The sequence below is a fragment of the Synechococcales cyanobacterium CNB genome, from assembly GCA_030263455.1.
Lineage (GTDB): Bacteria > Planctomycetota > Phycisphaerae > Phycisphaerales > UBA1924 > CAADGN01.
This window is the reverse complement of the sequence record SZOZ01000008.1, coordinates 115,344-173,014: the sequence shown is the minus strand read 5'-3', so window position 1 is coordinate 173,014 and position 57,671 is coordinate 115,344. Positions and strand designations below refer to the sequence as shown.

The window sequence follows — 57,671 nt, the reverse complement described above, 5'->3', positions numbered from 1 at the left end:
CCGCAGCCGCGAACGATCGACGCCCATGGTCTCGTACACGCGGCACATGAACTCGCTGGGCGGGATGACGAGCGATGCGTGGTTGAGCGCCTCGACGCCCGCGAGACGGCGCCGACCGTAGAGACTGTTGTCGAGCACCCGGAGGTGCACCTCGCGCGTGGCGAGGAAGCGCTCGTTGGCGTCGAGGGGGGGGCTGCCCAGTTCGTCGATCTTGTCGCGTGGTCGCAGCTCCAGCCCGTGGTCGAAGGTGCCGGGGTGGTCAGCCGGGCCGGGGTCGAAACCCCGGGCGGACTCGGGGTCCGGCTTGATGCGGTCGGCCTGCTCGACGTCCTCGGGGCTGGGCTTGCGCTTGCCCCTGACGGCATCTCGTGCGGCCTTGAAGACAACCTCCAGGAGGGCCGCGGTCTCAGGCCCGAAGAGCCGCTCCGCCCCCTGCTCGACCGCGCGGTTGAAGCGGACGGTGCGCGGCGAACTGGTTTCGAGGCACCCCACGCAGCGCCGACCGCCGTCGTAGTCCATGCAGCAGTCCCGCTCGCGGTGCAGCAGGTCCACCTGCGGGCAGACGTACCAGTAGTTGTGCGGCGTGACGACAACGGGCCGGCCCGTGCGCCTGATCGCTCCCACAACGCTGAGCGCGAAGCCCTCCAGCGAATGGACGTGGACGACCTCCGCCCCGACCGAGTCGAGCCAGCGGAGCACGAGCGCGTCGTCGCGGGGAGAGGACAACTCGCTGGCGACGTGGGCGAAGTTCGTCGAGGCGGGCGAGAAGTTCCTGCTGTTGACGAGCGACGCGCAGCGGACGCCGCGCCACGGCTGCTCGTCGCGGATCCACGGGCCGCCGACGAGTGAATAGTCGAGGCCCGAACGGAGGTAGTGCACACTGTGCCCGCTCAAGGCGAGGCCCGCGGCGAGTTCGGTGGCCGACAGGTTGTAGCCTGAGCCTTCGAGCGCCTGGAGGCGGAGTCTCGCCCAACCGAGGATCGCGATCCGCACAGGGCGGTCGGTGCGCGGCCAGCCCAGGGGCGTCCGCTGCGAACTCGCGCTGTTCGGATCGGTGTGTGGCATCGGGTGTGCGACGTCGTCTCAGCCGTAGCGCGTCGTGGACGTGTCCGGGCGGAGTGTAGCGGCGTGCAGCACGCACCGGAAGCCGGTGACGAACCAACGCGCGAGGAACGCCGCGCGCCGACCCGGACCGTCGCGCTCGACCTGGGCGCGCTCGGGCGCGCGCCGATCGACGTGGATGTTCCACCTCCCTCGCACCAGCGGAAAGTCGTTCACCTGGTCGAAGACGACGCACGATCGCACGGGCGACAGGAGCAGCGGCCACTGGCGGCGGACCCGTGAGAGAAGCCTTCCGGAGTAGACGATCCGCCGCGACACGCCCCCGCCCGCCGGAGCGTAGCAATCCGGAACGTCATTGCGGACAACCTCGACCCAGCACGGACCGGCACGCCCGGACAGCCGCTTGGCCGCCTCGTCGCGGAGTTCCGCGCTCCAGGCGAGCGAGTCGGGATGGTTGCACGCGATCACGACGGTCGCGCCGTCTGCGAGCGAACCGGTGCGCTCCAGCGCGTCCATCAGCGGCTCGGTCGGCGGGCCTTCGAAGTCCAGCTTGCCGGCGCGCCCGCGGCAGGCGTCGTCCGCCGTGCGGCGGATGATCTCCGCGTGGAAGAGGCGGCGGTGGACCCCGGCGCGGAGCGAGTCCCTCATCAGCCCGGCCAGCCGCCGGAGCGTGACGCGGCGAAGTTCGCGCCGCGGAAGAATCTTCCGCAGCACCCAGAGAATGTTGCGCTGCGCGTAGTACAGCCGCGCGGGCGTGAGCTTGTGGTGCCACGGCGTGTGGTAGACCACCGCGTCCAGGTTCAGCACCACGCGCCAGCCGGCGCGCCCGAAGCGCAGGCACCAGTCCGCGTCGTCGCAGTAGATGAAGTACCGCCAGTCCCAGAAGCCGACCTCGCGCACCGCGGGCCACCGTGCCAGCAGCGAACACGCGGAAACCACGTCCACGTCGCGCAGGCCGCCGTACTCGTGCCTTCCCTTCGTGCCGCCAACGCGCTCTGCCCACGCCTTGTGCTCCTCGTGGCGCGGGTGGCCGGGGGGGGCGTTGTCGGTCATCAGGCCGGTGCGTCGGTCGAGATACACGGTCGTCTCGATGGTCGTGTCGCGGTTGCGGATGTCCACGGTCCGCGAGCCGACCAGGCCGATCGCCGGATCGCTCTGCGCGGCCTCGACGAGCCGCTGCGCCGCGTCATCGGGCAGGTCGATGTCGTCGTCCACCAGCCACACGTAGTCGGGCGGCGTCGGCGACCCGGGACGGTCAAGCGCGTGCTGCACGTAGGCGAAGCCCGTGTTGAACCCGCCGCACCCGCCGAGGTTGTGCGCGTTGCGGACGACCGTGAGCGAACGCAGGCCTGCGCGGTTCGGCCCGTGACCCGTCGGCGTCGGCTCGGCGAACGCCGGCTCGTGCGCGCGCTCCGTCGGGTTACTGACGACACGCTCGGCTCCCCACCGCTCGACCAGCATCTCCGCGGTGCCGTCCGTTGAGGCGTTGTCCACGACCACGACGTCGATGCTCGCACGCGGGTAGCGCTGGCGAGCCAGCGCGGCGATCACGTCCGAGACCAACGCCGCGCGGTTCCACGTCACGATCACGATCGCAATGTTCGGGACCGCCACCGACGAGTGCGCATCGACCGCCACCGGGCGCTTCGGCTGCAGCACGGGCTTGGCGGTCGTGGTCGGGTCGCTCATGCGGATCGTCTCAGGCGGTCGCGGCGGCAGCCCGGCGGCGCGACGCCTCCTCCATGCACGCAGCGTAGACGGCCTCGACCTCCGCCGCGTGCTCGGGCATCGACTTCGGCGGCCGGACACCGGCCCGGAGGTCCGTCAGCGCCCACGGCTCGCGCGCGACCCGGGCGAGCGTTCGGGCCAGGTCGTAGCGATCGTTGCCCCTGAAGAGCAGCCCGTTCACGCCGTGGCGCACAAAGTCCGGGATGCCCCCGACCGCGGCCCCGAGCACGGGCACGCGGCAGGAGAAGAACTCGAGGACTGTCTGCGGGCCGTTGTCCCACCACGTGCTCGGCACGACGCCGAGGTCCTGCCCTCCCAGCATCCACGGGATGTCGCGGTGCTCGTACCCCTCGAACCAGCGCAAGCCGGCGAGCCGCGGCTGCAATCGGCTGAACCGCCACTCGGTCCGCTTGCCGCCGAGGGCATAGACGGAGACCTCAAAGCGACCGATCACCTCCGGCGTGAGCAGCTCCAGCGCGTCCGCCAGGACGTGCAGCCCCTTGTACGGGTTGTCGTAGCCCATGAACGCGAGGCGGACGGCGCGCGGACGCGCTCGCTCGAATGGGGGGGGGTCGAAGACCAGCTCCGAGTGCTGCGCCGCGATCTCGCCGGCGCGCGTGCCGATGTGCAGCGTGCGGAGCCGGGCCGGGCTGACGCCCAGCGATTCGAACTTGCGGCGGACGAAGTCCGACACCGCGAGCACGGCGTCGCTCCGGTTCAGGGCGCGCAGCATCGCAAGACGACGCCGACCGTACCGGGTTGACGGGTCGGGCGAGGGTTCGTGGCGGACCTCGTTGCCCAGCGGCTGCCATTCGGGCGACTCCGGACGAGGACGAAAGCAGGTGGACATCTCGGTCTGGAGGGCGGCGGCCCGGCCGCGGGTCTCGTCGCCCGGGCGCGGCCGCGGCAGCAGCACGTCCGCCGGGCCGAGCACCGGGCGCGCGGACGGGTCGGGCGCGGTCGGGTTCAGCGCGGGGGGGGGCTGCTCGTGATGCGCCGGCGACGCGATCGCCCGCACCAGCCTGCCGAGCACGGAGGGCGAACGCTGGGCGTTCGCCGGCGCGCCGTCGTCGTGCGAACCAAGCCCGGCCCGCCGGAGGCGTTCCTCGCGCGGGTCGCACGCCTCGATGCATCCGTCGCAGCGCCTGCCGCCCTCCGCGCTCTGGCAAGGCCGCTCGTGCCCCTGCATCAGGTAGACCTGGGGGCAGATGGTGTGGTAGTTGTGGAGGGAGACGACGACGCGCGCCCCGGGCCAGTCACCGCTCGGCCGCTGCGCGACCTCGACGCACGCCGCCGAGAAGCCCTCGAGATTGTGGAAGTGGACAACGTCCGGGCACAGCCCCGCGAGCAGGTCCGCGAATCGGGCCTCCAGTTCCGGCGCGGCGATCTCGTCTTCCGGCGCATTGAACTGGAGGATCGACGGCGCGAGCACCGGGCTGTTGACGACCTCGAAGACGCGGATGCCAAGCCAATCATCGTGGCGGCGGATTTCGCAGGGCCCGACGCGGCCGTCCTGGGCGGTAAACCGCGTCCCGCCGCACAAGGAGAAGACCTCGTGCCCGCGTCGGAGGAGTTCGAGGGCGAGCGACTGGAGGTAGCCGTTGACACCCCCTCCGACGGCCGCCCCGTCCCAGACATAGGCCCAGTTGACGAGGAGAATCCTCATTCGAGCCGAGTATAGGGAGAGCGTTTGTCGGGCTTTGCCGCCGGTTTGCGGTATGATCGGTCGCCGTCGAGTGGATTCCGGCCGCGGGCGGTCTATGACTCGGGCTGTTGCGCGATCCTCGTCGCGGGTGACGGAGCGAAGCGATGGACTGGATGGCCAGGATCCGATTCCGGGTGCTCGCGTTCCTGCTCGGGCTGACGCTCGCTGTGCTCGGGACGATCTCGCTGACGACCCTGCCCGCGTGGCCGGTCGTGGGCGTGGCGTTCGCGGCCGCAGCCGTCGCCGTGAACCACATGACCGCGAGGCTCAAGGCCCCGGTCTGCCACGGGTGCGGGGCGAGGCTCACCGACGGGCCGCCGGGGGCCTACGGCGTCCTCTGCGATGAGTGCGGGTTCGTCACGCTGCCGATCGGCACGCTCGCGCAGGGCGAGGAGCCGACCGACGAAGGCGACGACGACGCGGCGGGCTGAACACGCCCGTGGCGCGGCGTGGTCACGCGTCCAGCCCTTCGGACTCGACCAGCTTGTTGTATTCCTCGGCGGACATCTCCGTGATCTCCGCGTCGGCGAGCAGCGCGTCGAGCGTCTTGTGCTCGCGGATCTGCTGATAGATGGTGCCGGCCTGCCCGGACTGGAGGAGTTCCTGCCGCAGCTTCTCCGGCCGGACGCCCCGCGACGCCGCGATCTGCGCAATGCGACCGTTGACCTCCGCCTCCGTCACGCCGACCTTCAACTGCTCCGCGATCGTGTGGAGGATGAACAGCAGTTTGAGTTCGTTGGCGGCCGCTTCGTTGGAAGCGTTGCGCATGTCGGCGACCTGTTCCTCGACGTGCTGCGGGTCGATCCCGCGGTACGCGAGTTCCATCTTCCGACGCGCGAGGTTCCGTTCGGCCTGGTTCGCGGTCAGCCGTTCGGGCAGGTCCATCTTGACGGTCTTCGCCAGGTGCCGGGCGATCTGCTGCCTCATCGCCACCTGCTGCTGCACCGTGGCGCGGTCGAACAGTCGCGAGCGAATCTCATCCTTCAACGCATCCACGCTGCCGAACCCCATCGCGAGCGCGATGGTGTCCGCGGAGGCTGGATTGATGCGGTCGACCCGCTCTACTTCGAAGGTCATCGTCAGTTTCGCGTTGCGAACCCGCTCGAGTTCATGGTTCTTCGGGCCGGTCGTGGTGATCGTCGTCTTCTCGCCGGGCTTTGGCAGGCCCAGCTGCTTGCCGAGATCATCGACCATCACGCCGAGGATCATGCCCCGGCCCTCTCGCTCGGGCGGCGGGACCTGCACGACCGCGCCGCGGATGTCGTAGATTTCCGTCCCGTCCTGGAGCGTCATCGTCGCCCGCCCCGTGAGGTAGTCCCCAGGCTCGGAAGCCTCCCGTTCCTCGAGCGTGCCCTCGTTCACGCAGATGCGGTCCAGTTCGGCCTGCACCATCTGGTCCGTGACCTCGATCAGCGGTTTGCGGACCTTGATCCCCTTCAGGTCCGGCAGCGTGAACTCCGGCACGACCTCGACCTCGACCTCGAACGAGAACGGCTTGCCGACCTCGATCTCGATCTTGTCCAGCTCGGGGCTGACCGGGTCGCCCAGCACCTTCAGCTTGTGTTCCTCGACCGCCTTGCCGTAGGCGTCGGCGACGAGGCGGGCCTTGGTCTCGCGCCGCAGCGTGTCGCCGAAGCGGCGCTCGATCAGACGACGCGGGGCGCGGCCCTTGCGGAAACCCGGCAACTGCGCCTCCACCAGCAGCGTCTCGAACGAATCCTCCAACTGCCCAGAAACCGCCTCCGCAGGAATCTCGATCGTCAGTTTCTTGCGACTCGGCCCCGCGTCGGTAACAGTAACGTTGGGGCGAATCTCGGTCGTTGCCTCGGCCATCGGACGGTCTCCGGGGGCGCGCCCCGGGGCCGGCCCGACAAGGGCAAACCCGTCCAGCGCGCAGGGGGGCCAAGTCTAGCGGGCGGGTCTCGGCGATCCACAGACAGGTGTCATGGCCACGGTTGACCACGCCCGCCCTGCCGCCCACGATTCCGCTGCACGCCGGAGTGGCGGAACTGGCAGACGCAGCGGATTCAAAATCCGCCGCCCGCAAGGGCTTGGGGGTTCGATTCCCCCCTCCGGCATTCGAGTCCCGCGGCCGCGCCTAGGGTTGACACCCGCGGGCCGCACGGACCGCAGGCTGCCCGGCGTGGAGGACGGTCGCGGGCGGCCCTCCAAACGTACATCCTCGCACGGAAAGGAACGCACACCATGTCTGACACTCCCGAGGGCGCCCAGCAGCGCCAGATTCAGCTGCGCATCGACGAGTCCAAGATGCACAGCACCTACGCCAACACCATCCGCACCTCCACCACTCAGGATGAGGTCATTCTTGACTTCGGCGTCAACCTTCCCGTGCAGGGGCCGGACGGCCAGACCGCCCTCCTCTTTGCCGTCGGCAGCCGGGTCATCATGAACTGGGCAGGGGCGAAGCGGCTCGCCATCAGTCTCGGACAGGTCATCCGGCAGTACGAGGAGCGCCACGGGGAAATCCCCCTCCAGCGCCCCGTGCCGCAGCAGGGCGGCCCCCGGCTGGCTGACTGATCGGACCCCACAGGCACCCGCACAGTCTGAAGCCCCACGCGCCATTGAGGACGGCGTGGGGCTTTTTCTTGCGTCGATGTTGCGTCGGTCGGCGCGGTGCGGGTACTCTGGGGGTCGCCTTTGCACAAGGAGCGTGATGCATGAGCGCAGCAAGGCTTCGGATCGCGTGTCTGGCCGCCGGCGTGTGCTGCGCGGCGGCACTTCTCGGCTGTTCCGGCGGCACGGCGACCCGCACCGCCCCTGGGGTCGCAGCAACAGCCGGACCCGAATCGCAGGACCAATGGGACTACCGCCGCATCCGGTTCGCCGAGGCGATGCGCGGGCTGCGCATCCAGGATGGACTGGTGCGGGTGGACGAGCAGGCGGCGGCGGACCTCATGCGAGGTCTTGCCGTCGCGGACTCGGCCCCCGCGGTCGCTCGCGGGCACGCGCTGATGGGCGAGAACGACTTCACCGGCGCGGCCGGCGAGTACCGTACCGCCATCCTCGCGGACGGCGACAACGCTCGTGCCTACGAGGGCCTGGGCGATGCGCTGCTCGGCAAGCGAAAGGACGGCGATGCCCTCGCCGCGTACCGCACCGCAGCCATGCTCGACCCGGCCAACGCCGACCTGCGGCTGAAGTTCGCAGAGACGATCAACCGCACGGGCGACCTCGACGGCTGGGCGGCGGAGCTCGCGCGGATCGTCGCCTTCGCCCCCGAGCACGGCGAGGCGCACGCGAGGCTCGCCGTCGCCCGGTACTACCTGGGCGACCATGACGGCGCGCGAGCGCACGCCGTGCAGGCCGAGCGTTTCGGTGGCGCGGTCCCCCCGCAACTCAAGGCGATGATCGGCCAGTAACACCCGTCGCCGCGATGACACGCGGCTTAGCACGCAGGAGATGGCGATGAAGCGCACCAGTACCAAGTTCGGCGCGGCGGCGGCTGTCCTGGCGGGGGGGGTTCTCGCGGGAGCCGCCCTCGCGCAGCCTGTAGTCGGGCCGCAGAAACGCGTCGACCCCAACAACACCACCAACGCCGCCGTCAACGAGACCACCATGTCCGTCGGCGATGCAAAGCACAACCACATCGTCGGCGGCTGGAACGACTACCGGAGCAACATCAAGTCGTTCTTTACGCTCTCCCTCGACGGCGGCGTGACTTGGAACGACTTCGCCATCCGCCCCCCCGCGCAGCACCAGTCCACCGTCGAGGGCGACCCCATGGCCGCCCACGATCACCGCGACGGCACCCTCTACGCCGGCGCGATGTCCTTCGCCGGCAACGGCGGCATCTACGTCGCCCGCAAGGACCCCGGCTCCAACACCTTCAACGCCTCGGTCATGGCTCGCATCTCGGGCAGCGTCGACAAGGGCTGGATGTGCGTCGGGCCGGACCCGAACGACCTGAACAACCCCGGCAAGTCGATCGTTTACGTCGCGTACAACCAGGGCCTCATCCGCTCAACTGACAAGGGACAAACCTGGACCGCACCCCTCGCCATCGCCAGCGGCTCGATCGGCTTTCTCCCACGAGTCGGCCCCAGCGGCACGCTCTACATCCTCTACTGGGACTTCAGCAACGGCATCTGGATCCGCACAAGCACCAACGGCGGCGTCAGCCTCACACCAGCGGTTCGCGTCGCGACCCGCTTGGACGTCTGGGGCATCGACGGCACACGCTTCCCAGGCCAGTTCCGTGTGCCGCCGCTCGCCTACCTCGCCGTCGATCCCGTCGATGAGACCCTCTACGTCGTCTACTTCGACACCACGCAGGTCTCGCAGGGCAACCGCGACGTGGACCTCTACTTCACGAAGAGCACCAACAAGGGGGCGAACTGGAGCACCCCGAAGATCATCAACGGCGCGGCCGGCAACCCCAAGGCCGACTCGTTCTTCCCCTGGCTCGAAGTCGATCGCACAGGCCGCATCGGGCTGCACTTCTACGACACCCGCCACGTGGACCAGAACGACAACACCACCTACGCCTGGATCGACGCGTACTACTCCTACTCCGAGGACAAGGGCGCGACCTGGAAGGAAATCCGCCTCACGCCCACGAGCTGGAGCAGCCAGTTCGACGGCAACGGCGGCGGGTTCATCGGAGACTACCTCGGCATGGGACAGGCCCACGGCCCCGCAGGCTCGTACTTCTGGCCCCTCTACCTCTCCGGCCAGGGAAATCAGCCCCACACCTACACCCACAAGATATACCACCCCTGCCCCGGCGATTTCAACGCCGACGAAACGATCAACACGGTCGACGTGCTCGACTTCCTCAACGCGTGGAACGCCAAGACGGCCAAGGGCGACTTCAACGGCGACGGCACGTGGAACACGCTCGACGTCCTGGCGTTCCTCAACGCCTACAACGCGCCCTGCCCATGAACACGCCGCACCGGTGACAGGAGGAAAGTCGGGCCGTGCCTTCCATGACTCAGTGTGCCGCAGCAGTGTGCGGAACTTTCACGCTCGCGGTCTGCTCGCTCGCCGGCGAGAACGTGCCCCTGCCACACCCTCCCGTCTCCACGAACCTTCACCGAGTGCGGGTTCTCCTCGACGGCGACGCCAGGGCGGTCTGGATCGGCGACAGCTGGTGCAGGCTGCACCACATCTCGCGCCTTCCCTACGGCGCGCTCTGCACGTGGAGGTTTGAAGACGTGACCGCGGTCTGCCTCGCGCACCGACCCGGCGGCGGCCTCGGCCGCGCGTTCAACTACACCGACGGCACGGGTTCGCTCGAAGAAGTCAACCACTCCACCGGCTGGACGGTGGAAGTGAAGAACGGAACGCCAGCCTTCTTCGCGCTCCCCCTCAACGACATGACCAGGGTCTACGGCGATCCATCGCTCCTGCTCACGGGGACTGGCGTCAACACCGATTGGATCCAGGCACTCGGAGTCAACAACAGCCGCTTCGCTCAGACCGACAGCGGCCCCTTCGCAAGGCCGGGCGACCGTTTCCACGGCAGGCTGCTCTACTACACGCCGGCGGACCCTCTCGACATGACGCCCGTGGTCGTGCTCGCGGACTCCGCCGGGGCGGTTCGGGGGTCGATAGACCTCCGCCACGCCGCGCGCCCGAAGTGGATTCAGGACGCGGATCCCGAATCGGATCCCGCCGCCGCCGCCACGCCTTCGCAGATCAACGCCGCACGGATCGACGTGCTGCTCGAGCAGGACGTCTCCACCGGGCCGCGACTTGCGATCCTCCAGGACCCCGCCCTCCCGATCGCGGGCAGTTCCGAATACTGGTTCTTCGCCGGCGCGGTCTTCTACAGGATCGGCCAGGACTCCGCGCGCGTTCCAGGCTACTACCACTCGGGACTCGCGCAGGACTCGTGGTCCTTCAACGGGCACGCGAAAGACGAGGCGAGCAACGGGGGCGGCGGGCCGACGGGAAAGACCTTCTCCGACGAGCAACTGCTCCACTGGCTCGACGTGACGACGCTGGACCGATCCCAGACCCCCGTCGTCATCATCCACATGGCGACGGAAGGCAAGGACCGAGAGGTGATCGATGCCTCCGTCCGGGGCATCCTTGCCCGGTACCGCACCGCCTTCGCCGCCATCGGAACCGCGCCCCCGCGCTTCCTGCTCGTCGGGTCGTACATGCACCGGGTCGGCAACCGACCGCCCGAGGAAAGCCGCCCGTTCATCGAGGATCTCGACGCCATCTACGAGTCGCTCGCTTCGTCCGAACCGGACTGCGCCTTCTTCTCCCTCTACCGAGCGACCGACGGCGTCTACTTCACGACCGACAGCTGGGGCGGCCCCGGCGCGCAGCAGCAGGCTCGCGACTGGCTCGACGCAAACGGATGGTCCACCATCACCTTCGGCGGCCAGACCTATAACCTGTCCTCCACCGAGAACGGCGGGCTGGACGGTGTGATGACCGCCGACGGGCTGCACCTCTCCTCGACGCCCGCAGCCGCCTTCTACGCCAAGCTCATCGGCGATGCGCTCGCCGCCTCGTTCTGCCCCGCCGACTTCAACCAGGATGGTTCGGTCAACACGCTCGACCTCCTCGCCTTCCTCAACGCGTGGACGGCGAACGACCCGAACGGCGACTTCAACGGCGACGGCACGTGGAACACGCTCGACGTCTTGGCTTTCCTCAACGCCTACAACGCGCCCTGCCCATGAACACGCCGCACCGGTGACAGGAGGAAAGTCGGGCCGTGCCGACCGGACGGTTTCGAGCGTGGGGTGCATGGGCGATGAGCCTCTCGCTGCATCCTGCCAGCGGCAGGGTGGCGCCGATATTAGCTTCGCTCCGCCGCCGTCGACGCGGAGAGTTTGAGGTCGGCAATCTGAACCATGATTACCTTCATGCCGCGATCGCTTCCCTTGGAGTGACGTTCTCCCCGCTCGAAGTACGCGGCCTCACCCGCGCGGAGTTCAACGCGACGGCCGTCGCCACCCGCGACCCAGCCCGACCCTTCGACTACGATGAACAGCTGACCGAAACCGGTCGGGTGTTGGCCGATTTGGCCGCCGGGTTCGAACTGCAGCCAATGCACATGAGCCTCGCCATCACCGTCAGCAAGGAGCCGACTGGACGCACCCGTGGCTGCGAACAGGCTGATCGGCTCAGCATCAGCAGGGGAGAGCTGGATCAATCGCATGCTGACGACTCCCAACGGCAGGGGGGCACCGACGTTCTCGCGCCGTGCCGACGAGATCGGCTCTGCGATCTCGGTATTTCCGTTCCCGCGACGCAACGCACGCCACTGCCGCCGAGTAGCGCTTTGTAGCGCCATCGGCCCTCGGCGAGCATATCAGACCGAGCGTCCTCCACCAAGCCTCTCGGTCTGACCTGCCGGTTCGGCCTCGACGCGGCGATCTGCCCTGAGCGCAACGCGCCCCCGTCCGCCGCCGAATGTCCCACCCTCTCAGTGAATTTCTCGCACCCGCACGAACGGATCGCCGGTCTCCGCCATTCGACGTACTTTCCACTTCAGGACATCACCGAGCGGGAGTCGCCGGTCCAGGAGGTCGTGCAGATCAAGCCCATCCATGCAGACTATCCGTTTCCCCCGCCCAAATGCATCGAGTCCATCCTTGCTGAATCCGCTGTGGCTGATGAACAAACCTCGACTCCAAACCGCCTTGTCCGCAACCTTACCCTCGAACGATCGCAAGTCCGCAACCCCAACGAGTGGGCTTGTCCACTTCGCTTCGAGGAGGTACGTATCCCCAGAGAGTTCGAGACTGCCATCGATTTGCTCACCGGCAAGGCGAAACGAAGCCCTCGGAGCTAGGCCACTCGCGTCGAAGAGCCCCTTTAGGAATCGCTCAAAGCCGTATCCTCGCTCCTGGGCGGGAAGGCTCGACAGGTCGAGCAGTTCCTGCTTGAGCGCTTGTGCCCGTCCGAAGTTCACTTCGAGTTCGGGGGCATTCGCTGCCGCAGGACGCTCGCCAGCTATTCGCTGGCAGCCAAGCCGCTCCATGAGCAAACGAAACTCGTTTTCGGCATCCGGATACTCCTCTGCTCTGCCACTTCTTCGCCGCTTCGTCTCCCGATACTCCCACAGGGCCAACAGCGCTTTCACCCGAACCTGAGGCTCCACGGTCTTCAAGAAACAGCGGAAGCGATTGGCCTTGCTGGACCCGTCTATGGCATAACGCCCGTCATCGATGTTGACGCCGAGTTCACTGGCGAAAAACTCGGAGAACTGCCTGTTGTTGAAGTCCAGAACGTATCCGCCGCGCATGCCGAAGAGATCGTCAATCAGGTCCATGTCGATCGCGCGGATCGTGCTCACTGCCATCCCAAACCTCACGCGTGCGGGCGGCTATACCACTCCATCCTGCTGTATGTTATCCGACAAGCGTATCGATCGGATGACGCCGAACATCCCATCTGGCCACCGCGATCGGTCCGTAATGTCGCTGCTCGCCAACCGTCGATCAGGCGAGCCCCCGCAGTACCGCCCGGCCCTCAACAACCCCTCCCGCCGATGCAGCACGCACGAAGTGCCCCCCGAAGGACTCGAACCTTCAACCCGCTGATTAAGAGTCAGCTGCTCTACCGATTGAGCTAGGGAGGCAGCGGGGCGGGCGGCCGTGCCGGTCGCCCTCCGCCGACGGGGAGAGTATACCGCTCCGCGGCACCAGGCGAGGCCGAAGGCAGGCCGGGCAAGGCCGAAGTCCAGAGGCCGGAGGTTCAAGGCCGAAGGCCGGAAGAAGACGAGGGCCGAATACAATGCCGCGCCCTCCCCGCCTCTCCTCCTACTCCCCCCGCCTTTTCCGCTTCGGCCTTCGGCTTCCCCCTCGGGCCTCCGCCGATTGACTGCCCCCACGCCCCCGCGTAGCGTTGCGGTCCCCGGGCGGGCCTGTTTTCTTCCGGTCGGGCGATTCCCGGAGTTGCGATCATGCTTCCCACCCATCGCCAGAGCCATGGCCGGTCCCGTCGTCGGCGTTCGCACCACGCCTTGCGTCCCGAGCGGCCCACGGTTTGCCCCCTCAGCGGCATGCCCAAACTCCCCCACAAGGCCTGCAAGGAGTCGGGGTATGTGCGTCCGGGCCTGCGCATCCGTGTACCCAAGCTCGGGATCGGGACGCCCAGAGACTGAGAGACAGCATGAGGCTGGCCATCGACGTGATGGGCGGCGATCACGCGCCCGACGCCATCCTGAAGGGCTGTGTGGACGCGCTGCCGATCCTCGCCCCCGATGACCACCTCATTCTCGTCGGCCCACCCCGCATCATTGACGACTACCTGACCGAGCGTGGCGTGCGCGATCCGCGCCTCTCGATCGAGCCGGCCGAGCAGGTCATCACCATGGATGACTCGCCAGCCAAGGCCGTGCGGGCCAAGCCCGAGTCCTCCATCGTGAAGATGGCTCTCCTCGGCTCGCGCAAGCACGAGCGGCCCGCAGACGTCGTGCTCTCGGCCGGGAACACCGGTGCGTGCGTCTCCGCCGCCATCATGCACATGAAGCGCCTGCCCGGCGTCCACCGGCCCGGCATCGCCGTCACCATTCCCGCCTTCCACGGACCGGTCGTCCTCTGCGACGCCGGGGCGAACCCCGAGCCGCGCCCCTCGCACCTCTGGCAGTACGGGCTGATGGCCGAGACCTATTCTCGCGTGGTGCTCGGCATCGCCAACCCGCGCATCGGCGTGATGAACATCGGCGCGGAAGAGGGCAAAGGCTCCGACCTCGTCCGCGAGACACGCGACCTCCTCCGAAAGACCCCAGGCGTGAACTTCGTCGGCTACGTCGAAGGCCGCGACTTCTTCGACGGCGTCGCCGACGTGATCGTCACCGACGGCTTCGTCGGCAACACCCTTCTGAAAATGGCCGAGGGCCTGGCCAAGAGCCTCTTCACCGCCATCGCCCACGAGGTGCTCGCCGCAGACCCCGAACTTGCCATGCAGTTCGAGCCGATCGTCAAGCGGATATACACCAAGAACGACTACCACGAGTACGGCGGCGCGCCCCTGCTGGGCGTGAACGGGGGGTTCTTCATCGCGCACGGGTCGAGCGAGGCGCGTACCATCCGGGCCGCGGTCCGAAACTGCCGCGACTTCGTCTCCAGCCACGTCAACGAGGCGATCGTGGCGAGGCTGGGGGAGGTCGCCCACCTGGCCGAACCGCAACGGGAGCACGCATGAGCAGGCCGAAGCCCGCGATCGGCGTCCGGTTCGCGGGCACAGGCTCTGCAGTGCCTCGGCGAGTGCTGACGAACGCCGACCTCGAGAAGGTCATGGACACCTCGGACGAGTGGATCGTCCAGCGCACCGGCATCCGCGAGCGCCATGTTCACGACCCCGAGGCGGGCGAGGGCACCGCCTCGCTCGGCGCAGATGCCCTTTGCAAGGCCATGGCCGAGGCGGGCGTCGCGGCGGGCGAGCTCGACATCATCCTCGCGGCCACCATGACGCCCGATATGCCCACGCCCGGCGTGGCGTGCATGATCGCCGATCGGGTCGGCGCCGGGCAGATTCCCGCCTTCGACCTCTCGGCGGCGTGCTCCGGCTTCGTGTACGCCCTGAACGTTGCCGAGTCCCTGATGCGCACCGCGGGCTACCGAACGGTGGGCCTCGTCGGCGCGGACTGCCTCACCCGACACGCTGACTACTCGACCATGGGCCGAGGCACCGCCATCCTCTTCGGCGACGCGGCCGGGGCGGTCCTCCTCCAACGCACCGACGACGCCTCGAAGGGCCTGCTCGCCCAGATCATGCACTCCGACGGCGGGGGAGCGCGGCACCTCTATATCCCCACCCACCGCTGCCACATGACGCCGGGCGACGACTTCGACGAGCGCAAGATGGGCGTCGTGCAGATGCACGGCCCGGCAGTCTTCAAGTTCGCCGTCGGCACCTTCCCCAGCCTCATCGAGGAAACGCTCAAGCGCGCCGGCCTCTCCGCCGAGGACGTGGACCACTACGTCTGCCACCAGTCCAACTCGCGCATCCTCGAAGCCGCCCGCGAGCGCTTCGGTCTCCCGCGCGAGAAACTCCACGTCAACATCGACCGCTTCGGCAACACCGTCGCCGCCTCGTGCCCGCTAGTGCTTGACGAGCTGAAGCACAGCGGCCGCCTCCGCGAGGGACACAAGGTCATGTTCCTCGCCTTCGGCGCCGGCCTCACCTGGGCCAGCAGCCTGTGGCAGTTCTGAGCGTGGATGTGTTCAAAGACAGATGCAGCGTTCAGCCAGCTTGTGATGAAGTCGCGATCGATCAGTAGTCGCGACCCCTCGCCCCACGGGGTGTATCCTGAACGGGTTTAGTGTCAGGCTTCGAGGGTATGATGGGTGGCACCGCGGCTTCGGAAAGCCGGCGCACGGCGACATGCCCGTCGGCAAAGGTCATGGCCCTCGGGTCGCGGTCTGCGTTCGGGCTGGCCCGCAGGTGTGTCAGTTCCGCGTCCCACAGAGTCGCCTTTGACGACGGGTACAGCACGTCGTGCGATCGAACGGGCCTGTAGAAAGCCGGATCGCTCTCAGGAGCGGGCGCCCACAGTTCGGGGCGTGCGAATAGGGTGTGGCTCAAGCGGTACGATGGTACCCCAACGCCTACGCCGTCTCGGCGCCACGGACGCGACTCGTCAGGAGCCGCCCCGGGGCCGATCCAAGTTCGGAAGTGTTCTCGCCACGGTGCGACGTCGTGCATAAGTGCGGTCCAGTAGATGTCCAGCTCCCAGTATCCCGGATAGACGATGTCGATCTCACCATCGTCCGGAGGCGAGACGACGAAAGCGGCGCCGGGAGGCGCATACGGCCAAGTCTGATCGTACGCGCGCAGGTACTGCTCGAAAGTTGCGGCGAGTTGGCGGAGATTGGAGAGCGTCACGGTTCCGCTCCCTGCGGCCCGCGCCCCGGCGAGCGCAGGGATCAGAATCGCAATCAGCACGGCGAGCACACCGATCGTAACGAGAATCTCGATCAGCGTGAAGGCGGCTGGGCGGTAGGACTCCCCTTTGTCAGAACGGGAGTATGGCATAACTCTCCCCTTGTGCACAATAGACGACGTTCACGAACGGAATCCACTGCTGCCGGTTCTCGCTCCAAGCAAACTGGTAGCCAACAAGAACAGCTCCACGCGAGCGGCCGGAGATCGGACGAAGCGCCATGGGGATTCGAACCTCAACGACGTCGAGCCCCGCCTTGGAGGGATCCTCCGGGATGGGGAACGCGGTAGCGCCTTTTTTGGTGTAGGTAAGCGCGTCAAACCCCTCCTCAGTCGGCGTGGGAGCTGCTGGTTTCCCTTTGTCGAAGATGACGCGTACTTCAATCCGATCGATACCGATCGCAGTGTGTCTGGTCCAATCTGCCGTCTTCCTGTAGTTGTCGATCGTAACTTGACTTGGCGGAGATGGCGGAGGTGGCATGCCGCGAGCAAGTCGTGCGGCCATATCTCGCTCGTATTCTCCATCGAGTGTCGCAATCAACCGTTCCTCGAACGCTAGAACCAGATCGTCAAGCCGTCGCGGACCGACGACTCCTGAGAATGAGGGATGACCCAGGGCGAGACGAGCAACTCCCGCCGCGCGCGAAACGGCGTCGCCCGCAGGCTCCTTGGCCGGATCGGTGTCGAGAAGGCCGGGACCGAGTCGCTCCGAAGCTTCCGTGAGTTGCGGTGGTAGTGGCGAAGGCGTTGCCGGCCAGAGGACCGGCCGCAGCGCGCGGAAGGCAAGACCCAGACCGGCAACCATGACGACGATCGCCAGTATCAACCGTAGGCGAACGTTTCCTCGCTGGTGAGAACCATTGTGCATGGGATTGAACTCATACGAGCAAACGGCGGCGCTCCGTCGCCACGGGTCGCCGCCTGTGCGGTAATCAGATGCACTGCGCCTGAGCGGTCACGGGATTGCACGTACCGGTCCCGGAACAGGTTTTCCCGCTCGGACAGGCCGATCGACAGTGCGTAGCGCAGTCGAACCCCCCGCCGCCGTCAGGACAACACTTGGTGAAGCAGCAGTAGTCGGGACTGGGGGCCGGACCACCCCCTCCGTCCGCGGCGAAAACCATGCCGGCGCCCATCGCCACCATGCCGATGGCAGCCGCGGCACGGAACAGGGCAATGATCCGATCCCGATGAGTTCTCATCATTCGACTCCGCTCACCTTCGCAGGATTTCGAATCAGCCCGGTCGTGGTGCGAAGGCAAGACCCCACGAACCCGAGCACACACAACACGAACATTCCCCCGGCGCGAACAAGCGCCTCGGACCGGCTGTCGGCGCTCGTCAGCGCGGAAGCCATCGGCAGGCGGACGCCGCAGCCACACCCCACTGGCGCGTTCATCCACTCCAAGACACCGATCCAGGCCAGGAACGAACTAAACAGCAATACCGAAGCGCCGAGCGACCACTTCGGCAGCAAAGACGCAACGAGCAGTGAACCGAGAACGATCTCGACCGAGATCAGGAGCACGAGACTTGCGGGAGCAGCTTCTTCCCCGAATACCCATGCGAGCGAGGTCAGGGTATCTGAGGGCTGAACGGCCTTCGCAATTCCGGCGAGGAAGAGGACCGTGCCGGCGAGCAGCGGAACGAACCGGGCTGCGAGAGCGAGCAACGCGCGCATGGGTCATGCCCCTGCCTTCCCCCGCAGTTTACCGGGGGGGGGGCGGGGTTGTCAAGCCCCTCCCGTCGGCTTTCCTTGATATTGCGCAAGTCCTGTTACGACAAGAACGTACCATACACAGAGGGCCATCGTGCGGTGATTGACGCCGCCCTGTGGAGGCGCGGTGCAGTGCCTCACAAGTAGCCTCTTGCCCTCCATAGTACCCTAACATCGTCCGGTCGTCGCGTGGCACGGGGTACGAGTTGATCGCCCGCTCCGGAGGAACCGCGCGGGCTGCCGGCGATAGCCGAAGTCTGGAGCAGTTCAAACGGGGAGTTGAGGTGTTCTGTCAGGGGCAGCACGCTCAAGTGTCGCTGCGCCTTTATGTGCAGCAGAGGAAGTGATCGTGCCTAGCGGCCAGATCGGCGGAAAGTGATGGGGCATCCGCGGCATCATCGCCCAAATGATAAACAGGATCGTCCCCCTCGGCTGCATAGTGGTCGTGCTCGTCCGACATGTCGGTGATGCCGACGTCCACGGCTTCGCTCGCGAGGTTGTCGGCCGGGTCGGGATGCTGTCCATTCCCGCTCCCCTGCTCACCGACAGGCTCGACGCGAACGCGCGCGCCCTCCGGCAGCCGCCCCGGCGGGTCCAACTCGATCCGACCGCCCTTGACCTTGCCGAAGTACACCATGGTCAACCTCGCAGAAGTATAGTGATTCCCCACGCCCTCCGGCTCTTGGCCTTCACATGCGCTCCGCACCCAACTCCCGGAGCGTCCCCTACAGTCCCCCATGAACCCCATCGTCCTCCTCTGCCCCGGCCAGGGCGCGCAGGCACTCGCCATGGGACGCGCCTGGCACGACGCCTCGCCCGAGGCACGCGCCGTCTTCGACGACGCGGAGCGCATCCTCGGCGCCCGCCTCGGCGCGCCCCTCCGATCCCTCTGCTTCGACGGCCCAGCCGACACCCTCAACCGCACCGACGTCTCCCAGCCCGCGATCTTCACCGTCTCCGTCGCCTGCCTGCGCGCCCTTTGCGCCGCCTGGGCCGTCTCGCCCGACGAACTCCCCCTCGCCGCCACGGCCGGCCTCTCGCTCGGCGAATACACCGCCCTCCACGCCGCCGACGCGATCGCGTTCGCCGATGCACTCGAACTCGTCACCCTCCGCGGCCGCGCCATGCAGGACGCCGCCGAAGCGACACCCTCCGGCATGGTCGCCCTCATCGGCGCGGACGAAGCCCAGGCCCGCGCCGTCTGCGACACGGCCCGCGCCGCCGACATCCTCGTCTGCGCCAACTTCAACGCACCCGGCCAGGTCGTCCTCAGCGGCGCGACCGCGGCCTGCGAGCGCGCCGTCAAGGCCGCGGAATCCATGGGCCTTCGCGTCCAGCCGCTCCCCGTCGCCGGCGCGTTCCACTCGCCGCTGATGGCCCCCGCCGCGGAACGCCTCGCCGAGGCCCTCGCCCGCACCACCATCCGCCCCCCACGCTGCCCCGTGCTGTCGAACGTGACCGGTCTGCCGCACGCCGCGGCGAGTGATACGATCCAAGGTGGCACAGGCGTCCCGCCTGTGCCGAAGGCGCTTGCGGACTCCATCCGCCTCCGCCTCGTCGAGCAGTTGACCCAGCCCGTCCGCTGGGCCGACTGCGCCCGATGGCTCGCGGCCAACACCGCCGCGGCCGCGATGCATGAACTCGCCCCCGGCCGAACCCTCGCCGGGCTGATGCGACGGATTGACCGGGGGTTGAAAGTGGAGGCGCACGATGTTCCGAGCGAATAAGCCGTCCCGCCTCGCCGCCCGCGGCCTCGCGCTGGCGTGCCTGGTCGCCTCGATCCCCCTCGCCCTCGGGGGGTGCAGCAAGCCGCCGCCCCCTCCGCCCCCGCCGCCGCCGCCCGCGCCGCCCCCCCCTCCGCCGCCCGAGCCGGTGGACGCCCGCGCCGTGGTGCAGGCGCTCAACGCCAGCGCGGCGGTGCAGTTCGTCGAGTCGCAGGCGCCCGTGGATCGCTCGCTCGCCGAGGCTGTCGTGCGCCTCGCCGACGCCTTCGCCCGGGGCGACGCGAGCGCCGCCCGTCGCCTGCTCGACAAGCCCGCGCAGAGCGTGCTGGACACGCTTGTCGCTTCCGACGAGTGGGCCGAGGCGACCTCGCGCATCGAGGCCGTCCGCATCGTCTGGATCGACGACTACGCCCGTTTCAGCGAATCACCCACGGCTGCATCCGTCGCCTTCGCGGTGCAGGAGCCGGGCGCGTCCTACATCCTGCGCTGGGACGGCACGCGCGTCTTCGACTCCTGGGTCTTCGGCGGTGCGCCCGCCACGCCCGAAGTCCGTGTCCGCGCGACCGCCTGGGACGGCCTGGCACAGAGCGACTACGAGTCCGCCGGCGGCATGGCGCTCGCCGACGGCGGCAACCCCTTCGGACTGCCCGAAGAGGTGCTCGCGCAGTTGCGGGCGATGGGTCTCGACCCGGCCAACCTCGACCTCGACGCCATCGAAAAGATGCTCGAGGAGATGGGCGACCAGTTGCCGCCGGAGGTCGTCCGGCAGATTCGCGACCTGCTCCGCAAACTCCGCGACGCCGGAATTACGCCGGGCACGGCGCCGGGCGGCACGCAGCAGGACTCCGAACGCGACCCCCGCCGTAAGAACACCCCCGGCGGGCCGATCACCATCCCGGGCGGGTGAACTCGCACCGGGCCGACACGAGCCAAGGGGCAGACCATGACCAATGCGGACGACGCCCGGGTGGCGATCGTAACCGGAGCCAGCCGCGGCATCGGGCGCGCGGCGGCCGTGCGTCTGGCGCGCGAGGGGCGGCGCGTCGTCCTGGTGGCGCGTTCCGAAGGCCCCCTCACCGAGGTCCGCTCGACGATCGAGGAAGCGGGCGGCTCCGCGTGGGTGAAGGCCGTCGACGTCGGCCACGCCGACGCTCTCGCCGCAGCGATCGACGAAGTCGCCAGCGAACTCGGCCGCCTTGACATCCTCGTGAACAACGCGGGCATCACTCGCGACAACCTCCTGCTGCGCATGACCGACGCCGAGTGGGATGAGGTGCTGCGCGTGAACCTGACCAGTGCGTTCGTCGCCATCCGCGCCGCCGCACGCCCAATGATGAAGAACCGCTTCGGGCGCATCGTCAACATCGGCTCGACCAGCGGCCTGATGGGCAACCCCGGACAGGCCAACTACGCAGCAGCCAAGGCGGGCCTCGTCGGTCTCACGAAGACCGTCGCGCGCGAACTCGGTTCCAAGGGCATCACCTGCAACCTCATCGCCCCCGGCTTCGTCGAGACCGACATGACAGCAGGCCTCCCCGAGACCATCGTCGAAAAGGTCAAGGAGACCATGGCGGTCAAGCGCCTCGGCACCCCGGAGGACATCGCCGCCGCCGTCGCATACGCCACCAGCGACGACGCCGGCTACCTGACCGGCCAGGTGATCGCCGTCGACGGCGGGCTGACGATGTATTGACCGGCCTGTGCCACCGGCGCCGGCCGCTTCAAGCCGACGCTGGTGTGCCGCACGCTTACCATTCGCACGTTCATATCGGGCATGAAGCGCGAGCAAGTGCCGACCGCCGTCAAACCTTCACACGCCACGTCACGCCAACCCCGGGGGCCGAGCATGAAACAGGCCCGCCGGGGGTGGACGGCGGGCCTGCGTCGTGTGATCGACGGGTTGTCAGCGGTTCACGGGAAGATGCCGCGGACGGCGTAGACCTTGCCGATGTGGTCGAGCGCGGCCACGTAAGCGGCGGTGCGCATGTCGCAGCCGTATCGCTGGCGGGCGAGCACGGTGCGCCGCGCGGCCATCACCATGTGGCGGTTGAGCTCCTTGTCCACGGTCTCGGCATCCCACGTGACGCACGACTTGTTCTGCACCCACTCGAAGTAGGAGACCGTCACGCCGCCCGAGTTGGCGAGAATGGCCGGGATGACCTCGATCCCCCGCTCGCTCAGCACGCGGTCGCCCGCGGGGACGGTGGGTGCGTTGGCGGCCTCGACCACGACCTTGCAGTCGAGCATCCGCGCCTCGCGCTCCTTGATCATCTGTTCGAGCGCGGCCGGAATGAACACGTCCACCGCGGTCTTGTAGAACTCGTCCGCGGAGATCGGCTGGCCGCCCAGGCGCGGGCTGCCGCCGGAGCCGGTCCCCTTGCCGAAGCCCGCGACGCCTCCCTTCTCCGCGACGTGCGCGGCCAGCGCCTCGCAGTCGAAGCCGGCGTCGTTGCGGATCGCCCCGGTGTGATCCATGACGGCGACGATCTTCGCGCCGAGTTCGTCGAGAATGCGCCCGGCCCATGAGCCCACGTTCCCGAAGCCGAGGATGCTCACCCGCATGTCCTTGAGTTCGATGCCCAGCTCGGGGAGCATCTCGATGAGCACGTCAACGACACCCTGTCCCGTGGCCTTCTCGCGGCCGAGCGAGCCGCCGAACTCGACCGGCTTTCCTGTCACGACGCGGAGCGCGTCGTTGGGCGTGTTGCTGGGCTGGCTCATCATGTAGGTGTCGGCGATCCACGCCATGTGCTGCGCGTTGGTGCCGACGTCGGGGGCGGGGATGTCAAAGTCCGGGCCGATGAGGTGCATGATCGCGGAGGTGAAGCGGCGTGTGATGCGCTCCATCTCGGAGGGCGAGTGGGCGCGGGGATCGACCTTCACGCCGCCCTTGCCCCCGCCGAACGGCACGCGGGCGAGGGAGCACTTCATGGTCATCAGGAGAGCGAGGGCCTTGACGTCGTCGAGGTGGACGTCGGGGTGGAAACGCAGGCCGCCCTTGTACGGGCCCAGGGCGTTGTTGTGCTGGACGCGGTAGCCCTTGAAGAGTTTGTGGTGCCCGTCGTCCATGCGGACGGGGAAGTGGACCATGGTCTCGTTCTTCGGCTGGGCGAGGATGATGCGAACTCGGTGCCGCAGGTCGAGCAACTCCGCCGCGCGGAGCATGGTGGCGACGGTCTGGAGGTAGAGGTTGTCAGGGTCCGTGGGGAAGCCGAGCTCGTCGAAGATCGGGTCTCGTCCGACGGCGGGAGCGGGCTTCGCGGCGGGAGTCGCTGTCTGTGTCATGGGTGCAACGTCCGGTGGTGTCAAGCCCCGGTCTCGCCGATGAGAGGGCGAGCCGGTGTTGTCTACCGACCTTGTCATCGGCGGTCGGCGAGCCGAACATTCCAAACGGCTGCGAGTTGGTCGCTTCGGTGCGACGCCGCGGCTGGATTCCGGCGCCCGCCTGGCGTCGGCGAAGTCTGTACGGTAGGCCTCTCCACTTTCCCCGGAACGACCGTGGTACTCTACGCCGCTGCCGACCTCCTGTGGGCGACCCGCATCAAGGCGACCGCCGATGCGCTGGCCGTCCCCTGCCGACCCGCCCGCAACGCTGACATGCTCCGGGCACGGCTGGCGGACTCCCCCGTCCGGGCATTGATCGTGGACCTCGAAGCAGAGGCCGGGCTGGACCTGATCGCCCTGGCGCGGGCGGAGGCGGGGGCGACGGTCCGGATCGTCGCCTTCGGGCCGCACGTGCAGAAAGCCCGCCTGCAGGCCGCTCGGGATGCCGGGGCCGACGAGGTGCTGACGCGGGGAGCGTTCGACCACTCGTTGCCGGACCTGCTGCTCGCCCTGAGCGGACGCGGCGAGCCGCCCGGAGGGGCGTAAACGCCTTTCCTTGGCGGTCGCGCCGGGCTACCGTCCAGCTCTCGGTGGTCGGCCCGCTCGGTCATTCCGCGCGCGCGGAAGCGGTCCCACCTGCCTGCAACAGCCCCGATGGGGCGCGCCGAAGGGCGAAGGCTCGCCGGCGCGGGGTTCGCACCGCCTTTCCGCACGCCGACCGCGGCACGATGGAGCGGCCCCGACAATCGATCGAAGGAACAACATGGTTGATGAAACGCTGATCGCATCGCTCGGACTGACGGACGCGGAGACGGACCGCCTGCTGGCGGAGGCATTGGGCAAGTCGCCCGCCGACGCCCACATGGACGCCTTCCTGGTTGACAACCTGGCGGACCTGTCGCCCGGCAAGATCATCAAGGGAAAGGTCATCGGGTTCGCGGGCGATGACGTGGTCCTCGAAGTCGGACTCAAGAGCGAGGGGCTGGTGCCGCGCGAGGAGTTCGGCGATGAAGAGATCAAGCCGGGCGAGACCGTGGACGTCCTGCTCGAAAACATCGAGGGCGACGGCGGGCTGGTCCAGCTCTCCAAGCGCAAGGCCGACCGCATCCTCAACTGGCAGCGGATCATCGACTCGACGAAGGAAGGGGACGTCGTCGAGGGGCAGGTGATGCGCAAGATCAAGGGCGGCCTGCTCGTGGACATCGGCGTGCCGGTCTTCCTGCCCGCGAGCCAGGTGGACATCCGCAGGCCGCACGAGATCGGCGATTTCGTCGGCCGCCGCGTGCGGGCGCAGATCCTGAAGATCGACACCGAACGCCGCAACATCGTCATCAGCCGACGCAAACTGATCGAGGAAGAGCGCGACGCCGCCAAGAAGCGACTGCTCTCCACGCTCAAGGAAGGCGACATCGTCACCGGCACCGTCAAGAACATCGCCGACTTCGGCGCGTTCGTCGACCTGGGCGGGATCGATGGACTGCTCCACATCACCGACATGTCGTGGGGTCGCATCAACCATCCCAGCGAACTCCTCAAGATCGACGACAAGATCGAGGTCAAAATCCTCAACATCGACATGGAGAAGGAGAAGATCGCCCTCGGACTCAAGCAGAAGGAAACCTCCCCCTGGGAGGAGATCGAGAAGAAGTACCCCGTCGGCGCACGCGTCACCGGCGAGGTCGTCAACATCATGTCCTACGGCGCGTTCGTCCGCCTCGACGACGGCATCGAGGGACTCGTCCACATCTCCGAGATGTCGTGGACTCGCCGCATCAACCACCCCTCCGAGGTTCTCAACCAGGGAGACAAGGTCGACGTCGTCATCCTCGACGTGGACAAGAACAAGCAGGAAATCAGCCTCGGCATGAAGCAGACCGAGGTCAACCCGTGGGAACTCGTCGGCGAGAAGTACCCCCCGGGCACCATCGTCGAGGGCGCGGTCCGCAACCTCGCCAACTACGGCGCGTTCGTCGAGATCGAGCCGGGAATCGACGGCCTCCTCCACGTCACCGACATGTCCTGGACCAAGAAGGTCACGCACCCCAACGAGGTCGTCAAGAAGGGCGACGTCGTCCGCTGCGTCGTCCTCGACGTCGACCGCGAGAAGCAGCGCATCAGCCTCGGCATCAAGCAACTCACCGAGGACCCGTGGCTCGAAGCCATCCCCTCGGCATACAAGCCGGGCATGGTCGTCCGCGGCAAGGTCACCAAGATCACCAACTTCGGCGTCTTCGTCGAACTCGAAGACGATCTCGAGGGCCTTCTCCACATCTCCGAACTCGCCGACCACAAGGTCGAGAACCCCCAGGACGTCGTCAAGCCCGGCGACGAGATCGACGTCAAGATTCTCCGCGTCGATACCGCCGACCGAAAGATCGGCCTCTCACTCAAGCGGGCGCAGTGGGGCGACACCACCGGCGGCGACGAACGCGACGACGACTCGGGACGCCCGGCCCCCAGCCCGAAGCGCGGCGGCATGGACGCCCACGACGCCCTCGGCAGCGACAAGATACGCCTGCCCTGACCGGCAACACCATCCCCTTCTGAACCCTCCGCCCCGGGAGCCGCCCCCGGGGCGTTTTGACGTGTCAACGGGCATCGCCAAGCCCAATGAAAGAAGCGACCCCGACAGAACGCCGGGGCCGCTCGTGTGTTGTCACTGCGATTCAGGAGGCGATATCAACGCCGGCGACGGAACGCGGCCGCGCCAGCCAGGCCGAGCAGCGCGAGGCCGCCGGGCGCGGGGACCATGTGCAGGGTGACGGTCAGGTTCGACCAGTTGTGGCCGCTGCTGGGGGCCCAGTCGTTGATGATCTGGACCGTCCAGTTGCCGTTGGCGTTCACGGGTCCGATCGCCGCGGTGTGGGTCTTCTGACCCTCGCCGTCGCCGAACTGCCACGGGTTGCCGGAGTAGTTGTCGTACCCGCCGACCGCGTAGTGGAAACCGCCCGGCCCGAAGATGTCCAGGCGGGCGTCGGTGGCGAAGAACGAGTGCGTGTAGTTGTAATAGCCGTCGAACGTGAAGCCGACGACCTGCCACCCCGCGCCGGGGCTGAGGTTCGCGTTCTGCGACTGCGGGTTGGCAGGCGTGATCAGAACGTTGCCGAAGTTGAACACGTAATCCATCGCCGACGCGTGGGACGCGACAGCCAGGCCGCACACAAGCGGCAGAACAGCGAGCTTCTTCATGTCCTGTCTCCTCTCGATCTCGGGGAACACTCTCTCAGACCGCGACACAGCGGTTCCTACTGCCGCCCAGCGTAAAGGGTTCCGCGGTTCGTCTCAAGACCGTTTCCCGAGAAAACGGCCGATTTCGGGCCGATGTCTCATGGATGTTCGGGCATCGCAAACCCGATTCGGAGTTTCCTCGGGGTCTAATGCCGACCCGGCTTATCGGCATCTTCCATGCCGAGGAACTCCCTCATGTGCTGGTCGTAAGTTGCCGCGTCCTCATCTCGGCTCAGGTCCAGCCGCAACTCGTTGATCACCTTGGTGCCCTGCGCGATCCATGACTCCCAGGTCTCACGCGAGATGTTCGCCGCGATCCACTCGCCGATAGGGCCGCGGAAGGGGGGGCGGTCCATCTTCGTCCCCGGCCGGCCCGTGCGCCGGCACACGAACCCGCCGGCAGTGGGGGCGCGCGCCTGGGCGGCCGAACGAACCTCGGGAACAGGCCGACCGAGCCGTTCCAGCAGTTCCCCGATCGCCTTCTTCGGCATCAGGTCGCCACGCTCCGCCGCGGCGGCATACCCCCGCGTCAGCACCTCAGCCGCCTCGTCCTCGCGCCCGCACGCCATGAGCGCGGCCCCGGCGAGCTGGTACGCCTTCGACATGCCGGGATTCAGCGCGATGCACCGCTGGTAACTGGCCGCCGCCTCGGCGAACCGGCCCGCCTGGTTGTACGCGCCCCCAAGCGAGAAGTGGGCCATGTCGTTGTCGGGGTCTTCGAGAGCCATCTTCTCGAACTGGGCGATCCGTTGCTCGACGTCCATGTCCAACCATAGCCGCTGCCGCTGTGATTCGGGCGCAACGCGCAGGATCCGAAAGCCGCCCGGAGGACACCGAGACAGTCAGGGCGGAGTAGGCTACGGAACAGGATGAACCACCGGGACTCGACGCTCGTGACCGACCTTGCCGGATTGCGGCTGCGCAATCCCGTCATGCTGGCCGCTGGGACCGCCGGCACGCTCGACGAGATGGCGGATGTACTCGACTTGGGCCAGCTCGGAGCGGTTGTGACGAAGTCGATCACCCCCCAGCCTCGCGAGGGGAACGCGACCTGGCGCATCCTCGAATCCAAGGCGGGGATGCTCAACTCGATCGGCCTGGCGAACGTCGGGCTGGACGCCTTCGAGGCCCACGTCGCGCCACGGATCCCCAGCGTGCCGACGGCAATCGTTGGCTCCGTCGCGGGCTTCTCCGTGGATGACTACGTCCTCGTCGCGGGAGCGATGGGCGAGATCGAAGCGATCGCTGCGGTAGAACTGAACGTTTCCTGTCCGAACGTGCGCCATGGAACCGAGTTTGGCGCAGACCCCCGGCTGCTGCGCGAACTGGTGGGGGCTGTCCGGGCCGCGCTCCCGCGAACTCGGATGTTCGTGAAACTCAGCCCGGTGGCCATCGGCACGCCGCACGGCATCGCCGACCTCGCGCGGGCCGCGATCGAGGCAGGGGCTGTGCCGAGCGGGCCGAACAGCCGACCCGGCGCGGACGCCCTGACGATCGCGAACACCGTGCCCGCGATGGCGATCGACCCCGCGACGCGAAGGCCGCGATTGGCGAACGTGACCGGCGGGCTGAGCGGGCCTGCCGTGCACCCCATCGCCGTCAAACTCGTCTACGACGCGCACCGGCTCGTCTGCCGCGACACCGGCACGCCCATCATCGGCTGCGGCGGCGTGCAGACATGGGACGATGCCGCCGAACTCATCCTCGCCGGCGCAAGCGCGGTGCAGATGGGCACCGCGCTCTTTGCCGACCCACGCTCACCGGTGCGCGTCGTCCGCGGCCTGGAGCGGTGGGTGGGAAGGCATGGCACAGCGGGGATCGGGGAACTTGTGGGGGGTGTGCTCGTCGAGTGAACCCACCGCCGGTGCGTGTCAGGACTTGAGCCGTGGTTTAGTCATGAACCAGGCCATGGATGGAGGCAGGCGTATGGCTCTTCGGATCGTACTCGTGTTCCTGTGCATCCTGGGGCAGTCGGTCTTCGCACAGGACTGGACACTCGCTGCCGAACTCAATGCCCGGCGTTCTCAGCACGGTCTGCCCGCGCTCGCCGCTGCCGTCATCGTCGAGGGCGAGATCGTTGCTCTCGAAGCCGTGGGCGTGCGCGCCGCCGGAAGCGAGCAACCCGTCTCCCGCGATGACCTCTGGCATCTCGGCTCATGCACCAAGGCGATGACCGCGACGCTCTGCGGCGTGCTCGTCGAGGAAGGATTGCTCCGCTGGGATTCCACCGTCGGCGAGGTCTTCGCGGACCAGATCGATACCATCCACGAGGGATGGCGCGGTGTCACGCTCGCGCAGTTCCTCCGCCACCGCTCCGGTCTCGCCGAGGATCGCCGACCCGACTCACTGCACGCCAGGCTCTGGACGCTCACCGGCCCGATGATCGACCGGCGACGCCGTGTCGTCGAACTCGCTTTCGCCGACGCGCCCGAGGTCCAGCCCGGTTCCGCGATGCACTACTCCAACGCCGGGTACATCATCGCCGGCGCGATGTGCGAGCGCGTCACGGGCAGGGCGTGGGAAGACCTGGTCCGCGAGCGCGTCTTCGCCCCGCTCGAGATGGGCTCGGCCGGCTTCGGACCGCCCGGCAACGCAGGCAGGATCGACCAGCCGCGCGCGCACCGCCGCACGGGCGACTCGTGGACGCCCGTCGAGCCGGGGCCGCGCGCGGACAACCCGGCCGTGCTCGCGCCGGCCGGGACCGTCCACGCCTCCCTCGCGGACTGGGCGAAGTTCGTGCGACTGCACCTCGCCGGCGCGCGCGGCGAGCGGGGCCTGCTGCTCAAGCCCGACTCCTTCGCCGCCATGCACGAGGACGCCGACGCCCAGTCGTACGCGATGGGGTGGGGGACGCCGGCTCGGCCTTGGGCGGGGGGGAGCACGCTCACGCACGCCGGAAGCAACACGATGTGGTTCTGCGTGGTCTGGGCCGCGCCGGAGAAGGATTTCGCCGTGCTCGTAGCGACAAACTGCGCCGGCGACTCCGCCCCGAAGGCGTGCGACGAGGTCGCGGGGGCGGTCATCCGCGCGTGGCAGCGCGGCGACCTTGCCCGCCGGTCGGAGTAGGCCCGTCTACGAGCGCTCGACTGTCGAGGCTTCGCGTGCCTCGCGCATCACGCCGAGGGCGCGACGCAGCGGCGTGGCATCGCCGTTCGAGATCGCGCCGTTCGTCTTCACCTCGGCGGCCGCGGGTGCGCCCTCGGCCTGCACCCGTCCGCCCGTCTGCTCGAACTTCACGCTCACGCGAGTCGAGACGCCACGTTCCTGCATCGTCACGCCGTACAGGCGATCCGCGGCCTGCATCGTTCGCTTGTTGTGCGTGATGACAATGAAGTGCGAGCGATCGGTGAACTGCCGGACGACCTCGCAGTACCGGCCGACGTTGGCGTCGTCGAGCGCGGCGTCCACCTCGTCGAGAATGCAGAAGCAACTCGGCTTGCTGCGGAAAATGGACATCAGCAGAGCCACCGCGGTCAGCGTCTTCTCGCCGCCGGAGAGCTGGCTGATGGTGCGCGGCTGCTTGCCCGGCGGCTTGGCGACGATCTCGATGCCGCTCTCGAGCAGGTCGATCTCGTCGGTCTCCACCTTCCGCGGGCCGTCCGGGCCGTCGACGGTCTTGACGAGCGGCATCAGCCGCAGTTCCGCGCTGCCGCCGCCGAACAGCCGTCGGAACATGCCCTCCTGCCCCGCGAACTCGCGCGTGATGCGCTCGAACGCCTCCGCGAATCGCTCCCGGCTCGCCACGTTCAGCCGGTCGATCAACTCGCGCAGCTTCACACACGCCTCGTCGATGTCGGCCACCTGCCGCGAGAGTTCCTCGTTCCGGCCCTCCAACTGCGTCTCTTCCTCGATCGCGTCGAGGTTCACGTTCCCCAGCCGACGAATCTCCTCACGCAGCGCGTCGATGCGAGCCGAAGCCTCGGACTGGTCCACGCGCGCCACGTCGCCCGGCTCCATCACGGCGCGGTAGTCGGCGTACTCGGCGTTCAGGTCGATGCCGAGATCCTCCTGGGCTCGCTCCTCGATGTTCTCACGCTTGACCTCCACCTCGCGCCGGGCGACCTCGACGCTGTGCCAGTCGCGCTCCACGGCGTGCGCCCGCTGCCGCGCAACCCCCAGCGCCTCGCCCAGTTCGGACGCCCGGGCGTCCGCTTCCGCGAGACTCGCCGTTGTCCGCTCGCATTCGGCGAGGAGGCGTTCCGCTTCCGCGCGAGCATCCGCCTCGCGCCCCCCGGCGTCGTCGATCTCACGCTCCAGGTCCGCGACCCGTGCCCGCACACGCGCAAGGTGCTGCTCGACGTCGCGCACCTGCCGCTCGGCGTCATCGCGGGCGAGTTGAACGCGGCTGTGCTCGCGCCGTGCCGCCGCCAACTGCTCGCCGACACGCCCGATCTCGACCCTTGCCGACCCGATCCGCTCGCCGATCGCGTCCCGCAGCGCCTGCGTGCGGGCGACTTCCGCTTCGAGGCGTTCGGCCTCCGCCGCCTGGTCGTCGTGCAGGCGCGCCAGCATCTCCGCCCGCTCGCGCAGCGCGGCCCGATCTCGCTCGATGCGGGCGAGTCGTTCACGCGCTCGGTCCGCCTCCTCCGCAGCGCCCTGCCGCTCGCGTTCGAGACGCGCCGCCTCGGTCCGCAGGCGGTCCAGGCGGGACTGCTCCGAGGCAAGTTGCCGCTGCTCGTTCGCCAGCGACTGACGAAGTTCCGTGCGCACGGCGTTGAGCGCGGCGGCCTCGGCATCGACCCGCTCCAGCGCGGCTCGTTCCCGTGCCAGGCCCGCCGCCGATTCGTCCAGTTCCGCCTCCAGGCGAGTCAGTTCGCTGCGCTGCTGCAGCACGCCCTCGGACGCCGCCCGCGGACCGGCGACGACACGCCCGTCCGGCTCCAGTGCCGAACCGTCGCGCGTCACCATTCGGCATCCCGCGAGCGGTCCCGCGGCGAGCAGCACCGCCGAGTCCAGGTCAGGCACGAGGTACGCATCGCCGAGCAGGCGGTCGAGGAGAGCCTCGGTGCGCTCGCTCTCGAGACCGCCACGAGCACGCACGACCGTGCGCAGCGGTACGACGCGCTCGAACGCGCCGTCCGCCGCGCCGGGCGACTTGCGGGCCGGCATCGGGCCGATCCGCGCGATCGGGACGAACGTCACGCGGCCGGGCAGCGTGGCGAGTTCCTCAGGGCGCGGCAGCGAAGACACCGTCTCAACCACCAGCGCCTGCAGCGCCGGCCCCAGCGCGGCCTCGACCGCTGCGGCGTGCTCCGGCGAAGTCTCCACCAAGTCGGCGAGCGGCGCGATCACACCCGTGAAACCCTCGCCGCGCTCGCGCCGTGCCAGCACCGCCCGCACCGCCTCGCCCAGCCCCGCGCGGGCCGCGAGCATTTCTTCAAGCGTCTGCCGCCGGCTGTCGAGCCGCACGTGGTGCTGCTCGCGCTCCGCAAGTCGCTCCGCCACGACGCGGCGGCCCTCCGACAGCGAGGCCGAGGAGTCATCACGCCGCAGCAGTTCCGTCTCGAGTTCCGCGGCGCGCGCCTCGCGCCGCCTCGTCGCCGTTTCCAGCGCATCGGCTTCGCGGCGCAGGTTCGCGGCTTCGCCCTCGAGAGCGCCGATCCGCGACGCGAGCCGTTCCAGTTCGTCACGCACCGATTCCACGCGACGCTCGTCGCTCTCGATCGACGCCAGCAGCCCAGTGCGCTCGCGGTCCACGCTCACCACCGCAGCACGCCGCTCGTTGAGCGACGCCGTCTCTTCCGCCAGCCGCGCGACGACTTCCGCACGTTCTTCACCCGCTCGGCTCAAGGCGCGCTCGGCGTCCGCGACGCTCTCGGCAAGCGCGGCCACCTGCTCGGCCAGCCGGTCAGCCGCCGCACCGAGGTCGTCGATCTTCCGCCTTGCCTCGGCCAGTCGTGCGGCGTCCACCTCCGCCTGGCGGCGCGTCTCGGCGAGCGTGGCCCGGGCCATCTCCGCTCGCTGCGCCGCGCTGGATGCCTCGTGCTCACTCTGCAGCCGGGACTGCTCGGCGCGCCGCTGCTCGCTCGCCAGCTCGGCGCGGGCAAGATCGGCCTCCTGCCGCGCCGCCTCGTAGTGGCGCACCTTCTCGATGGCTTCCTCGCGCTTGCCTTCCAGGTCCGTCAGCCGAGAGGTCAGCCCGTCGAGACGCTGACGCAGGTCGTCGTACTGGTCGAACGCGACCGCAGCGCGCAACGCCCGCAGTTCGTCGTCCAGTTCCCGGAAGCGGCGCGCCTTGGCGGCCTGGCCGCGCACGATGCGCAGCCGGCGCTCCGTCGATTCGAGCTGCTCACGCGTCAGCGAAAGGTTCGCCTGCGAGCGCTCCAGCCGACGCTCGGACTCGACGCGCCGCTGCTTGTACCGCGCGATCCCCGCTGCTTCCTCGAACACCGTGCGCCGCTCCTGCGGCGAGGCGAGCAGCATGGCATCGACCTTCCCCTGCTCGATGATCGAGTACGCATCCGCGCCCACGCCCGTGTCGAGAAAAAGCTCGCGGATGTCGCGCAGCCGCGCCCTCCGGCCGTTGATGAGGTACTGGCTCGTGCCGTCGCGGTACAGCCGCCGCTCCACCTCGACGACGTCGGCGTCGATGGGCAGGGACCGCCGACCACGCAGCCGCGCATCGATCACGGAAACGCCTTCGTCGCCCGCCGGGTCGTCCGGGTCGTCCGGGTTGTCCTCATCGCCGACCGCCGCGACCGCGATCAACTCGCCGTCACCGGCGGCGACCGGCGCGCCGACGACCTCCGGGTTCTCGAAGGTGAGCGTCACGCTCGCCATGCCCGCCGGCTTGCGCCCGGCTGAGCCGGCGAAGATGACATCGATCATCTCCTTCCCGCGCAGGCTCTTGCTCGAACGCTCGCCGAGCACCCACTTCACCGCGTCCACGACGTTGCTCTTCCCGCACCCGTTCGGGCCGACGATCCCCGTGATCGACTCGTCGAACGTGAACTCCGTCGCGTCGGCGAAGGACTTGAACCCGTTGAGCGTGAGCCGGACAAGACGCATCCGCAACCTCCCTGTCACGCCGCCCCGTTTCGGCTTCCGGGGCGGAGGCCGGCTACGTCCGTGAGCCGGCGACCAAGCCCGGCCGGACGCCACCGGGCGACCGGGCGAGCCGCGACAGAGTAGCGTCCGCTGCTCCGCCGTGGGCCGCAGATTCGACTTATCGGCCTGTCCACGCTCGCTCCGTCAAGACCCGCGCCGGCCGGACGGTGGGGGGATGGGCACGAGCGTCGGCCTCGGCACCTCGCGGTGGATCGTCGGAATCTGCCGCTCCGCACGCTTGATCTCCGCATCCGTCGGCGACTCGGGACGCATCATCGTCTCCGTGTCCGCTGCCGCCTCCGCCAGCAACGCCACCAGCCGGTCGGTCTCCGTCGTGAAGGAGGCATTCAAGGCCCGGCTCTCGTAGAGCGCATGGAGCGCGCCCACGACCTCCGAGTAACTCAGGCCGAGGCCGGGCCGCGGATCCTCAGGCGTCTGCTCGTGTGCAAAGAAGAAAATCAGCGACTCGGCGTCGTCCGCAACCTGCTGCACCGTCGTCCGCCCGGTCCGGTGGTCCCGGTAGTACAGCCGGGCAGGCTCCTCTTGCGAGTCCGCGGTCACCATCAGCCGATCCGACCACGCCGATGCGAGCAAGGGCTTCACCAGCCGGATATCCGACCCGAACAGCACGATCTTCGGCGTCCCCTGCTGCGTGATGTAGACCATCGGCTCGCCCTCGGGCACCCGGTCGAGCAGGAAACGCCCGGCGACTGGCGTCCGGCGCACCCGACGGATCGGATCCTCCGGAAGCGTCATCGTGGCGATGAACTCGAGGTCCGCTTGGGTCATCACCGGGCCGGCCCCGGCCGGGCGGGACGCCTCACGAGCGACCAGTTGACGCAGGTACGCCCGCTGGCTCCGCTTGACCATCGCCTCGTAAGCCGCGACGCGGACGGTGAGCTCCCGTGAACCGGCCAGTTCACGCAGCAGCATGTCCGTCGAGGGACCGGAGTCGATGCGCCCGAGCATCCCGATCGCGTCGTGCCGGATCGCACCCACGCCGTTCCGGGCCAGGTCCTCCAGGTGCGGAGCAGCCATCGGGTCGCGCAGCAGCACTCCCGCCCGCAACGCCGCCATCCGAGGCATGATCTCCGGGTAGCCGTACAACTCGCGGGCGAAGGGAAGGGCGCGGTCGCCCAGCGCGGCCAGGCACCACGACAACTCCTCGCTCATCTCGGGCTGGGACTTGAGGGCATCGACGAACCGCCTGGCGTGGACCTCGGTGTTCAGCGTGTCCACGTGCAGGAACTCAATGAGCGTCAGGTATTCCGCGGGTCGCTCCCGGTACGCCGCGGGCACGGACAACTCGACGATCGAATCGCTCCGGCCCCGGGCGACCGGACCGTCATCGCCCGGCCCCATCGGGAACCGCGAGTTGATCGCCTCCGTGATCCGCCGCGCGACCAGGTGCGAGGGAACGTCGAGGTTCAGCACGATCGACAGCGGCTCCACGACCACCCCGCCGTCCAGCACGCGGCCGACCGTCCGCTGCGTCGTCGTGCCGGCAGACCCCGGGTCGGTGAACGGGTTGATGAAGATCGGTCCGCGAGCCTGGGCGATCCGGCGGGTCTGGGTCGCGCCGAACAGCCCCGGCGGGCCGAGCCGCAGGTCCGTGCTCCACAGGGTGCCGCCTTCGAGCGATGAAGCGTTCAGGGCCTCAACAAAGACGTCGAATCTGAAGCCCTCGGGCGACCCGCGTGCCAGCACCGCCTGTACTTGCACGACGGCCGTGTTCGGGTCGCGGAGAACCTCGCGGGGCGACCGAGGCTGTCCCGTCAGCGGGTTGATCAGGGCGGTGCCCTCGACCGAGGCGGCCCTGCCCAGGCCCCGCAGGCTCATCGTCCGCTCCATGGTCGCTGCGATCGGCTCCGGAAGCGTGCCCCCGCCCGTGCCGTTCAGGCCCACGACCAGGCCAAACCCCGAGAGCAGGATCATCTCGCCCGCGCGGGTCGTGGCGACGGAACCCACGGTGCCGCGAAGGATCGGCTCCACCTCGCGGCTGACGTAAGGCGTCGGCTGCACGCGCGAGGGCTTCTTCTTCCCGCTGGAACACGCGACAAGGCCGAGCGACGACCCCGCAAGCGCGACCGCCAAGGCCACGGCCGCACGATGCCTGTTTCCAGCGATGGTCTGCACGCCGTGGTCTCCGCCTGGCCCCTCGAAGGCAAGGGTACGCGACAAGCCCGCGAACAGTTTGGTTCGATCCCGATGTTTGCGCCATGCCGGGTGTGGATCGCGCGCGGCAGGGGGGGGCGAAAAAGTTAGGCCGCGCGCAAGCGGCGGTTCTTTCGCCGCTTGCGATCTTTGCGCAAGTTTGTCCACAGCCTCTCCCCCGGATTTTGTGGTTCGACCCCCTTGCCGACACGATCCGTAGTGGTATGCTGCCAACCCGTCTCGGTGGACGGGACTCGACAGTCGGAATATGTTTGGGTATTGAACAGTCAAGGGACGCGACGTGACGGCGAGGGCCGTCGCGCCGGGGGTGTTGCGTATCGGCACCCCTTTGGAAGCGGGGGTCGGCCAGTGCCCGTGCTCTGCGACAGCCAGATCCGACGGCTCGTCCGCATCGAGCCTTTCGAGGATGCCGTCAAGCGGCCGGGACGCATCTCCTACGGCGTCTCCAGCTACGGCTACGACGTCCGAGTCGGCTCCCGGTTCAAGATCTTCACCCCCACGCCGCGCCACGGCGACGTCGCCGTCGTGGACCCCAAACGCTTCAGCGACGACTTCATGGTCGAAGTGGACACCGCAAAGACCGGCACAGAGTACGTCATCATCCCGCCCAACTCCTTCGCGCTCTGTGAGACCGTCGAGTTCGTCGAAGTACCACGCGACGTGCTCGCCATCTGCGTGGGCAAGAGCACCTACGCACGCTGCGGCCTGATCGTGAACGTCACGCCGCTGGAGCCGGAGTGGCGCGGACGCATCACCCTCGAGATCAGCAACACCACGCCTCTCCCGGCGCGGGTGTACGCCAACGAGGGCATCGCGCAACTCGTCTTCCTGAAGGCGGAGATGGCCTGCGAACGCAGTTACGCGGACAAGGGCGGCAAATACCAGAACCAGGAAGGGCTGACACTGCCGAGGGTGGACTAGACGCGGGGAAGTTGGGGTCTTGTTGCATGGAAACGCAGCCATGAAGATCACACGGAAGTTCACGACAGCCGGTTCCGATCCCTTCGCCACCGTGCAGTGGTCGCAGCGGTCGAGTCGCATCACCAACCCGGACGGTTCGGTCGTCTTCGAGATGAAGGACGCCGAGGCGCCCGCGTCGTGGAGCCAGCTCGCCGTGGACATCATGGTGAGCAAGTACTTCCGCAAGGCGGGCGTGCCGCAACTGGAGCAGCCCTACGCGCTGCCGGGCGATTCGCCCGTCGTCACGGGCGAGGACGGCAATCCCGTGCTCGGCCCCGAGCGTTCTGCCCGCCAGGTGATCCATCGCTTGGCGGGGTGCTGGCGGCACTGGGGCGAGAAGCACGGGTACTTCGACACACCGGAGGACGCTCGCGCGTTTTACGACGAACTCGTCTACATGATGGTCCACCAGATGTGCGCGCCGAACAGCCCGCAGTGGTTCAACACAGGGCTGTACTGGGCCTACGGGATCGACGGTCCGGCGCAGGGGCACTTCGTCCCCGATCCGGTGACGGGCGAGGTGCGCGAGGCCGCCGACGCCTACAGCCACCCGCAACCCCATGCGTGCTTCATCCAGTCGATCACCGACGATCTCGTGAACCCCGGCGGCATCATGGACCTCTGGACCCGCGAGGCCAGGCTGTTCAAGTACGGCTCGGGCACCGGCACGAACTTCTCCGGCCTGCGCGCCGAGGGCGAACGCCTCAGCGGCGGCGGACGAAGCAGCGGGCTGATGTCCTGGCTCCGCATCGGCGACCGGGCCGCGGCCGCCATCAAGAGCGGCGGAACCACACGCCGCGCCGCCAAGATGGTCTGCCTCGACATGGACCACCCCGACATCGAGGCCTTCATCAACTGGAAGGTCCGTGAAGAGATCAAGGTCGCGGCGATGGTGGAGGGGCTGCGCCTCCTCAAAAAGACCGACAAGGAGATCGCCGAGACCTGCCGGCGGCTCGGGCTGGATCTCGACTACGACTTCAACGGCGAGGCCTACCAGACCGTCAGCGGGCAGAACTCGAACAACTCCGTCCGCGTGCCGGACGAGTTCTTCGACGCGGTGGACGCCGACGCCGAGTGGGAGACGACGTGGCGCACCACCGGCCAGGTCGCCCGCGTCTTCAAGGCCCGCAAACTCTGGGACGACGTGGCCTTCGCTGCCTGGCGCTGCGCCGACCCCGGCGTGCAGTTCGACTCAACCATCAACGCCTGGCACACCTGCCCGCACGGCGGCGCGATCAACGCGAGCAACCCCTGCAGCGAATACATGTTCCTCGACGACACCGCCTGCAACCTCGCCTCGCTGAACGTGCTGCGCTTCTACGACTCGACCAGGCGACTCTTCGACGCCGAAGCCTACGAGCACGCCATCGACCTCTGGACAACCGTCCTCGAGATCAGCGTGCTCATGGCCGCCTACCCCAGCAGCCGCATCGCCGAACTGAGCTGGAAGTACCGCACGCTCGGCCTGGGTTACGCGAACCTCGGCGCGATGCTGATGCAGGCGGGCATCCCCTACGATTCCGACGAGGCGAGGGCCGTGTGCGCCTGCCTCACGTCGATCCTCACCGGGCGCGCCTACCGGCAGTCCGCGCTCATGGCCGCCGAGCACGGGCCGTTCGCCGGCTTCGAGGCCGATCGTGGCCCCATGCTCCGAGTGATCCGGAACCACCGCCGCGCCGCCCACGGGGTCGACCGGCACTCGGACGAATGGGAAGACCTCCGCATCCGCCCCGTCCCGATCGACCACGAACTGATCCGCTCCGGGTCGCTCCGGCTCGCCAACGGCAAGTCGCTCCTCGCGCACGCCACCCAGGCCTGGGACGAGGCCCACTCACTCGGCGAAAAACACGGGTACCGAAACGCGCAGGTCACCGTCATCGCCCCGACCGGCACCATCGGCCTGCTCATGGATTGCGACACCACCGGCGTCGAGCCGGACTTCGCCCTCGTCAAGTTCAAGAAACTCGCCGGCGGCGGGTACTTCAAGATTGCTAACGACTCCGTCGAGCCGGCCCTCGTCGCCCTCGGCTACGACCGCACGCAGGTCCGCGAAATCCTCCAATACCTTCTCGGCACACTGCACCTCGATGTCCCCCTGCCCGACGGCGTCAAGGCCGCGAAGAAGGGACAGACCTTCTCACGCTGGCTCCTCTCCCGAGGCCTCAACGAATCCGACCTCGAACGCATCGCGGCACTGCTCGCCACCGTCTTCGAACTCTCCTTCGCCTTCGCGCCATTCGCCTTGGGAGACGACGCGCTCAAACGCCTCGGTATCGACGCCGACGCCGCGAAGGCAGACCCCGCCTTCAGCGTGCTGCGGGCGATCGGACTGACCGCGGCGCAGATCGAGCATCTCAACCGCGTCATCTGCGGCACGCAGACCGTCGAAGGGGCGCCGCACCTCAAACCGGAGCATCTGCCCGTCTTCGACTGCGCCAACAAGTGCGGCCGCACCGGCGTCCGGTACATCCGGCCCGAGGGGCACATCCGCATGATGGCCGCGGCCCAGCCCTTCATCAGCGGCGCGATCAGCAAAACCATCAACCTCCCCAACGAAGCCACGGTCGAAGACGTCAAGGCCTGCTACCGCCTCAGTTGGGAGCTCGGCCTCAAGGCCAACGCCCTCTACCGCGACGGGTGCAAACTCAGCCAGCCGCTCAGCACCAAGTCGGACACCCCCGCGGCAGCGGATGCGGAAGTCGCCCGAGGGGAGGGCCACCAAGCGGGGGAGTCTGTCCGCCCGGCGGCGGCACCGGCGGCTTCGGCTGCATCCGCCCCGGCTGCGGCGACTGCGAGTGGACCGGCTGATTCCTCCAGCGACGGCATCACCATCATCCACCGCCCCATGCGCCGCCGGCTCCCCGACACGCGACGCTCGATCACCCACAAGTTCAACGTCGCCGGACACGAGGGATACCTGACCGTCGGCCTCTACGAGGACGGCCTCCCCGGCGAGCTGTTCATCACCATGGCCAAGGAAGGCTCCACCATCGGCGGGCTAATGGACTCGCTCGGAACGGCAACCAGCGTCGCGCTGCAGTACGGCGTCCCGGTCGAGAGCCTCGTCACGAAGTTCACCCACCAGCGCTTCGAGCCGGCGGGCATGACCACAAACCGCGACATCCCCATGGCCAAGAGCCTCGTGGACTACATCTTCCGCTGGCTCGGGATGCAGTTCATCCCCGGCTACCGCGAGGCCAACGCGCCGCGCCGCCCGTCCGAAGAGCAGCGGCGGGCGCCCTCCGCCTGGGACACCACCACGAAGGAGCAACCGAGTTGCACGACCCCAGCCTCCGTTCCCGTTGCCGAGCCGCAGAGGGCGCCGTCCGCGCCGTCCGCGATGTCGGCGATCGTCGAGCCGCGCCCGAGTGCGCAGGCCGTGCCGCCGCCGGCCGCCGTCTCGCGGCGATCGTCGATGGTGCTGGTCGATTACACGTCCGTGCAGGCGTCAACGCTCTCGGTCGCCCTCGACAGCGTGAACGACGCCCCGCCGTGCGACGTCTGCGGCACGATCACCGTTCGCAACGGCACCTGCTACAAGTGCCTCAACTGCGGCAACAGCATGGGGTGCAGTTGATGGATGACACGCCGGGCGCGTCGGCGCACGGAGCGCGCCGCGCCGCCCGAGCGACAACCCGTGGTCCCGCCACCGGGATCGGCGTGAGGGCCTGAGTCTTCAGGCTCCGTCGGTCCCGCGCCTCCCAGCCCCCGGGCGACCCACCGACGCCCGGGGGCATTCTTTCTTTGCGCCGATGTGATGAGATGAGCGGTTCGTGCTTCGCTTCTCCAGCCTGGCTCTCACGGACAACCCTTCGCAAACCAGTTCAAGAACGCCAGGAAGTCCAGTGTGTCCACCACGCCGAACGGCGCCGCGATGTCGGCGTCATCCTCGCCCCCCGCCCACGCGTTGAGGTATCCGACGAAGTCGCGTGTGTCCACGATGCCGTCGCGGTTGAAGTCCGCGACGCACCACCACCACTCGTCCCCGTTGATCGCGTCGTCCGGCAGATGGGCGAGCGCAGCGCGAACGGCCCGTTCCGCGTTGATGCGCCCGTGACCGTGCTGGTCGTCCCGGCCCGGCGGACCCAGGTCGTCCGCCGTCGATTCGATGATCCTTCGGGCCTTCGCCGGGGTGAGCGACGGGTCAACGGCAAAGAGCAGCGCGGCCAGACCCGCGACGTGCGGGCACGCCTGGCTCGTGCCCGTCGCGTAGTCATACGTGTTCTCACCCTGGCCGAAGTGCTTCGAGTCCCACGTCGAAATGATGCCGACACCGGGCGCGACCACGCTGATCTCAGGCCCCGTCGCGCTCGCAGGCCACAGGATGTCGCGGTTGTCCGTCGCGCCGACCGCGACCGCGTTGGGGTACCGGGCCGGCGCGACGACCGGGGCGGTCGGCGTGTTGCCCGCGGAGGCCACCACCAGCATGCCGGCAGCCGTCGCGTAATCGACGGCGGCGCGAAGAAAGGTGTCCTCGTCCCCGCCCGGCGCGGGGTCGAACCCGATGCTCACCGACGCGACCCGCGCACCCCGATCCGCCGCCCAGACCAGGCCCGCCCCGCAGAGCAGTTCCGTGCCGAAGCCGTACTTGTTCAGCACCTTCACCGGCAGAATGCCGGCGGACCACGCGACGCCCGCGATGCCCACGCCGTTGTCGCCGGAGGCCGCCGCGATGCCGGCGCAGTGCGTGCCGTGCGAGGAGTACTCGTCGTCCGTGTTGTCGTTGTTGCCCACGAAGTTCCAGCCCGGCAGCAGCCTGTCGAGCAGGTCCGGGTGGCTCGCGCTGATCCCCGAATCCAGGACGGCGACCACGACGCCCGTCCCGACCGCGCCGAACGCCCACGCGCCTGTCGCGCGGATGTCCGCGCCCGCGATGCCCTGCTGCCCTTGCACGGTCTGACCCGTGTTCAGGAGTGCGTACTGCAGCGGGAAAAGTGGATCGTCCGGTATGGTCCCCTGCGTTGCGGCGCGGCCGATCCGCGAAGGACGCACGCTCACGATCAGCGACGGGTACTCGGCGAGCGCGCGCACGACAGCATCCGCATCCGCGCTCGCGTCCAGCCTCAGGGCAACGAACCGGTCCAGGCCGGAGGCAGCAAACGCCGCCGTGCTCGCAGGCTTGAACGGGAGTGCCGGCTCGAACTCTCCACCCAGCGAGTTCACGGTGCGGCTCAGCAGCTCGGAAACAGCCCCGTCCACCGCGGGATGCGTGATGGCTGCACGCCCGTCAGCGCCGATCGTGAGCGACGCGCCGGGGGCCAGCCTCAGAATCAGGCGGCGATCGCCCGCCTCGGTCCAGCCGCTCTCGCGCGGCGGCTCAAACGCGCGGACGGGAATCGCGCAGCACGATGGTCGCGCGCTTGCGTTGGTCACGAGCGAGGTCGCGCACGCCAGCGCGGCGACCAGCATGGTCGGCATGCATCGGCCCACAAGGCCTCTCTCTCTACCTCGCCCCTGCAGCCCGAGTCTACCAAGGCGGCGTGGAGCGACGATCACTCGATCTCCTGCCGCGGCTCGAATCACCCTCCTCGACCCCGGCAACTTGGCCAGACATGAACAATCGGGACCAAACACAATCCTAACGATGTTTCCATCGGTTCGATTTCTCGGACGAAAGCACATGAAAGGTATTGACATGTCCTTTCATTCCCGGTGAGATCGTGGGCAGAGAGAGCATGCCTCAGCCCCTCGTCGGGCTGCCGTCACAGACCGGGAGGAGACGTCGGCCGCCGTTGTGTGGCCGGAACAGTTCAGGAAAGTGCGTTGCGTTCGAGCGCGGGGTGTTCCCGGACTCGCGAAGAGCGCGATCGGAACTGGAGAGAAGGTCATGACACGGAATCGGCTCGGTGGGACGGTCAGCGGTGTGGTGGCGCTTCTCGCGGTCAGCGGCGCCGCATACGCGGACATCTCGTACGAAGTCTTCACACTCGTCGCGTCCGTCGGTGGCGAGTCCGGCTCCTTCGTCGCCACCAGCGACATGGGAACGTGGGACGACAAGGGCAACTTCTACTGGAACCTGGACAACCCCATCGACATCAAGTCCCAGAGCGGCTCCGTCCTCGCGACGCTCGGCACCGCGTCCGTCACCTTCATCGCCGACCCCGTGATCCACCTGAACTTCAACGTGCAGGCGAACAACCAGAACACGAGCTTCTCGGTCGGCTCCGGCCTCCTCAGCTTCCCGACGCTCTTCAACGCCAAGGGCGCTGCCTCCGCGGGCGTCAGCATCACCGACGTCAACGGCAACGGCGTGACCTTCACCCCAGACGCCGCCGGCGCGCACCTCTCTCACTACAACGGCGAAGTCCCGGGAGGCACCCAGTTCGCCTCGCTCCTCAACAGCAGCTTCTCCGCGGGGGCCTTCTCCAGCGACACGATGTCCGACGAGTTCCCCGGCGGCGGTGGGTTCGCCAACATCGGTGGCGGCGTCTTCGATATGAGCTCTCGCTGGGCCTTCACACTCACCGCATTCGACCTGGCCAGCGGCACCAGCGTCTACACCATCATCCCGGCTCCAGCCTCCCTGGCCCTCCTCGGCCTGAGCGGCCTGGCCGCGATCCGTCGCCGTCGCTGATCGGTCATTTCGCGCAGTCCCGCCGGAAGGGCGTGGCAGTCCTCCCGGGTTTGCAACAGTCCACAGAGGAGAGGTTGAAGCATGAACGTTCGCATTGAGGCGGAGCCTCGGCTCGTTCGAGTTCTCGTCGCGGGGGGCCTCTGCCTGGCGCTCGCCGCTCCGGCCCTCGCCGACATTTCAAACCCACCGCTCATCTTCAAGGCCACCAGTTCGCTGGGCGAGGCGACCTACAAGGTCTCGCTCGAAGACGGGGAGTGGGTCTCCGAGGACGCGTGGTTCTGGATGCTCCCCTCCGCCATCGATTTCGTCGACCCCAACAACGGCAGTCTCATCGCACGCCTCGTCCAAGGGTCGTCCTACATCGAGCACGATCCCGTGCTCAGCGGCGGCTTCTCCGTCCAGGCCGGTGCGGTTGACACCACCTTCACCATCACCATCGGGTCGCTTGGCTTCCCGACCATCAGCAATCCCTTCGCACGCGCGTCCGCGGGGATGACCGTGACCGACGGCGACGGCAACGGGGCCTCCGTGAAGGGGCTGATGCCCGGCGGCACCATGTACCACACCAGCTACAACTTCGGGACCGCCTTCGCCTCCCTCATCTCCGGCCCGCTCGTTGAGCCGGACGCTTGGGGAACCAACTCCGACTCTGACGAGTACCCGGCCGGCGCGGGCAACTTCATCGCCCTCGGTGGTCCAGCTTCCGAGATGTTCGCGGAGTGGAAGTTCACCCTGACAGCGAACGACTCGGCCGCCGGCACTGGCGTCTTCGTGGTCATCCCTGCTCCGGGGGTGCTCGCCCTCGTCGGCACTGGTCTCGGATTCGTCGCGACTCGCCGCAGACGCTGAGTCGCCTCACGCATACCCGTACAGACACCCACAAAACGCCCCATAAGGGGCGTTTTGCATCAGTGGATGGTTTCGAGTGTGCGTATCGGACTGTCCGAGTCACGGCCGGCGATTCTCACTGGCCAATTCGTGGGATGCCTCTTGAAACCGGGTGTGAAACTGGTACAGTACCCCCGTCGAAGGGAGAGATGCCGGAGGCCCCGAGGAGGCTTCTGCCCGGTTCGGGCGGATGCGGGGTCGGCCGGGAACTCCCGCGGTTTCGTGTGTGTGTTTGTCCACTGACCGTTGGGTTGAAAGATTCAAACAGGAGAGAACCAGAAATGAACCGTGTGTGCATCGGACTGGGCGCGGTTGCCGCGCTGGGGCTGGCGGGCGTCGCTTCGGCGGACGCGATCCTCTCGTACACCTACAGCGACCTCGACGGGTCGTATGACGCGGGCACCGCGATCTTCAACGCAAAGGCCGGCTCGCTCACCTCGGGCGACGTGACCCGGCTGACGGGCGCGGGCGGGACGGCGCAGTTCAACGCCGGCTTCCACGGCTTCGACTCCGCCGACTACACCCTCACCATCGACGTCACGAACAACAACGGCTCGACCGCCGACGGCAAAGGCTCGTTCACCGTCACCGATGCCAACGGCGACACCATCACCGGCCTCGTCGAGGGTACCTGGATCAAGGGCGCGTTCGGCACCGTCTTCTTCAATGGACAGCTCAGCAACGTCCTCATCAACGACAACTCCGGCGACGCCAAGTTCAACGGCTCCACCGCCGGCGTCTTCAGCACCAACTTCCAGGGCCCGATCGCTCCCTTCGAGGGCGCGCTCGTCCAGCTCTTCATCTCCTCCGCCAGCGAGTTCATGACCAAGAGCTTCAGTGGCGTTCCCACGCTCGTCAGCGCGGAGATCATCCCCGCCCCGGGCACCATCGCCCTCGCCCTCGTCGGCGGCGCGGTGGCCTTCCGTCGTCGTCGCTGAGAGCCGCCGCTTCACAACTCAACCCCGTCCACGGGGCTTCCGCGATCAGAGCGGAGGCCCCGTTTGCTTTTCCCACGGTCGCGGCGTTCCCAGCGAAGGACGCCCGATGGCCAGCGTGAACCGCTCTCGCGTCCGGCAGTACGTGTGCCCGCCCATCCGGGCAACCGTCCCCAGCCGATCCGGGTCGGCGTGAAACCGCTCGTTCAGCACGCCCTCATCGGCGTGAACGTGAACCACCCGCCCGATCACCACGTTCCCACCCGCCGGCTCGCCCGGATTCGTGCGGATCACCTGTTCCGTCCGGCACTCGAACGCGACCGGCGACTCCGCGACGCGCGGCGGACGCACGACCACGCTCGGCGCGGGCGTCAGTCCCGTCAGGTCAAACTCGCTCTCCCCGTGCGGCAGCGGCTCCGCGGCGGCCGCAACGAGGTGCGCATACCGCTCGCTCGCCAGGTTCACCACGAACTCGCCGGTGCCGCCTTCGCTCTCCGGCTTGCAGTTGCGCAGCGTGTCCTTCTCGTCGCCCTCGGCGTCGTTCGCCGGGCAGAAGAGCAGCGTCATCGGGTTCGAGCCGACGCCCGCGAAGAACGAGAACGGTGCAAGGTTTGGCCGCCCGTCGGGAGAGACGGTCGAAACGAACGCGATCGGGCGCGGGACGATGCAACCGATCAGCAGCTTGTACCGCTCGGCGACCGTGAGACGCTCCGGGTCGATCTCCATGCCCCGAGGGTAAGGGGGTCGGCTCAGCCGCGCCGCCGGCGCGCCAGCACGAGCCCCGCTGTGCCCAGCAAGGCCAGACCCGACGGCGCGGGCACGAGCGCGAAGCCGGTGGCGCTCCGCTCCGCAAAGTCGAGCAGGTCGAAGAACGGCGAGAACGCCCCCGACGAGGTGTCGATGGTCCCGATCTGGAACTTGTCGTCGGTGATGTTCTGGATCGCGGCGTAGAGCGTCCCGTTCAGGAACTCGATGCCGCAGGAATCGGAGTCGATCCCGAGCGTGCCGATGAGCGGTCCCGCCGCGCCCGATCCGAAGTCGATCGGGTAGAGGCCGTCGGTCGCGTTGTCGAGCGCGTAGAGCGTGCCCGAGAGGGCGTCGTAGGCAAGCCCGCCGACGTCGGCCAGGCCCGTGGAACCGATCAGCGTCGGCTGGTAGTTGTTGGACGGGTCGATCAGGTACAGGTTCCCCGGACCGCCCGTCCCGTACAGCACGTTGCCGACCTCCGTGACGGAGGAGAACGCGACCGTCTGCACGTCCGTCGGCGTGAGGCTCACGTGCGCCGCGAACGGGTTGAAGATGTGGTAGAACTCCGGCTCATCGTTGTCGGGCAGGACCGGGCTGACCGCGAACAGCGACCCGTCCGATCGCGCGCCAAGCCCCCGGATTCGATCGCTCAACTGGAACGTCTTCACCGGCCCGCCCTGCTTGAAGCGGTAGAGCGTCGTCTCCTTGGTCACCCAGTAGGTCGGTTGCGCGACCGAGAGCGTGCAGGTTGAAACCAGGGCGATCGTCGAGCACAGGCCGAAGCGTGCAGCGAAGTTCATCGTCTTCTCTCCCTCGAATGGCGTGAACCGAAGGTGCGTGAACACACCGCGCGTCGGGCGGGGCACACCCGACAGTTTCAGCGGTTCCCGGCGCCGGATCAAGCGCTTCGGTGCGACTTCGGGTCGCTGTTCGCGCCGGCCTGGCTGCACCTGGCCACCATGCCCCCGTGGCGTCCTCGGAAGCGGGTGCGCGGCCTGTCGGGATGCTGCCCGGCTATAGTCCCGCCCGCCGCGGCGGACGCCGCCGCTGGCGAACCCGGAGAGACCCATGCGTCGTGCGAAGATTGCGGTGATCGGCGCCGGAAACGTCGGGGCGACCTGCGCCCACTGGGCCGCCGCCAAGGAACTCGGCGACATCGTGCTCCTTGACATCCCCGACCGCGACGGCGTCGCCAGGGGCAAGGCCCTCGACCTCCTCTGCTGCGGACCGATCGAGCGCTTCGACTCGCGCGTCGTTGGCACCAGCGACTACCGCGACATCGCCGGCTCCGACGTCGTCGTCATCACCGCCGGCCTTCCCCGCAAGCCCGGCATGAGCCGCGACGACCTCATCGAGACCAACGTCAAGATCGTCAAGAGCGTCTCCGAGCAGGTCGCCGAGCACGCCCCGAAGTCCATCGTCATCGTCGTCTCGAACCCACTCGACGCGATGGTCTACACGGCGTGGAAGGCGACGGGCTTCCCAACCTCCCGGATCATGGGGCAGGCCGGCGCGCTGGACGTGGCTCGGTTCCGCGCGTTCCTCGCCATGGAACTCGGCTGCTCGATCGAGGACATCTCCGCCCTGCTCCTCGGCGGGCACGGCGATGACATGGTCCCCCTCCCGCGCCTCACCAGCGTCCACGGCATCCCCATCGCCGACCTGCTCCCCAAGGAAAAGATCGACGCCTGCGTCGAACGCGCCAAGGTCGGCGGCGGCGAAATCGTCAAACTCATGGGCACCAGCGCCTACTACGCGCCCGCCAGCGGAACCGTCCAGATGGTCGAGGCCATCGTCAAGGACAAGAAACGCATCATCCCCAGCGCCGCATACTGCGACCGCGAGTTCGGCGTCGGCGGATACTTCGTCGGCGTCCCCGCCGTGCTCGGCTCCGCCGGCGTCGAGCGGATCGTCGAGTTCAAGCTCCAGCCCGACGAGCAGAAACTCTTCGCCGAGTCCGTCGCGCACGTGAAGGATCTCGTCGGCGTCGTGCGGCGCATGTTCCCCGAACTGGCCTGATCCGCCAACGGATCGACCGAAGGATGGAGATCGGAACCATGATCAAGGCGTCCATCACCAGGCTGCTCGCATCGTGCGCGATCGGCGCGGCGGCGCTCGCCGCCGCCACCTCGTTCGCTCAGGACGGACCACAGCCCGCTCCACCCGCCGCCCCGGTCGAGCTGTCGTACACGCCCGCGTGGTCGGACCCCGAGTTCGGACGCATCGCCGACATGCTCAGCGGGTCGTGGCGCACGACCTCGGGCGTGGCCGTCGCGGACGGCGGCGGCTCCGTCGAGATCGTCATGACCGTCACCCCGGTCCGTCTCTCCCAGATCCCCGACGCCCTCTACGCCGAGATCGCACGCGCCGACGCGCTGCACCGCCCGTACAGGCGCGCCATCTTCCAGTTGTACCGCCACTCGGGTAACGTCCGACTCCGCACGCTCGAGTTCCGCAACCCGGAGCACGAGACCGTCGGCATGATGACCGGCATCTGGCTCACCCCCGGCCTCTTTCCCGACGTGCCACGCGATTCCCTCATCGCCACCCTTGACCTCGCGCTCAGCCGCGACGGCGATGGCTACAAGGGCAAGACACCCTACCCCTACCCCACGGCCGCAGGAGGCGCGGTCGAGATGACCAGCGAACTGACCATCACACGCAATCGCCTCACCACCGCCGACCGCGGGTACGACGCCGACGGCAAGGTCGTCTGGGGCGCGGCAGGCGACGCGAACTACTCCTACGAGCGGTTCGACCATCCGTTCCGGCTCCAAGACCGCGACGACGGCGTCAAGGTCATCATCATGCGCTCCGGCTCCGAGGGTGTCGCCCTCGACGACAACGACCAGGTCTCCTTCCACTACAGCGGCTGGCTCACCGACGGCACGATGTTCGACTCCTCCCTCCGCCCCGGCGGCCGCCCGCTGACCTACCAGGCGCCAGGACGACTCATCCCCGGCTGGCGGACCGCGACCTACGGCATGCGCCTCGGCGATGTCCGTAAGTTCATCCTCCCGCCCGATCAGGCCTACGGCGCGAGCGGCGCGGGGAACGGACGCATTCCCCCGAACGCCACCCTCGTCTTCGAGGTCGAGTGCATGTTCATCCGCCGTCCGGACGACCTGCCCGCCCCGGCCGGCGAGCAGGGTGGCGAGCACGACGATCACGACCACAACGGGCACTGACCGTCGCTGGCTCGCGATCGCTCGTCTCCGACATACAGTCAACAGATGTCCGTGCGCGATTACTACGAGATTCTCGGCGTCACACGCGGCGCCTCCGCTGACGACATCCGGCGCGCCTACCGGACGAAGGCGCGGCAACTCCATCCGGATGTGAACAAGGCCCCCGACGCCGCGGAACGCTTCGCCGAACTCCAGCAGGCCTACGACGTCCTCTCCGACGAGAAGAAGCGGGGCATGTACGACCGGCTCGGACACGCGGCCGCCTCTCAGGGCGGCGGCAGTGCGGGGGCACGCTATTCATGGTCCTCCACCGGCGGCGGCTTCCCCGAAGGCGTCGACATGGACGATCTCGGCTCGATGTTCGATGCCTTCTTCGGCGGCCGAGCCGGTTCCGCAGGCTTCGGCTCGACCGCCGGCACGCGGGCCACTCGTGGTTCCGCCCGCGGTGCCGACGTCGAGGCCGAGCTGCCGGTCCCCTTCCTTCTGGCGGCCAAGGGGGGGCAGGAGTCCTTCCGGTCGCCCGTAGATGGCCGAACGATCCAAGTTGCGGTACCCGCCGGCACGGAGGACGGTGCGCGACTCCGGGTCCGAGGGGCCGGGAAGGCTTCCGCCCGCCCGAACGGCAAGCCTGGCGACCTGATCCTCCGGGTACGGGTTCTGCCCCACGCGCTCTTTCGTCGTGAAGGCGGCTCCAGGCCCGGTTCGGGGCTGGACCTCGTCTTCGACCTACCCCTGACTATCGCCGAGGCCACGCTCGGTGGGCGCGTGCCCATTCCCTCTCTGGACGGGCCCATCGAACTGACCGTACCCGCCGGCACGCCCAGCGGCCGTCGATTGCGGGTCAAGGGCAAGGGCATCCAAGCCGCCGACGGCCGAATCGGAGACCTGTACGCCATTGTGCGGATCATCCCCCCGAACCCGGCTATCCTGACCACCGAGCAGCGACGGCTGATCGAGGAGGTCGGCCGCCTGACGCCCCAGCCTCGAACCGGCGGGGACTGGCCGAGTGTCGCGGGCCGCTGATCGGGTGGAGTGGTGCGGCCGCCGCGAGTCCGTCGTATTGACAGCCCGGTGCACGTTGGGGGAGACTGGCCCGCGCCGAAGGACCGGCGCCGCCTCGACGGAGGGAACCGCGTGGTCAAGCAACAGCACCGCCTTCTCGTCGCCCTGCTGGGCCTCTGGGATTGCTTCGTGATCTCGGTGGCTTGCTATGCGGCCTGGGCGATCCGGCGCCTCACCTGCGAGGGCTACTTCCCGGCCTTGCCCGAGTTCTGGGAGAGTTACTTCAAGAACCCGCTCGTTGCGTTCGTCGTGCCGATCACGATCGTCGTCATGCGCGCCAACGGGCTGTACCGCGCTCGGCGCGACCGCTCCGTGTGGAGCGAGCAGGGCGCCATCCTGCGCGCGTCGATGCTCTCGATGCTGCTTGTCGTCGTGGTCCTCTGGCTGGTCGGCAACGCGGTCATCACCGATGGCTCGACAAGGGCACTGCATCTCGACGCGGGCCGCACGCAACTCGGATGGCTCGCCGTGCTCCTGCCCGTCTTCCTCGGCATCAACAGGCTTGCCTTCCGCACGTTCCTGCGAATGCTCCGTCGGCGCGGCTGGAACCTCCGCCACGCCGCGGTGATCGGCGTCGGTCGGCTCGGGCAGATCACCGTGCGGACACTCGAACGCAACTCATGGACCGGTATCAACGTGGCCTATTTCATCTCGCATCGCCCACGCGCTCGCCGTGACACCTGCCTCGAGCGGCCAGTGCTCGGCGGGCTGGACGACCTCGAAGCGACGCTCGAACGCCACCCCGTGGACGCCGTCTACCTCGCCATACCGAACGCCCAGGCGAGCTGCGTGCCCGACATCCTGCGCAGGCTCGAACGGTTCGCCGTGGACGTCCGCATCATTCCCGACGTTCAGCCGCGGTACCTGCCCCAGAGCATGACCGTCAGCGAACTCGACGGCATGCCCATCCTCTCCTACCGCGAGTGCCCGCTCCATGGCCTGGGCGGGCTGACCAAGCGCGCCGTGGACATCCTCGGCTCGTCCATCGGCCTCCTCGTCTTCTCGCCCGTCATGCTCGCGTGCGCGATTGCCGTCCGTCTCAGCGGGCCGGGGCCGATCATCTTCAAGCAACGGCGCGTCTCCATCGGCGGCGAAACCTTCAAAATCTACAAGTTCCGCACCATGTACCAGGTCGAGGACGAGCAGCGACCCGCGGACGCCCGCTGGACCGAACGCAACGACCCGCGCATCACGCCCGTCGGCCGCCTTCTCCGCCGCGCGAGCCTCGACGAACTCCCGCAACTCCTCAACGTCCTCAAGGGCCAGATGTCACTCGTCGGACCACGACCCGAAAGGCCCGAACTCATCGAACGCTTCCGAGAAGACTGGCGCGGCTACATGATCCGGCAGCACGTCAAGGCAGGCATGACCGGATGGGCGCAGGTCAACGGACTGCGCGGCGATACCTCGCTCAAGAAACGCCTCCAGTACGACCTCCACTACATCCGCCACTGGTCGGTCTGGTTCGACCTCAAAATCCTCTGGCTCACCCTCTTCCGCGGCTTCGTCCACCGCAACGCCCACTGATCAGGCACGGGAACCTCAACGCAGCCATCGGCGTACAGAGTGCCGGCCGGAGCGTCTTCCGGCCGGAGGGGATTCCGTCCACGCAGCGGCCACCCGGCCTCATCCGATCCATCTTCCTTCCGTCCCGCATTCGCGGTACCGACGGTCCCCACCGACAACCCGTCCGCAGGGCCTGTCCCGGCAGTGCCTGCCTCGTTCACGGTGCCATCACGCCCGCGAGTGCTTGGTCGAGGCCACCCCTCTGGGACTGTCCCGCCCTTTCTGAGCGTCCGGGAACGCCCCGGAGTCGGAGGTTTCGTGAAGCAGGAAACCCGTTCAGCCGTATGGACATCCGGAGCGCAAGGGGATGCGCCGAAGGTCGGGCGGGTTCGGGAGCCGCACGCAGGCAGGGCCGGACCCGCTGGAGGACCGACACGGAGAGCCAGCACGATGCGGCTTGACCCGGAACAGCAGCGGTGGTTGGCGCGCGCTCTCGGCTCGCTCGCCGCGGGTGACGCTCGTCGCTACGAGGACGCCCTCTGGCTCGGCTTCGGCGACGCCTGGGTGCCCATGCGCCTCAGGCTCGAACGTGGCGGACTCGTCCGTCCCGCACACAACGGCGGCGATCCGCAGGTGACCGATCGCGGCGTCCAGACCCTCCGTGACCTCCAGACCCGCCTCGGCTTTGAGGCCAACGGCGAGGCGCAGGGGGTCGCTTGAACGGGAGTTCGGTGCCGTCGCGTACCATTCTGCGTGGCAAAGCGTTCGTACAGGGTCATCGTCATCGGCGGCGGGCACGCGGGCGTCGAGGCCGCGTGGGCGGCGGCCAATCTGCTGCCCGCCGAGCGGGACGGCGCCGGGCGGCCCGTGGCGACTGTTGCTCTGGTGACGCTTGACGCCTCGAAGATCGGCGTCATGTCCTGCAACCCGGCCATCGGCGGGCTGGCCAAGGGCCAACTCGTCCGCGAGATCGACGCGATGGGCGGCCTCATGGGCCTCGCCGCCGACGCCACCGGCATCCAGTTCAAGGTGCTGAACACGAGCAAAGGTCCGGCCGTCCACGGCCCGCGCTGCCAGAGCGACAAGCACGCCTACGCCGACGCCGTGCAGGCCCTCATCCGCACACGCCCCGAAATCGACGTCATCGAGGGGAGCGTCGAGCGCCTGGAAGTGGGGGGGGGACGGGTGAAGGGCGTGGTGATTGGGAAATCGCAAGTCGCGGGTTTGCAAATCGCATATCAGGCCCATGCGTGCCTCCGCTCCGATTTGCCATCTGCTCATCTGCCATTCGCCGTCTCCGCCCCCGCGGTCGTCCTCACCACCGGCACCTTCATGCGCGGACTGATGCACACGGGCGAGTCGAAGACGCCGGGCGGACGGCACGGCGAGAGCGCGGCCGTCGGCATATCGGCCGCGCTCCGCGAACTCGGCTTCGAACTCGGCCGACTCAAGACCGGCACCCCGCCGCGCCTCCGACGCGCTTCCATCGACTGGGACGCCCTCGACCCCGCCCTCGGCGATGATCCCCCCGTCCCGTTCAGCGATCTCTCAGGCAGAGGCGCCGGGCAGGAAACGTGGGGATGCCTGGCGCGGTTTCCCGTGCTGCCGCAGGTCGAGTGCCGGCAGACGCGCACCTCGCCCGAGGCACACGCGGCCATCCGCGCGAACCTCCACCGCGCGCCGATGTTCAGCGGACAGATCGAGTCCATCGGCCCGCGCTACTGCCCCAGCATCGAGGACAAGGTCGTTCGCTTCGCCGACCGCGAGACGCACGGCGTCTTCCTCGAACCCGAGAGCCTGCGCGACGACTCCGTTTACTGCAACGGCATCTCGACCAGCCTCCCCACGGACGTGCAGGACGTCATCGTCCGCACCATGCCGGGCTGCGAACAGGCCGAAATCCTCCGCTATGGCTACGCGGTCGAGTACGACATGGTCCGCCCGCACCAGATCATGCCGACAGGCATGACGCGACCCGTCGAGGGCCTCTTCCTCGCCGGCCAGATCAACGGCACCAGCGGGTACGAAGAAGCCGCCGCCCAGGGACTCATCGCCGGAATCAATGCGGCACGCTTCGCCACCGGCGAGAGCGAGTTCACGCTCGGACGCGACGAGGCGTACATCGGCGTGCTGATGGACGATCTCGTCACCAAGACCCCCGTCGAGCCGTACCGCATGTTCACCAGCCGCGCGGAGCACCGCCTGCTCCTGCGGGCCGACAACGCCTCCGATCGCCTGACACCCACCGCACGGCGGCTCGGGTTGCTCGCAGCTGCTCCTCTCGGGCGCCGGCGCCTGGAACTCTTCGAGCAGCGCGGGCATGACCTCGCCACGATCAACGCCGCGATCGACGCGACACGCATCGACAGCGAGCCGCTCGCACGCGTCATGCGCCGGCAGGACTTCACCATCGACGATCTTCGCCGATCGCTCGCGGATCGTCCCGGCCTCCCGCCGCCGGACTCGCCCGCATGGGTCACGGCGCACGCCGATCGCCGCTACGCCGCCTACGTCGATCGCCAGCGTGCCGAGGTGCGCCGGCACGCGGAGATGGAGCGCCGGCCCATCCCGGACACCGTGGACTTCGCCTCGCTCGTCACGCTGCGGGCCGAGGCAAGGGAGTCGCTCGCACGCTTCCGCCCGCGGACCTTCGGCCAGGCGTCGCGGCTCGAAGGCGTGACGCCCGCCGACCTGACGCTCCTGGCCGTGCTCGTGTACGATCGCCCGGCCGCGTCGCGTCGGCGCGGGTGAGCCGCAGAGAGCGGGCGTTCGCTCGCGCGGGGTGATCGATCATGCTCGCGGGAATCTTGACGCTGGCTCAGGCCGCGCCCGCTGGCACGGTGCTCGACCTGCTCAAGCTCCTCGCCGCCGCCGCGCTCGTCACGACGGTCCTGCATCGCCTGCGCCTGGCGACCATCCCGGGCTACCTCATCGCGGGCGCGCTCATCGGCCCGCACGCGCTCGGATTCGTCGGCGATCCCGACAGCGTCCAGACCATCGGGCGGCTCGCCATCATCCTGCTCATGTTCAGCGTCGGGCTGTCCCTCGACCTCGGCGCGCTCCGCGGCGGCGTGCGGGCCATCCTCCTCGTCGGCGTGATCTCCACCGCCGCCTCCGCGCTCGTCTGCTGGCCCATCGGCGTCGTCTTCGGCCTCTCGCCCAGCGCCGCCCTGGCGGTGGCAATGGCCATGACCATGTCCTCCACCGCGATCAGCCTCCGCGTGCTCCAGGCGCGCCGCGAACTCAACCGCGTGCCGGGTCGGCTCGCCGTCGGCGTCTCGCTCGTGCAGGACCTGCTCTCCGTCGCCGTGCTCGCGCTCCTGCCCGCGCTCGCCCTCTGGAGCGCCAGCGGCCAGGCCGCGCTCGCCGCCGACGGCCCAACCCTCTGGCAACGCCTCTGGGAGATGGTCTGGCGCGGCGTCATCGCTCTCGGCGGCGTCACGCTCCTCGTCGCCTTCGGGCGGCTCGTCCTGCCGCGCCTCATGCAGACCGCCGCGGGCGTCGCCGGCGAAGTGCTCCTCGTGCTGACGGCGGCCGTTGCCCTCGGCGCCGCGGTTGCGACCGCAGCCCTCGGGTTCACGCCCGAACTCGGCGCATTCCTCGCCGGCTTCGTTCTGGCCACAACCCCCTTCCGGTACCAGATCGCCGGCCAGCTCGACCCCATGCGCGACCTCTTCATGGCCGTCTTCTTCTGCGCCATCGGCCTCACCATGGACCCGGACGTCCTCCTCTCCGGATGGTGGATCATCCTCCTCGCGCTCCTCGTGCAGTTCGTCGTCAAGGGCGGCATCATCGGCCTCTCGTGCTGGGCCGTCGGCGCAACCCCCGCCGCCAGCCTCGCCGCCGCGCTCCTGCTGGCCCAGGCCGGCGAGTTCGGGCTGGTCGTCGTCGCCGCGACGGCCAACGTGGGGCTGATCGACGCCGCCGTGCAGTCGAAGTTGATCGCCCTCATCGTCCTCTCGCTCATCGTCACGCCGTTCGTCTACGACGCGGGCAAGCGCGTTCACGGGCCGGTGAGCCGGCTCCCGCTCGCGCCGTGGCTGCGCCGCCGCGCCCCCGCCGCGCTCAGCGAGCAGGAGCCTGAGCCGGGCGAGCGAGGACAGTCGGGCGACCCGCGTGCCGGGCGCCACGTGATCGTCGCGGGGTTCGGCGTCTGCGGCCGCGCCGTCGTGGAACTTCTCGAACAGGCGGGCGTCCCCTGCGTCGTCGTCGAGTTGAACGTCGCCACCGTCCGCAAGCAGGCGCGCATGGGCAGGCCGATCATCTACGGCGACGTGACGAACCCGGAGGTGCTCCGTTCGGCGGGCATCTCGACCGCCGACGCCATTGTCCTCACGATCCCGGACGACGACGCGACGCTTCGTGCCTGCCGGCTCGCCCGTTCGATGGCGCCCAACGCCTTCATCGCCGTGCGATCATCGTACATGAGCAAGGGAATGGTCGCCGAGTCGCTCGGTGCGGACCTCGTCGTCGTCGAGGAGGTGGCGACCGCCGCGACGATGCAGGAGCGGGTCGTCGAGCGCGTGAAGGCCAGGCGTTCGCCACCCGCGACCACCGACGTGACGCCCGCGTCCTGATCCGTCACTCGGGCAGCTGCTTCAGTTCGTCCCGCAGGATCGCCGCCAGCTCGTAGTTCTCCTGCGCCAACGCCCGATCCAGCCGGCGGCGCAGCTCGCTCTTCTGGCTGACGGGTAGCTTCGGCACCAGCGCGTCGCGCATGCTCTGAAGCATCCGAACCTCGTTCGAGGCGTTGTACGCCTCTGTATGCCCCGCGTTCGCGAAGTGCTGCCGGAGCGCGTTCAGACCGTCGTCGATCGCAAGGATCGCCGCCTTCGGCTCGTTGTCCTTCAGCGCCTGACTCGCCAGCGCCCGGGCACGCACCATCGTGACGTACGGCCGGAACTGCTCGAGGACGCTCCGGTCGGCCTCCGTCTCCGCGTGCTTGGCGCAGAAGTCGAAGAGGCGCAGGTTCCGCGTCGTATCCCGCACGACACGCTCGTAGTCCTCTGCCGCCAGCAACGCCACGTACCGGTGCGAGTACTGCATCGCCTCGTCGCGCAGGGCACGGCAGTCATCCGGCGAGAGCGTAAACTCGCCCTCCGGCGGCTTGGCGTCGGCCAGTTCGCGCTCCGTGCCGTCAGGATCAAGCAGTCCCGCGTCCCACTCTTCCTCCCGGTCCTCGTAGAGGTCGAGCAGGCTCTCAAACCCCTCGGGCCGAAGCCCGTCGGGACGGCCGTCGAGTTCCATCTGCAGGATGCCCAGGTCAAGCCGGACTTGGACCACGGGGCGCCCGTCGGTCGCCCGCACGATCCGAACGTTCAGTTTCCCAGGCTCGTAGGGCCAGGAACTCAAAAAATCGGAAAGATCTTCGCTCATGGCCGGTAGGGGGCCGATCGGCGTCCCGAATTGGTTGACTATAGAACGGGTTTCGGGGCGTGCCAGAAAAATTCGGACTTGCCTGGCCAAATCGGGCCTGAGCCGCGCATTCCCTGTAGGCGGCGCAGTCGTATCGGGCCACACGCCGCCCGACTGGGGCCGACTCGACCGGCGTCAAGTCCGACACCGCCCCTTCCGATGCAACCCGGACGGCCTCCGGAGCGAACCGTGATGTGGCAGTGCGGCACGAATCGTGGGTATAGTGAGCGCCACGTTCCGCGTCGCGAAAGGTGGGAAGAGAAGTGAGTGCAATCCGGAGTCGTGCAACGGAAGAGGGCGGGCTGCAGTCCGACCTCCAGCTGTACCTGAGAGAGATCAATCGCACGCCCCTCCTCACCGCCGAGGAGGAACGCGAACTCGGTTGGGCGATCATCAACGACAACTGCCCGGCCTCGCGCGAGCGAATGATCCGCGCCAACCTCCGCCTCGTCGTCGCCATCGCCAAGAACTACGTCGGACGCGGACTCCCCCTCAACGACCTCATCGAAGAGGGCAACATCGGGCTGATGCGCGCCGTCGAGGGCTTCGACCCCTCGCAGGGCGCACGCTTCTCCACCTACGCGAGCTGGTGGATCAAGCAGGCCATTAAGCGCGCCCTCATCAACGCCACCCAGCCGATCCACATCCCCGCCTACATGGTCGAACTCATCGCCAAGTGGAAGGTCGCCTCCCGCAAGCTCGAGGCCGAACTCGGACACCCGCCCACCATCGAAGACCTCGCCCGTGCGATGGACCTGCCCGCCAAGAAGGTCCGCATCATCCGCCGAGCCATCCGCGCCATGCAGGCC

The 57,671-nt window shown here is 68.3% G+C and carries 47 protein-coding genes and 2 tRNA genes (2 of these 49 cut by a window edge); 29 read left to right on the top strand and 20 right to left on the bottom strand.

Annotated elements, in window-relative coordinates; all coding sequences use genetic code 11:
- The 3 genes in view from FBT69_09550 to FBT69_09540 are tightly spaced (at most 18 nt apart) and all read right to left on the bottom strand, a layout consistent with a single transcriptional unit that may run on beyond the window.
- A protein-coding gene (locus FBT69_09550) for a glycosyltransferase (GenBank protein MDL1905037.1) crosses the window boundary here: on the bottom strand, positions 1–1,065 show its 5' portion. 726 nt of this gene lie to the left of the window's left edge; the window shows 1,065 of its 1,791 coding nt (coding positions 1–1,065); the start codon lies at positions 1,063–1,065; its stop codon lies off the left edge, out of view.
- Positions 1,066–1,083: 18 nt separating this feature from the next.
- Positions 1,084–2,751, bottom strand: coding sequence for a glycosyltransferase family 2 protein (locus FBT69_09545; protein MDL1905036.1), 1,668 nt, complete (start codon positions 2,749–2,751; stop codon positions 1,084–1,086).
- 10 nt (positions 2,752–2,761) lie between these two features.
- Complete coding sequence (locus FBT69_09540) at positions 2,762–4,456, bottom strand: glycosyltransferase (protein MDL1905035.1); 1,695 nt, start codon at positions 4,454–4,456, stop codon at positions 2,762–2,764.
- A gap of 143 nt (positions 4,457–4,599) precedes the next feature.
- Here FBT69_09540 and FBT69_09535 point away from each other — a divergent pair, with 143 nt between their 5' ends.
- A complete protein-coding gene (locus tag FBT69_09535; protein MDL1905034.1) occupies positions 4,600–4,926 on the top strand; it encodes a hypothetical protein in 327 nt (108 codons plus the stop codon).
- A gap of 22 nt (positions 4,927–4,948) precedes the next feature.
- On the opposite strand, the gene tig is transcribed toward FBT69_09535, so the two are convergent.
- Entirely contained in the window at positions 4,949–6,328 is a 1,380-nt protein-coding gene (gene tig, locus FBT69_09530; protein ID MDL1905033.1) for a trigger factor, read from the bottom strand.
- A gap of 161 nt (positions 6,329–6,489) precedes the next feature.
- Between tig and FBT69_09525 the strand changes: the two genes are divergently transcribed.
- The 5 genes from FBT69_09525 (at position 6,490) to FBT69_09505 (ending at position 11,157) form a co-directional block, all read left to right on the top strand.
- A tRNA-Leu gene (locus FBT69_09525) sits at positions 6,490–6,573 on the top strand.
- A 127-nt stretch (positions 6,574–6,700) separates the two neighbouring features.
- On the top strand, positions 6,701–7,033 hold the full coding sequence (locus tag FBT69_09520) for a DUF3467 domain-containing protein (GenBank protein MDL1905032.1): 333 nt from the start codon (positions 6,701–6,703) through the stop codon (positions 7,031–7,033).
- Between the two features lie 140 nt (positions 7,034–7,173).
- Positions 7,174–7,875 (top strand): hypothetical protein, encoded by a 702-nt coding sequence (locus FBT69_09515; GenBank protein MDL1905031.1) that lies wholly within the window; start codon positions 7,174–7,176, stop codon positions 7,873–7,875.
- Positions 7,876–7,921: 46 nt separating this feature from the next.
- Positions 7,922–9,400 carry an exo-alpha-sialidase gene (locus FBT69_09510; protein ID MDL1905030.1) on the top strand — a complete coding sequence of 493 codons (1,479 nt, stop codon included), beginning with the start codon at positions 7,922–7,924 and terminating at the stop codon, positions 9,398–9,400.
- Between the two features lie 35 nt (positions 9,401–9,435).
- Positions 9,436–11,157, top strand: a complete 1,722-nt coding sequence (locus FBT69_09505) for a hypothetical protein (GenBank protein ID MDL1905029.1) — start codon at positions 9,436–9,438, stop codon at positions 11,155–11,157.
- Between the two features lie 119 nt (positions 11,158–11,276).
- Here FBT69_09505 and FBT69_09500 read toward each other — a convergent pair whose 3' ends face one another.
- From FBT69_09500 to FBT69_09490, 3 genes are all read right to left on the bottom strand, one after another.
- Complete coding sequence (locus FBT69_09500) at positions 11,277–11,774, bottom strand: cupin domain-containing protein (protein MDL1905028.1); 498 nt, start codon at positions 11,772–11,774, stop codon at positions 11,277–11,279.
- Between the two features lie 132 nt (positions 11,775–11,906).
- Complete coding sequence (locus tag FBT69_09495; protein ID MDL1905027.1) at positions 11,907–12,755, bottom strand: DUF3644 domain-containing protein; 849 nt, start codon at positions 12,753–12,755, stop codon at positions 11,907–11,909.
- Between the two features lie 236 nt (positions 12,756–12,991).
- Positions 12,992–13,064 (bottom strand) — tRNA-Lys (locus tag FBT69_09490).
- A 321-nt stretch (positions 13,065–13,385) separates the two neighbouring features.
- Here FBT69_09490 and rpmF point away from each other — a divergent pair.
- Genes rpmF through FBT69_09475 form a run of 3 tightly spaced genes read left to right on the top strand, consistent with a single transcriptional unit; the run spans position 13,386 to position 15,642 of the window.
- Positions 13,386–13,589, top strand: a complete 204-nt coding sequence (rpmF, locus tag FBT69_09485; protein MDL1905026.1) for a 50S ribosomal protein L32 — start codon at positions 13,386–13,388, stop codon at positions 13,587–13,589.
- Positions 13,590–13,597: 8 nt separating this feature from the next.
- Positions 13,598–14,632, top strand: coding sequence for a phosphate acyltransferase PlsX (plsX, locus tag FBT69_09480; GenBank protein ID MDL1905025.1), 1,035 nt, complete (start codon positions 13,598–13,600; stop codon positions 14,630–14,632).
- Positions 14,629–15,642 (top strand): ketoacyl-ACP synthase III, encoded by a 1,014-nt coding sequence (locus FBT69_09475; GenBank protein ID MDL1905024.1) that lies wholly within the window; start codon positions 14,629–14,631, stop codon positions 15,640–15,642. Before plsX ends, FBT69_09475 begins: the two co-directional genes overlap by 4 nt.
- 61 nt (positions 15,643–15,703) lie before the next feature.
- Here the strand turns inward: FBT69_09475 and FBT69_09470 are convergent, their stop codons facing one another.
- The 4 genes from FBT69_09470 to FBT69_09455 all read right to left on the bottom strand — a co-directional run bounded on the left by FBT69_09470 (position 15,704) and on the right by FBT69_09455 (position 18,732).
- Entirely contained in the window at positions 15,704–16,465 is a 762-nt protein-coding gene (locus FBT69_09470; GenBank protein MDL1905023.1) for a type II secretion system protein, read from the bottom strand.
- Positions 16,446–17,240 carry a hypothetical protein gene (locus tag FBT69_09465; protein MDL1905022.1) on the bottom strand — a complete coding sequence of 265 codons (795 nt, stop codon included), beginning with the start codon at positions 17,238–17,240 and terminating at the stop codon, positions 16,446–16,448. Before FBT69_09465 ends, FBT69_09470 begins: the two co-directional genes overlap by 20 nt.
- Positions 17,241–17,573: 333 nt before the next feature.
- The gene (locus FBT69_09460; GenBank protein ID MDL1905021.1) at positions 17,574–18,053 is read right to left on the bottom strand and encodes a hypothetical protein; all 480 of its coding nucleotides are present in this window, start codon (positions 18,051–18,053) and stop codon (positions 17,574–17,576) included.
- A gap of 361 nt (positions 18,054–18,414) precedes the next feature.
- On the bottom strand, positions 18,415–18,732 hold the full coding sequence (locus tag FBT69_09455) for a hypothetical protein (protein ID MDL1905020.1): 318 nt from the start codon (positions 18,730–18,732) through the stop codon (positions 18,415–18,417).
- 94 nt (positions 18,733–18,826) lie between these two features.
- Here FBT69_09455 and FBT69_09450 point away from each other — a divergent pair, with 94 nt between their 5' ends.
- Genes FBT69_09450 through fabG form a run of 3 tightly spaced genes read left to right on the top strand, consistent with a single transcriptional unit; the run spans position 18,827 to position 21,506 of the window.
- Positions 18,827–19,816, top strand: coding sequence for an ACP S-malonyltransferase (locus tag FBT69_09450; GenBank protein ID MDL1905019.1), 990 nt, complete (start codon positions 18,827–18,829; stop codon positions 19,814–19,816).
- The gene (locus FBT69_09445; protein ID MDL1905018.1) at positions 19,800–20,720 is read left to right on the top strand and encodes a radical SAM protein; all 921 of its coding nucleotides are present in this window, start codon (positions 19,800–19,802) and stop codon (positions 20,718–20,720) included. The genes FBT69_09450 and FBT69_09445 overlap by 17 nt, the downstream gene beginning before the upstream one ends.
- A gap of 36 nt (positions 20,721–20,756) precedes the next feature.
- Complete coding sequence (gene fabG / locus FBT69_09440; protein ID MDL1905017.1) at positions 20,757–21,506, top strand: 3-oxoacyl-[acyl-carrier-protein] reductase; 750 nt, start codon at positions 20,757–20,759, stop codon at positions 21,504–21,506.
- A gap of 218 nt (positions 21,507–21,724) precedes the next feature.
- Here the strand turns inward: fabG and FBT69_09435 are convergent, their stop codons facing one another.
- Positions 21,725–23,098, bottom strand: coding sequence for a Glu/Leu/Phe/Val dehydrogenase (locus FBT69_09435; protein MDL1905016.1), 1,374 nt, complete (start codon positions 23,096–23,098; stop codon positions 21,725–21,727).
- A gap of 213 nt (positions 23,099–23,311) precedes the next feature.
- Here FBT69_09435 and FBT69_09430 point away from each other — a divergent pair, with 213 nt between their 5' ends.
- Together FBT69_09430 and FBT69_09425 are read left to right on the top strand one after the other, a co-directional pair.
- Positions 23,312–23,683: a hypothetical protein gene (locus FBT69_09430; GenBank protein ID MDL1905015.1), complete on the top strand. Its 372-nt coding sequence runs from the start codon at positions 23,312–23,314 to the stop codon at positions 23,681–23,683.
- Between the two features lie 217 nt (positions 23,684–23,900).
- Positions 23,901–25,661 (top strand): 30S ribosomal protein S1, encoded by a 1,761-nt coding sequence (locus tag FBT69_09425; protein MDL1905014.1) that lies wholly within the window; start codon positions 23,901–23,903, stop codon positions 25,659–25,661.
- A 155-nt stretch (positions 25,662–25,816) separates the two neighbouring features.
- On the opposite strand, the gene FBT69_09420 is transcribed toward FBT69_09425, so the two are convergent.
- Both FBT69_09420 and FBT69_09415 read right to left on the bottom strand, forming a co-directional pair.
- Positions 25,817–26,326 carry a PEP-CTERM sorting domain-containing protein gene (locus FBT69_09420; protein ID MDL1905013.1) on the bottom strand — a complete coding sequence of 170 codons (510 nt, stop codon included), beginning with the start codon at positions 26,324–26,326 and terminating at the stop codon, positions 25,817–25,819.
- 185 nt (positions 26,327–26,511) lie between these two features.
- Positions 26,512–27,129, bottom strand: a complete 618-nt coding sequence (locus FBT69_09415; protein ID MDL1905012.1) for a hypothetical protein — start codon at positions 27,127–27,129, stop codon at positions 26,512–26,514.
- Between the two features lie 105 nt (positions 27,130–27,234).
- Between FBT69_09415 and FBT69_09410 the strand changes: the two genes are divergently transcribed.
- Together FBT69_09410 and FBT69_09405 are read left to right on the top strand one after the other, a co-directional pair.
- Entirely contained in the window at positions 27,235–28,218 is a 984-nt protein-coding gene (locus FBT69_09410; protein ID MDL1905011.1) for a dihydroorotate dehydrogenase, read from the top strand.
- Positions 28,169–29,431, top strand: a complete 1,263-nt coding sequence (locus FBT69_09405; protein ID MDL1905010.1) for a beta-lactamase family protein — start codon at positions 28,169–28,171, stop codon at positions 29,429–29,431. Before FBT69_09410 ends, FBT69_09405 begins: the two co-directional genes overlap by 50 nt.
- Before the next feature lie 6 nt (positions 29,432–29,437).
- On the opposite strand, the gene smc is transcribed toward FBT69_09405, so the two are convergent.
- Both smc and FBT69_09395 read right to left on the bottom strand, forming a co-directional pair.
- The gene (gene smc, locus FBT69_09400) at positions 29,438–33,373 is read right to left on the bottom strand and encodes a chromosome segregation protein SMC (protein ID MDL1905009.1); all 3,936 of its coding nucleotides are present in this window, start codon (positions 33,371–33,373) and stop codon (positions 29,438–29,440) included.
- 183 nt (positions 33,374–33,556) lie between these two features.
- The gene (locus FBT69_09395; protein MDL1905008.1) at positions 33,557–35,548 is read right to left on the bottom strand and encodes a hypothetical protein; all 1,992 of its coding nucleotides are present in this window, start codon (positions 35,546–35,548) and stop codon (positions 33,557–33,559) included.
- A 387-nt stretch (positions 35,549–35,935) separates the two neighbouring features.
- On the opposite strand from FBT69_09395, the gene FBT69_09390 reads away from it, so the two are divergent.
- Together FBT69_09390 and FBT69_09385 are read left to right on the top strand one after the other, a co-directional pair.
- Entirely contained in the window at positions 35,936–36,508 is a 573-nt protein-coding gene (locus tag FBT69_09390) for a dCTP deaminase (GenBank protein MDL1905007.1), read from the top strand.
- Positions 36,509–36,548: 40 nt separating this feature from the next.
- Positions 36,549–40,124 (top strand): adenosylcobalamin-dependent ribonucleoside-diphosphate reductase, encoded by a 3,576-nt coding sequence (locus tag FBT69_09385; protein MDL1905006.1) that lies wholly within the window; start codon positions 36,549–36,551, stop codon positions 40,122–40,124.
- Between the two features lie 221 nt (positions 40,125–40,345).
- Here FBT69_09385 and FBT69_09380 read toward each other — a convergent pair whose 3' ends face one another.
- On the bottom strand, positions 40,346–42,184 hold the full coding sequence (locus FBT69_09380) for a hypothetical protein (GenBank protein ID MDL1905005.1): 1,839 nt from the start codon (positions 42,182–42,184) through the stop codon (positions 40,346–40,348).
- A gap of 190 nt (positions 42,185–42,374) precedes the next feature.
- On the opposite strand from FBT69_09380, the gene FBT69_09375 reads away from it, so the two are divergent.
- From FBT69_09375 to FBT69_09365, 3 genes are all read left to right on the top strand, one after another.
- Positions 42,375–43,121, top strand: a complete 747-nt coding sequence (locus FBT69_09375) for a PEP-CTERM sorting domain-containing protein (GenBank protein ID MDL1905004.1) — start codon at positions 42,375–42,377, stop codon at positions 43,119–43,121.
- Between the two features lie 81 nt (positions 43,122–43,202).
- Complete coding sequence (locus tag FBT69_09370; GenBank protein ID MDL1905003.1) at positions 43,203–43,970, top strand: PEP-CTERM sorting domain-containing protein; 768 nt, start codon at positions 43,203–43,205, stop codon at positions 43,968–43,970.
- A 134-nt stretch (positions 43,971–44,104) separates the two neighbouring features.
- Positions 44,105–44,947 (top strand): hypothetical protein, encoded by an 843-nt coding sequence (locus FBT69_09365; protein MDL1905002.1) that lies wholly within the window; start codon positions 44,105–44,107, stop codon positions 44,945–44,947.
- A gap of 45 nt (positions 44,948–44,992) precedes the next feature.
- Here the strand turns inward: FBT69_09365 and FBT69_09360 are convergent, their stop codons facing one another.
- Together FBT69_09360 and FBT69_09355 are read right to left on the bottom strand one after the other, a co-directional pair.
- Complete coding sequence (locus FBT69_09360; GenBank protein ID MDL1905001.1) at positions 44,993–45,670, bottom strand: flavin reductase family protein; 678 nt, start codon at positions 45,668–45,670, stop codon at positions 44,993–44,995.
- Positions 45,671–45,693: 23 nt separating this feature from the next.
- Positions 45,694–46,491: a hypothetical protein gene (locus tag FBT69_09355; protein ID MDL1905000.1), complete on the bottom strand. Its 798-nt coding sequence runs from the start codon at positions 46,489–46,491 to the stop codon at positions 45,694–45,696.
- Positions 46,492–46,759: 268 nt separating this feature from the next.
- On the opposite strand from FBT69_09355, the gene mdh reads away from it, so the two are divergent.
- The 7 genes from mdh to FBT69_09320 all read left to right on the top strand — a co-directional run bounded on the left by mdh (position 46,760) and on the right by FBT69_09320 (position 56,024).
- Positions 46,760–47,710 carry a malate dehydrogenase gene (mdh, locus tag FBT69_09350; protein MDL1904999.1) on the top strand — a complete coding sequence of 317 codons (951 nt, stop codon included), beginning with the start codon at positions 46,760–46,762 and terminating at the stop codon, positions 47,708–47,710.
- Positions 47,711–47,733: 23 nt separating this feature from the next.
- Positions 47,734–48,879: a hypothetical protein gene (locus FBT69_09345; GenBank protein ID MDL1904998.1), complete on the top strand. Its 1,146-nt coding sequence runs from the start codon at positions 47,734–47,736 to the stop codon at positions 48,877–48,879.
- 45 nt (positions 48,880–48,924) lie between these two features.
- Positions 48,925–49,902: a hypothetical protein gene (locus FBT69_09340; protein ID MDL1904997.1), complete on the top strand. Its 978-nt coding sequence runs from the start codon at positions 48,925–48,927 to the stop codon at positions 49,900–49,902.
- Between the two features lie 9 nt (positions 49,903–49,911).
- Positions 49,912–51,468: an undecaprenyl-phosphate glucose phosphotransferase gene (locus FBT69_09335; GenBank protein ID MDL1904996.1), complete on the top strand. Its 1,557-nt coding sequence runs from the start codon at positions 49,912–49,914 to the stop codon at positions 51,466–51,468.
- Between the two features lie 429 nt (positions 51,469–51,897).
- Positions 51,898–52,167 (top strand): hypothetical protein, encoded by a 270-nt coding sequence (locus FBT69_09330; protein MDL1904995.1) that lies wholly within the window; start codon positions 51,898–51,900, stop codon positions 52,165–52,167.
- Between the two features lie 33 nt (positions 52,168–52,200).
- Positions 52,201–54,198: a tRNA uridine-5-carboxymethylaminomethyl(34) synthesis enzyme MnmG gene (mnmG, locus tag FBT69_09325; GenBank protein ID MDL1904994.1), complete on the top strand. Its 1,998-nt coding sequence runs from the start codon at positions 52,201–52,203 to the stop codon at positions 54,196–54,198.
- A 41-nt stretch (positions 54,199–54,239) separates the two neighbouring features.
- Positions 54,240–56,024, top strand: coding sequence for a hypothetical protein (locus tag FBT69_09320; protein MDL1904993.1), 1,785 nt, complete (start codon positions 54,240–54,242; stop codon positions 56,022–56,024).
- Positions 56,025–56,028: 4 nt separating this feature from the next.
- Here FBT69_09320 and FBT69_09315 read toward each other — a convergent pair whose 3' ends face one another.
- Positions 56,029–56,823, bottom strand: a complete 795-nt coding sequence (locus FBT69_09315) for a hypothetical protein (GenBank protein ID MDL1904992.1) — start codon at positions 56,821–56,823, stop codon at positions 56,029–56,031.
- Between the two features lie 311 nt (positions 56,824–57,134).
- On the opposite strand from FBT69_09315, the gene FBT69_09310 reads away from it, so the two are divergent.
- On the top strand, positions 57,135–57,671 hold the 5' portion of the coding sequence (locus tag FBT69_09310; GenBank protein ID MDL1904991.1) for a sigma-70 family RNA polymerase sigma factor. Its footprint extends 408 nt past the window's final position; only the first 537 of its 945 coding nucleotides appear in the window; its start codon is at positions 57,135–57,137; the stop codon falls past the right edge of the window.

Bases quoted from the DNA above. Each gene is read 5' to 3' on its own strand.
- FBT69_09545 (MDL1905036.1), bottom strand. From the start codon at position 2,751: ATGAGCGACCCGACCACGACCGCCAAGCCCGTGCTGCAGCCGAAGCGC.
- FBT69_09540 (MDL1905035.1), bottom strand. From the start codon at position 4,456: ATGAGGATTCTCCTCGTCAACTGGGCCTATGTCTGGGACGGGGCGGCC.
- FBT69_09535 (MDL1905034.1), top strand. From the start codon at position 4,600: ATGGACTGGATGGCCAGGATCCGATTCCGGGTGCTCGCGTTCCTGCTC.
- tig (MDL1905033.1), bottom strand. From the start codon at position 6,328: ATGGCCGAGGCAACGACCGAGATTCGCCCCAACGTTACTGTTACCGAC.
- FBT69_09520 (MDL1905032.1), top strand. From the start codon at position 6,701: ATGTCTGACACTCCCGAGGGCGCCCAGCAGCGCCAGATTCAGCTGCGC.
- FBT69_09515 (MDL1905031.1), top strand. From the start codon at position 7,174: ATGAGCGCAGCAAGGCTTCGGATCGCGTGTCTGGCCGCCGGCGTGTGC.
- FBT69_09510 (MDL1905030.1), top strand. From the start codon at position 7,922: ATGAAGCGCACCAGTACCAAGTTCGGCGCGGCGGCGGCTGTCCTGGCG.
- FBT69_09500 (MDL1905028.1), bottom strand. From the start codon at position 11,774: ATGGCGCTACAAAGCGCTACTCGGCGGCAGTGGCGTGCGTTGCGTCGC.
- FBT69_09495 (MDL1905027.1), bottom strand. From the start codon at position 12,755: ATGGACCTGATTGACGATCTCTTCGGCATGCGCGGCGGATACGTTCTG.
- plsX (MDL1905025.1), top strand. From the start codon at position 13,598: ATGAGGCTGGCCATCGACGTGATGGGCGGCGATCACGCGCCCGACGCC.
- FBT69_09475 (MDL1905024.1), top strand. From the start codon at position 14,629: ATGAGCAGGCCGAAGCCCGCGATCGGCGTCCGGTTCGCGGGCACAGGC.
- FBT69_09470 (MDL1905023.1), bottom strand. From the start codon at position 16,465: ATGCCATACTCCCGTTCTGACAAAGGGGAGTCCTACCGCCCAGCCGCC.
- FBT69_09465 (MDL1905022.1), bottom strand. From the start codon at position 17,240: ATGCACAATGGTTCTCACCAGCGAGGAAACGTTCGCCTACGGTTGATA.
- FBT69_09460 (MDL1905021.1), bottom strand. From the start codon at position 18,053: ATGCGCGCGTTGCTCGCTCTCGCAGCCCGGTTCGTTCCGCTGCTCGCC.
- FBT69_09450 (MDL1905019.1), top strand. From the start codon at position 18,827: ATGAACCCCATCGTCCTCCTCTGCCCCGGCCAGGGCGCGCAGGCACTC.
- FBT69_09445 (MDL1905018.1), top strand. From the start codon at position 19,800: ATGTTCCGAGCGAATAAGCCGTCCCGCCTCGCCGCCCGCGGCCTCGCG.
- fabG (MDL1905017.1), top strand. From the start codon at position 20,757: ATGACCAATGCGGACGACGCCCGGGTGGCGATCGTAACCGGAGCCAGC.
- FBT69_09435 (MDL1905016.1), bottom strand. From the start codon at position 23,098: ATGACACAGACAGCGACTCCCGCCGCGAAGCCCGCTCCCGCCGTCGGA.
- FBT69_09425 (MDL1905014.1), top strand. From the start codon at position 23,901: ATGGTTGATGAAACGCTGATCGCATCGCTCGGACTGACGGACGCGGAG.
- FBT69_09420 (MDL1905013.1), bottom strand. From the start codon at position 26,326: ATGAAGAAGCTCGCTGTTCTGCCGCTTGTGTGCGGCCTGGCTGTCGCG.
- FBT69_09415 (MDL1905012.1), bottom strand. From the start codon at position 27,129: ATGGACGTCGAGCAACGGATCGCCCAGTTCGAGAAGATGGCTCTCGAA.
- FBT69_09410 (MDL1905011.1), top strand. From the start codon at position 27,235: ATGAACCACCGGGACTCGACGCTCGTGACCGACCTTGCCGGATTGCGG.
- FBT69_09405 (MDL1905010.1), top strand. From the start codon at position 28,169: ATGGCACAGCGGGGATCGGGGAACTTGTGGGGGGTGTGCTCGTCGAGT.
- smc (MDL1905009.1), bottom strand. From the start codon at position 33,373: ATGCGTCTTGTCCGGCTCACGCTCAACGGGTTCAAGTCCTTCGCCGAC.
- FBT69_09385 (MDL1905006.1), top strand. From the start codon at position 36,549: ATGAAGATCACACGGAAGTTCACGACAGCCGGTTCCGATCCCTTCGCC.
- FBT69_09380 (MDL1905005.1), bottom strand. From the start codon at position 42,184: ATGTCAATACCTTTCATGTGCTTTCGTCCGAGAAATCGAACCGATGGA.
- FBT69_09375 (MDL1905004.1), top strand. From the start codon at position 42,375: ATGACACGGAATCGGCTCGGTGGGACGGTCAGCGGTGTGGTGGCGCTT.
- FBT69_09370 (MDL1905003.1), top strand. From the start codon at position 43,203: ATGAACGTTCGCATTGAGGCGGAGCCTCGGCTCGTTCGAGTTCTCGTC.
- FBT69_09365 (MDL1905002.1), top strand. From the start codon at position 44,105: ATGCCTCTTGAAACCGGGTGTGAAACTGGTACAGTACCCCCGTCGAAG.
- FBT69_09360 (MDL1905001.1), bottom strand. From the start codon at position 45,670: ATGGAGATCGACCCGGAGCGTCTCACGGTCGCCGAGCGGTACAAGCTG.
- FBT69_09355 (MDL1905000.1), bottom strand. From the start codon at position 46,491: ATGAACTTCGCTGCACGCTTCGGCCTGTGCTCGACGATCGCCCTGGTT.
- mdh (MDL1904999.1), top strand. From the start codon at position 46,760: ATGCGTCGTGCGAAGATTGCGGTGATCGGCGCCGGAAACGTCGGGGCG.
- FBT69_09345 (MDL1904998.1), top strand. From the start codon at position 47,734: ATGGAGATCGGAACCATGATCAAGGCGTCCATCACCAGGCTGCTCGCA.
- FBT69_09340 (MDL1904997.1), top strand. From the start codon at position 48,925: ATGTCCGTGCGCGATTACTACGAGATTCTCGGCGTCACACGCGGCGCC.
- FBT69_09330 (MDL1904995.1), top strand. From the start codon at position 51,898: ATGCGGCTTGACCCGGAACAGCAGCGGTGGTTGGCGCGCGCTCTCGGC.
- FBT69_09320 (MDL1904993.1), top strand. From the start codon at position 54,240: ATGCTCGCGGGAATCTTGACGCTGGCTCAGGCCGCGCCCGCTGGCACG.
- FBT69_09315 (MDL1904992.1), bottom strand. From the start codon at position 56,823: ATGAGCGAAGATCTTTCCGATTTTTTGAGTTCCTGGCCCTACGAGCCT.